Below are 57,671 nucleotides of genomic sequence, written 5' to 3'. Positions count from 1 at the left end.
GTGAGAACTTTCTTGGACTTGAGATCGGAAAACATCATCTCGGTTGGTAGTATCCGGCTGCATCTCTGTGATGCTTCGGCTAAGTCTCTGTACATCCCAGCGCCTAAAGCTTTATCAATAAGGTCTAGCTGTTTCTCGGTTAGCATCGGTTAATGTCTCGGTTTCTGAACCATACCCTAATACTATTACTAGTCAACCAGCTTTGTCAACTAGTTAAATAGGTTATTCTGGTTTAGTTTTGTAGAAGATGTAGTCTAAATGTTTGTGTTCTCTGTCCCCATCTAGATCCCATCTAAATAAAGCTACTCGCAACTTCTTAAAGTCGATCGGTATAATAACCTCTTCAGCCTCAGCAACCCAACTCAACTGGAATAACCAAGAAAGCTGTATTACCCAGTCTTCTGTCGAGTCCGTTGCCTCATTCACCGATACGGGCTGATCGACTCTTACCAGTCTCAGGTCAATAAGATCCGCAATATCACCCCATTCTGTAGCTATCCAGATAGATAAAGTGCTGTGTATGCCTTCTAACTGGTCAATAGCTAACTGTTGGTAAAGTCCGTTTGGATAACGAAATACCATGTAAAACTGCTGAGTACCAGAGCCAACTAAAACGCCCGTGTCATCTGTCGTATAGTTTACGTCAGTTAGTGGAGGTAAAAACGCCTGAGTCATTCCGGGCATATCCGGCGCTTCTAAATACCAGCCGTCAGCACTGGGAACCACAGCAGAAGCACTAGTTTTATTTTGCAGCCATCGTAAAAACCCTTTTCGCCAGTCCGATAACTTCATCTTTAAAATATTTCTTTTCGGTATATCCCTAAATGGTAAAAAGCCATGAGTTTTACCCCACAGCTAAACAAGTTATGTTATAAAAGCTAGTCAACTAGTTAATAACACAGGCTAAACACCAGTAAGTATGGTCATCTGCCCATTTAAAATACCCGTATTGGTGCATTCTGTCCAAGTCGAAACTGTCAAACCGGATCTGTCCTTCTTCAAATACTTGATAAGCGCCCATTTTATTGTTTACCAATACGTAGCGGTGTTTAATAGCAGTTTTGCTTTGTTGGTTAGCTGTAGCGGTGGTCATGGTTAAAACCTTTTTGGTTAATGTCTTGGTATACTTTTATTTTAGCTAGTTAACCTGTCTTGTCAACTAGTCAAAGTAAGTATAACAGCTTATTGTTAGGAACTATTTTTAAAGACTATGCAGGACAGCGCCGGAAAAACTATTTCATATCACCTTGGTTATCTAGACGATAACTTAGAGCCAACAGTCTCAGCCTCTAGACAGCCCTTGGTACTTAACATTATGGAAAATATTAATGCTGTAGAAAATGCTTTAAACTCAGCAGTCTTAGACTCTATGGCTTTACAAGTAGGAGATCTCAAAGTGGACTATGCTACCCACATCTCGCAACTGAAAAACCAGGGGACTATGCTACTTATTCAACTTTCTCAACTGACGGGTCTACCGATCGCCTTTGACAAGTTCCAACTGAGCGCGGGGAATACCGGGGGCAATGGTGGGAACGGGTCAGTATATGGTCAGTCTTTAGTTATCCAGTCTTATTGGTAAATAGTATGGACGTACAAATAACAGTAACTTTTTCAGGAAAACTATTTACTGCCAACGTCGATCAAGCGATCGCCCGTGCAGGTCAAAAAGTACAACGCCCTTTAGTTTCCCTGGTACAGTCCAAGACACCGAAGCGATCGGGGCATCTGGCTAGTCAATGGTTGTCTCAGTTGTCTGGTAATGCTTTGAGCGTAACCAACCTTACTAAATATGCTCCCTTCGTAGAATACGGAACTAAGCGGTTTAAGGGTAGGGAGATGTTAACTAAGTCCGTCCCTGAAATGGTCGATAGATACCAAAAGGCGATCGCAGATGAACTAAAAGCAGAGTTGGGAGGTTAAGCAGTGGACAATAACACGGTTGTAGGTAGGATGGCAAAGGTTAAAGCGCGGTTGATGAGTATACCCGATCGCTTGGGAGTGCCTAACTTCCATCATGTTGTAGTTCAGCTTGGTAATACACAGGTAGACCTTGGACGTTTACCAGTTCTCAGCATCGATCTAGATGACACCCGCCGCTACTTATCGGCTCAAGTCGAAACATCCCCAGACGACCTACAAATAACAAATATCCCCAGACTACACGATGAGAACTTGCTGCAACGCGGGGCATACATGGTAAACCCTACCCTTGACAGTAGCGATCGTTGGGTAGGTGTTAGGCATACTCTGATCTATCTGGACAAGTCTGGAACGCTGGACTATAAAGCTTTAGTCAGAAAGCAGGGGACTAAATAACTTATCGGTCTGATCCTGTACCTACTAAAGTCCCTTGAGTTACGCGGTTATTTATTTTCTCTAAGTTTTGCGCCGCAATATCAGCCAAGTTTAGATCAAAATGGTTCGCTAACAGGGTAACGGCTGCTAAAACGTCCCCTAACTCTTTTGATAGCTGTTGGTATACTTCAGGCATCTGGTTTTCTGTGTAGTCTCCTCTAAATAGCCTTTTCAGGATGCTTACAACTTCCCCTGTTTCCTCAGACAGTTCTAGACAACGGACAAAAAACTCTCTACCTGTGTCTTGTACGGGGTAAAACTTCTGAAGGTTTGTTAACTCTTCCTGGTACTGTTGAAAGTTCATTTTAGTTTCTTGATGTCTCTCTTTGGCTGTAATACCATTTTAACAGGTTAACCTGCCATGTAAACTACAAAAATAAAAAAGCCCTGGTTTTACCCAGAGCTTTCTTTGTTCAACCGCCAAATACTAGCTTAAGTTGCGGATGGCTTGTACTGCTTTTCTGTTCTTGACCTGCAACTGTGGGATAACGAATAACTCGAAACGGTGTACAGCACTATTATTTGATGGCAACTTGGACAGATGGACATTTAAGCCCATTGTTTTAGACGAGATGATCCGGCTATCATCATCGGGGTCATCTACCTTAGTGCTGACATCAAAGCTATAGAGGAAGATCTCATCTAAGTTAAGCGTGGCGAACTGACCAGCCGGACACATCGGGTCTTCTACGATCGGTAGACCATTGTAGTAACGAGCGCCGTGTCCCAAGTCTACAGCAGGCTGTTTCTTATCATCTACCATCTTGGTAACAGATGAACCACCAGCGATCGTGTCAAAGAGCTTAGTATAGTTTTTAGCTGCACTAGGAGAAGTAACTACTGAGTTGTAGTAGGTTTCTCGGTTGACGATCGCTTCTTCATAGTCCAGTAACAGATCGCGGGTTAAGGCTCTAGGAGTGGCGTTAGTTAGTGCTACAGCTTGCCATTCTGGATAAGCAGCCGGATCGACACCAGCATAAGCAAAAGTAGCATCCATCACCTTATTAAGACCTACTACATTACCAGTTGCAGGCGTACCATCGCCTACCCAGATAACGCGGTTGATCTCACGTAGGATATGAGTTAAGCCAGATCGGATATGAGCGCCAAACAAGTCCTTAAGATCGTCGGGGGCTAAGGTAGCAGCTTCTCTTAGTGCTACGCGGGAAACACTAAACTGATGCTTGATGCGATGGGAACCGATAAAAAGCTTGGCTGGTACAGTGACATCTGTTGCAGTATTAGCGCCGTCTTGGTCTGTACTTTCCCAAGCTACACCACCACCACCCGCTAAAGCATCCCAGTCTAAAGTAGTCTTGGTAGCTGTCTTGATAGAGCCATTTTCGTAAAGGTTGGCGAGTGTTCTAGCTCCAACTAACCGTAGATCAACTACCGTATCTTCTACAACCCTATTAAGAGCTTCTAAAGGAGTTAATGAACTCATTTGTAATAACTTTTTGTATTAGTTTTGTCATCACTAATACGTAAAGCCATTTTTGTAATGTCATCTCTTTGGCTATAATCTAAACTAGCATAGGTTAACCAGCCTTGTCAGCTAGTAAATAGATGTTTATTTTAACAACAAGCAATGAACTATTTATAAAATGCTTATGAACTTTAAGCGCGTAGCTTAAAGTTTTAATGAAGGTAGGTATTAAAAAGTACTTTGCGATCGAGACAGTAAATAAAACAAGTTAGGCGATACTACTTAAGATAGAAATAGTGTTATCACTAGTACACTAGTGCTAGTTTAGTAGTGTAAATAACAGTTTCCGCCAAACTAATGATAGTGAGTATGAGCCTTGAAAATGAGGTAAACCAGATAAAAAACAGCAATCCTGGTGTAAGAAATGCGATTTTAGCAGACTGGCTCAACCAGAGATGGGAATACTTAATGGCAGAGGATAAAGAAGAGTTAGCCGATAGTATTGGGTTACATATCCCCTGGTGGGAACTGCATTATACAGAACAGGGTTATCTGTATTTTTACGGTTACTCTGACCTAAACGATTGTCTTTTACCTGTTTTAGAACGTTTGGAACAAGTAGGTAAATACTACTACCTAAGACAACTTAAGTCTTTACTGCATAACGCCTTTACATCTATTGATGAGGTGGCAAATATGCACTTGGAACAGGTAAGAGCATGGCTAAAAACTTATTTCGAGGTAGGTGTTAGTATTCCGGGCGGTATTGACATCAGCCATATAAACCTTGACAGTGCCAAACGAGTTTTAATAAACGTCCTCAGTTACATTCACCTTTACCCAGTCGAAAAGCCTTAAGACAATAGCCAGTTATTTATAAGCATCTACTAAAGCATCTACCAAAACGTTTAAAACCAACTATTTAAGAACTGATAATGAAAAGCCCTTGGTAACTATTACCAAGGGTTATTTTCATAGTTATTTAGTTTTTCCTAGTTAACTAGTTAACAGCACATAACTCTGCTATTTCTTGCTGATAAAAGGCGATCGCATCTTGCTTACTCTTCAGTGTTTCTGGTTTGTAATATTTGCTATTCATCTGCATATCACGTCTGAGGTTTTTTAAAGATATCTTGGCTATTGCTGCTCTTTCCTCATCGGGTTTACTCTTGACCTCTTCCCAAAACTCAGGCTTTTGACCGCGATCGTACAGGTCTGTTAAATAGTTCAGACGTTCCAAAGTAACTCGCCTGTTTTCCTCATGCTGTTCTGCGGTGACAGTTTCCCCGTTAGCTTCCTTAATAGAGCGTTCCAAGTCTGCTTTAAAAGTTGCTGAGTAGAGGTTAATAGCTCTGTGATCTCCCAGTTTTACCCGATAGTCGAGATAGTCAGCAATGGTGTCTACTGTGTAAGCTGTTGCAGCTTTGTTAAACTTCCCTACCCTTACATCAAGAGTTTCTACACCATCCTGTTTAGCTAACCAGTCCGAAGCATTCTGTCTTGATGCCTTAATAACACTACAAAAAGTAGTTAATGTAGTCCAGGTTTGACCATCCTCAGTAAGAAAACCATCTAACTCAATACCAGCAAAGCTAAATGGCGCTTGTCTATATGTCATTTTAAAAACTTGTTTAACTCGTTACTCTTAAAATATAACACTAGTAAACCATACTTGTCAACCTGTACTATAAAAATAACGAGTTTACGTTGTTTGAGCTATTCCAGAATGAGCTAGTCAACAGACCTCTAAACCTTAATATTAGAGGCTTTGAGCTATTCCAGAACGAGGTAGTCAATGGTTTAAACCTCAGTGTTAACCTAACGAACTCAGCCGGAAACTAGCTGGTTTACGATCGCCTGAGCTAGTCAACGACCACTCTCTAAGAAGAAAATAGCTAGTCAAAGTCTACTTTGGAAAAAGAAAATAGCTAGTCAAAATGAGCTTAAACCCATGCAGTATAAGGTTTTGAGCTAGTCAACTCTAAGCTAGTCCAACTCATCCATAATAGCTGGTCAACTCTACCATATAACTAGTTAACTAGGTTTTAGCTTATAACTTATACCTGGATGACCTAGAGTTCATTAACTAGATCTTGACTAGCTCAAAGTATTGATAAAAGCCTATTTTGACTAGCTACCCATCCACACTAAAAAACAAACAAGGTAAAACCCTAGTTAACTAGTTAAGACCACCTGTGAGCTACTATATCGCCATTTCTAAAAAGAATATAACCATTCTCATCTGACAGCCTCAGCCTAAATAGTGATAGCCTGTCAAGACACTTTGGAACCCTTGTTAACATCTTTCCTTGACCGAACGTTCAGTACAAACAGGACAATAAAAACCGTCTTGGTAGTCTCATAGGAGGTCTAATATTCCGGGTAAATTTCCGGGTAAATCCGGGTAACTTCTCATGCTTTAATAGTCTTATTGGGAAGAGGGCATTTCTGGAAACCCCTAATATATCTAGCTTTTAAAAATGGCTCAGGTCGGATTTGAACCAACGACCCCAGGCTTATGAGTCCCGTGCTCTAACCAACTGAGCTACTGAGCCTTGCTTTTAATCACCTTTATTAATTTAACACACTTTTTCTAGAAATTGCCAACTTTTTTTAAATTCAGGTAGTTGGCGATCGAGAAACAGAGTGATTTACCAAACTACCTGATGCTTGCCTTCCTCTTAAGTCCGAGGAGGTAAGAAAGCCATTGGGTTAACGGCTCCCCGTCCTTCGGGATGGATTTCAAAGTGACTGTGAGGGCCAGTGCTACGTCCGGTACTACCCATAGCAGCAATATTTTGACCTTGCTCAACTACTTGCCCTTCTTGAACAAAAATGCGGCTGTTGTGAGCATAGCGAGTCAGACTACCATCGGGATGTCTAATCTGCACTAAATTGCCATAGCCACCGGAATTCCAACGAGCATAAACTACAACTCCTGGAGCCGACGCAAAAATTGGTGTGCCAGTGGGAGCCGCAATATCAATTCCTCTGTGCATTCTGCCCCAGCGCCAACCATAACCGGAGGTAAGTGTTCCTCTTGCGGGCCAGATATACCCATTCATCTGTTGGTTATAACCTGGATAGTTGTAATAGGGATTCTGGATCGGTGGTAAATCAGGATCTACAGTCTGACCGGGTAAGTTTTGGTTGTAAGGCTGATAGGGGTCTATGCCTGCTGGTGCTACCGCCACTTGCTGTCTTCTGGATTGAGTTGGCGCTGCTGGTGGGATTGGGTAAGAAGTGCGAGGTAAGTTAGCTGGCGCTTCTTCAGCACGTCTTTGGATTTCGGCTTGTAGAGCTTGGTTATATTGGTTAGGCCGGAAATCAGGATTTACTGGGTAGCTGTTTGTGCCACGTAATTGCTGGGCTGAATTATTGGTGTTTGTGGCTGGTGGTGTTGCTGTCCTGCCATTCCAAGCTGGATTATTTGCAGGCGGATTAGCACCTGGTTGCTGCCGTCCATGTTGCCGGAGTTGGAGAATTTCCGCCCGTAGTCGCTCTACATAGGGATTAGAATACTGTTTTGTTCTATTAGAGGCTTCTTGATTGGTAACATTTTCCGCTAGAACAAACTGATTATTTTGAGTTTGAGCCGATAAATTGTCTTGATTAGTCGCACCAGTTGGCTTGCTAGCAGCAAGGAATTTGTTTCCTGCTCCGGGTGCCGAAATGGTTTCTACTACTGGCTCATTTGCCGAAACATCCCAACCGGGGATATCATCTGTTCCTTGTTGGCTGAGTGGAAATGCGGCTGCTGTCACATCTGCTGGTGCATTTTCACCTGTTTGTTGAGGCAGTAAAGCTGAAACTACTGGCAAGTTTGGTGCCGAGTTATTTAATTGAGTTTCAGTTGCCAATTTGGGTGTAACTGGCTGAAATTCTGAGTAGTTCCTATCCCACTGTTGGTTGCTAATTGGTACGGCACTAAAAGTATTTTGAGGAACTTTCAGTTGCTGAGCAACTCGGATGCGATGGGGGTTATCCAGTTGGTTAGCTTTTGCTATGGTGGCTACGGAAACGTCATATTTCCTTGCGATCGCGGCAATAGTATCCCCTGGTTTAACTTGATAAACTACTGAAACAGTAGGTTCTTCTACCTGTAGCTGTTGCCCTAACTCCCGCTTGGTTTCGGGTTGCACTGCCACTGCTGGCTTGACTGTTGCTACCTGAGCTTGCCATTGGGGAGAAACTGGTTCTACCGCTGGCGATGATTCGAGAATAGGTTGTAATTGCCTGGAAACTACAGTTGGTACCGCAGGTTCGCTCACTCGTACCGATAAATTAACAGAAGACTCCTCAGACTTCCACTCCGCCAGACTATTTCGCAAGCGGTTCGATGACTCTTTCAGACGATTGAGTGCTACCGCTTGTTTGACTTTTAAAAGTTGATCGACGCTACTTGCTGTAGCTGTTTGGGTGTCAGGTGTTTCTGAAACCTCTGCTGGTTGCTCAATTGTTGCACTTTGGCTTTCGGTTCCATCACTGTGGTGATCCAGGGATGAGCTAGCATTAGCTGGTAATTCCTGGTTTGGCTCTGCCAGCGGTTTTGGCTCTGCTACTTCTACTGTTACCGATTTAACCTCTTGAGAACCCATTGTTTCGGTCGGAGCAGTCGTAAAAGTTGATACCGCCCAATTAGCTCCAGGTTCAGTGGCTACTGCACTGTCTCCCTGACCTGTTAGTAGGACGCTACTAGACGCTCCCATTGAAATAGCTAAGCCAATCATAGCCGCAGAGGTGCGGGTTCTTCGGTTTACCTCTGGTGGAATTGGCTTTAAAGATCCCACCATTGAGCAGTCATTTGCTGCACAGGCAGGGATGGGATTAATCTTCTGCGTCAATGCTCGTTTCAAAAAACGACCTCCTACTTTCACTAGCGTTTAACTGCCCTGATGGATGCTTTGTCAAACTTTACCAAAACTGTGATTGGTATCACATTTGCTTTTGACCCAGATCACTGACAGTAAAGATGCTTAAGCAACACTACCTTGGTTTTTGAATTTAGACAAGTTTACAAGAATTAATAAATTTGCACTAGCTGATTATAAACCCTGATTCGGTGAATAATTGATATTGCTTTAACAGGCTATTCAGCGAGCTTTCCTGAAAGAGAGTTACAGGAATTATCCAGGGCTAAATCGCTCTTCGGTAGATGCTTTTTGTTTACTTCATAGATTTATAGCACCCTTAGAACAAAACTCAGCACCTAAATTGCATCATTCGAGTTTGAGACTCTGTGCTGATTTGAGCAAGGCTAGGCTAAATCGCTGCCTAAAACTAGAACAGTTAAGCTTGAAATTTACTACAATTTCCGCCTCTGTGTACAGCACTTAGGTAAAAATGAATAATCTCTATGGGTAAATCTCTGACTAGCAATGGGTGAATCAATACAAATTTCTTATGCTAGCTCATGAATTTAATTTCATAGCTAAAAAATAATCTGTTATCCTGAACAATAAGCGGGATATAGTTTTAAACTCTTTGAATATTTCAGCTTGCTCGCTCGGACTAGGAGAGCGTCTGGGATATTTGGATGAATATATGCCTATCTAGATTTTTTTGACAAAAAGCTTCTTGAGGTATATAATATTATGCTCTGGTAAGGTCAGATGTGAGCAGTGGTTTTAGTTAGTCTAGATAACCAAGTTGTCGCCTAGCTTCAAATAAGCCAGCTGCTACGCTTACGGAGAGGTTTAAGCTACGGACACCGCGTTCAGACATGGGAATGTAAACTGTTTCTGTGCAGATTGCCAGGATGTCTGGTGGTAGTCCTGTGGTTTCGCTACCGAACAATAGCCAGTCATCGGGTTGGTATTGGATTTTGAGATAGCTGCATCTTCCTGAAGTCGTAAATCCGATTAATCGCCCACCAAGTTGTTGATGTCGGGCAAAAAATTCTGCCCAGGACTGGTGATTGTGAAGTTTTACGAAGGGCCAGTAATCTAAGCCTGCTCTTTTGAGGTAACGATCGCTAATTTCAAACCCCAAAGGCCCGACTAAATGCAGTTCTGTGGCTGTAGCAGCACAAGTTCGGGCAATATTGCCTGTATTGGGGGGAATTTGCGGGTGTACCAAAACCACTTTCACCATTATGAGTTTATGCTTGTGCGATCGCACTAATCTGTGAATATTACTTTTTCAAATTTTACTAACAAATTAGTCTCATTCAATAGTTTTTATTAATCAAACAAAAGCTTAATCGATTGATTAAATATTCTGATAGTTCCGGGGGGGATTTGGGGAGGTGGGGAGGTGGGGGGATGGGGGGATGGGGGAGAAAAGTTTTAAGTTATGAGTGTTGAGTTTTGAGTTGGGAACGAGTTGGAGAGTTTTAAGTTTTAAATACTCCCCTGCCCCCCTGCCCCCCTGCCCCCCTGCCCCCCTGCACCCCGACGCAACTAGGCGACTAAAACTTGGCAGAGTTTGTCTTCTAATTCTTGTTCTTGAGTTAAGGTGGTTTGGATGGCTTGGGTGATGACTTGGCGAGGATTGAAACCTTGGTTTATTTGGGATAACCATTTTTGGGCGGTGTTACCTTCCCGGAGGATTTTTTTCAGGGGGGAGAGGAAACAGCTAAAGCCTCGCTGTTTGGCGAAAGGCCAAACTTCTTGGTAAATTTGTTCAATCCAATCTCGCGCCAATATTGGTTGACCGTCTTGCCAATGTCGGATTTGGGCATCTAAACTGGATTTAGCGGCAGCATCTTCGTTGGCATCGGTGAGAGTTACTAAATCTTCGGGGGAAAGTTGGCTTTTTTCCAAAGGGTCTAGGGTAGGATCTTGGATTAATTGCCAAATTCTGGCTTCTAGTAGGGCGGTGATGGCTAAAAGGGCAATAGGATCTACTACTAAATCACAAATTCGCAATTCTAAACGATTTAAATCGTGGGGACGGTTGTTACCATTGGGACGGATGGATGACCAAAGGTGTCGGACGTTTTGCATTGTTCCTTTGGCTAACTGTTCTTCTGTCCAACGAATGTAGTGGGCGTGACTTTCAAAGAGGGGAACGTGGGCGGGTGTTTTGGGGAAAAGTCCCCAACGGGTAGAATGATATCCGGTTGGTTGACCTTCGAGGAATGGGGATGAGGCGCTGAGGGCGAGAATGAGTGGCGCTTCCATGCGGATGAGGCGAATTGCCCGCATGAGTAGTTCTGGTTGAGATATGCCAATATTGATGTGTATGCTGGCGGTGACGACTTTGGTGCCGTAGGTGTTTTCTATGTAAGTATGGTAGGGGTTTTTGGGGTCGGAACGCCAAAATCGATCGCTCCCGCCCAAGGATAAGGTACTGCCGGGAATTAAGGTATAATCGCCTAAACGTTGCAGGTAGGCTCTGAGTCGCTGTCTGGGACGGACTAAAGCGCAGAGTAAGCGATCGTAACACCATAAAGGCGCGGTAGTATATTCGACATTGCGGCTGTCCGGTTCTTTTACAAATCCGTCTAGGTCTGCCACAATGCGATCGGAAAGACCCACAATATCCCCTTGTGGTGTCCCGGTGTACATTTCAACTTCAAAACCTTTGGATAGCAGCACGGTTTATCCTTTACAGGTTACAATCACCTGCTCTAACTTAAGTTTAGCGACAAGGAAACGGAATTGCTCCTCTGTCATTAGTCTGGCATTAAAGATGATACTGATGGTAGATTTCGCTGGCGGCACGATGCAGTAGAGAATGACGATAAACTAAACTTTTGAGGTCGTCAGCATATCCGCCACCGATGACACAAGCGACGGGATAACCTTTGGCGACACAAGTACTTAAAACTTGCATTTCCCGACGATAAATTCCGGTGTCTGTGAGGGCTAATTTACCTAAGCGATCGGCTAAATGAATATCAACTCCTGCATCATATAATACTAAATCTGGCTTCACTTGGCTCAACAAGTCGGGTAAGTAACTAGCTAAAGTTTGTAAATATGCGTCATCTTCCATTCCCTCTGGTAATGGAACATCAAGGTCACTTTTTTGTTTAGTACCGGGAAAATTTACTTCACAGTGCATCGAAAAGGTGAATACACTTTCGTCTTCCTGAAAAATCAAGGCGGTACCGTCTCCTTGATGTACATCCAAGTCTACGATTAAAACTTTTTGAATCAGCCCGATATGTTGCAAAACACGGGCGGCTATGGCTAAATCGTTAAAAATACAAAAACCAGATCCATAATTGGGAAAGGCGTGATGTGTTCCTCCCGCAGTGTTGCAGGCTAAACCATGAGTTAATGCTAATTGGGCTGTCAATATGGTACCACCTACGGCAATGCAGGTGCGATTAGCTAAAGCTGGACTCCAAGGTAATCCTATTCTTCTTTGGGCTTTGCTGTCTAGCGTGCCTTTGCAGTAAGCTTGCACATATTCTGGTGTGTGAACTAATTCAATCCATTCTAAGGGAGGGTGTTTGGGTGCATGAAATTGTTGCGGTTTGGCAGTTCCATCAGTTAAAAGTAATTCGTAGAGTTGGCGAAATTTGGACATGGGAAAACGATGTCCTTCTGGAAGTGGCGCAATATAGTCAGGATGATATATCAGTGGCAAGTCCATTACGATTTTTTAAGTTTTTTCGCCATTGTATTTCTATTAAACTGTAATCTATTTAAAGTTGAAAATCTGTCATAACTTGAGCAGAATTTGCCATGAAATTATTAGATTGCTAGGTGCAAAAAGTATGATTCATCCAGATACAGAACTTCTCTATATAAATAAGTATGTAGGTTACGGAGTTTTTGCGACTAAGTTTATTCCTCAAGGTACGATTACTTGGGTGTTAGATCAGTTGGATCAAAAGTTTGATGAAACTTATGTAAATTCTCTAGATACTGTGCTGCGACAGAAGTTGCTTAAGTATTGTTACCGCGATCGCGATGGTAAGTACATATTATGTTGGGATATTGCTAAGTTTGTCAATCATAGTTTCAATTCTAATTGTATGAGTACGCCTTACAAGTTTGAAGTGGCGGTGCGGGATATTTACCCAGGAGAAGAGTTAACTGATGATTATGGTTATTTAAATTTAGATGAACCTTTTTACTGTTTGCCGGAAAAGGGTTGTTCGCGCACTAAAGTAATGCCTGATGATCTTTTGCAATTTTATCCACAATGGGAGCGAAAAATTGCCGCAGCGATGGAATATTTTAATGGAGTGGAACAACCTTTAAAGAGGTTAATCGATGCTCGGTATATTGATAAGGTAAATGCGATCGCTCAAGGAAAAGCTAAGATGGATTCAATTCTCAACTGTTACTATGACCGGGCGAACAAACGTGAGTATAGTCAGTTAGCTGTTAGTGCGATCGCTAACAATTTACCGCCCTTTTGCTAATATCAAATTTACTCATTCATTGGTGATATTATGGGAACAAATTTATTAGAAATTACCCAGGTTCGTCCCGAAAAAATTTCCTTGTTAAAATCGGTGGGATGGAAACTATTTCTCTCTGTATTGGGCGGAACATTAGTAGGTTTACTTTGTGCATCATATCTATTTTACCAGGAACTTGTTAAACAATCAAAAGCAGAATTACTCTCTAGTTTAGAAGTCCAAGCCGAAAGCTTAGAAGGTAATTTTAAAAGCTTTGAGAATACTGCAAAACTAGTTGCCGATGCAGCCACAACACTTCATCAAGCCGGGGAAAAAAGAGAATTTGTTTATGTTGATTTAATCCGGCGTTCTTTGCAAACTTCGCCTTTAGGAACTGGACTAGGTTTTGGGCAACCCCCAGAAAAACGTTTGATTATTCCTGAAAGAAAGTATGCCTATCCATTCGCGATTCGGGACAAAAGTGGTAAAGTAATTGCCAAGGGGGGAGAAAGTGAACCGGGAGATTTTCAAGAAAGTTATTTTAGAGATCCCATTCAGGCTGGTAAAGCAATTTGGCTCGAGCCAGTTCGCTATAAAGAAACAACTGTTGAGCCTCCCCAAATCTTCGTTAGCACTAGTTATACTTTACCATTTTATAATAATAAAAAACAACTGTTGGGGGTAATGGCTTTAGATTTAGAATTGGGATTTATTAGTGAAAAATTATCCCAGTCTGTCATGAGAGATTCTGGTTATTTTGTGCTAGTGAGTCCGAAAGGAAATTTAATTGCTTATCCGCCAGATCCTCAATTAGCACTTGATTTAAAGCCATTTCCTCAAATTAATAACTACGATCGACTTTGGCAAAAAATTAACTTAAAACTTAAATATAATCAGGAAAATACCGGAATTATATCTTGGCAAGATCAAGAAGGTAAGCAGGAATTTTGGGCTTATCGAAAAATTTCTAATAATAATTGGATTCTGTTAGCTTCGATACCAAAATGGATGGTAATTGGGCCATTATTGCGCTTTTCAATTGTGGGAACTTTATTAGCAGCAATGGGTGCTTCTGCTGTTTTAGCCGCAGTAGTTTTTCTGTTTGTCAGAAATTTAAATCGGCGTTTACAACCGATCATGGATGAGTGTAATTTATTGGCGGAAGCTAGTCCTAAAAGTGAAGAATTGATGAGTCGAGAAGATGAAATTGGCAGGTTAACTATATCTTTTTATAACTTGTTGGGACAAGTAACTGTAAATGAAAAACGCTTGCGAAAAGAAATGGAAAAATCAGCGCAAGCTTATCAAGCTTTACAGGAAGCACAAGCGAAGCTAATTCAAACAGAAAAAATGTCTAGTTTGGGACAATTAGTAGCAGGTGTAGCCCATGAAATTAACAATCCGATTAATTTTATTTATGGCAATTTACCCCACGCTGCCGACTACACACAAGAACTTCTCAGATTAATTGAATTGTATCAAGAGAAGTATCCTAATCCTGAACCAGAAATTCAAGAATTGGAAGAAGAAATTGATTTAGAATTTCTGATAACGGATTTAAAGAAAATTCAAGCATCGATGAGTATGGGTGCGAATAGAATTCGGGAAATTGTGCTGTCTTTACGCAATTTTTCCCGCTTTGATGAAGCGGAAATGAAAGATGTGGATATTCATGAGGGAATTGATAGTACTTTATTGATTTTGCAAAATCGTCTGAAAGAAACACCTGCAAATTTTGCGGTTAAGGTAGTTAAAGAATATGGTAATTTGCCACTATTGGAATGCTATGCTGGACAATTAAATCAGGTATTTATGAATATTTTGACTAATGCGATCGATGCTTTAGACAAATTCCGAAGCAAAGAAAAAGAGGAGAATCAAAACTTGGTTCCAACTATTATAATCCATTCAGAATTATCTGAGGATAAATCCCGCGCCGTAGTTAAAATTAAAGACAATGGTTGTGGTATTTCAGATGAAAATCAAACTAAGTTATTCGATCCTTTCTTTACTACAAAACCTGTGGGTAAAGGTACTGGTTTAGGTTTATCTATTTGTTATCAGATTATCGTAGATAAACATAAAGGTGATTTACGCTGTGTTTCTGAAGTTGGGAAAGGAACGGAGTTTAGTATTGAAATTCCTGTTTATCAAACAAAACCAATTAGTAAGATATTTTAAACTTGCTAAATATTCAATCCTAACTGTCACCTGTTGATTGACTATTAAGAATTTCCCGAATACGCTGTCTAAACAATTTTACTGCGCTTCTTTGTCCAATTGTGCGACTTTGTTCGATAAAATTGGGAATTTCTCCTATTGGTAAAAAGGGAAATGCTAAACTTTGTTCGCACTGTTCATATCCCCCTTCAACTCGTCGATAAATCAACAATGTTTTCCTAGTATATCGCCAGAGTTCGGGAACACCTAAAGCTGAATAAAGCGCTTCTTTGTTGACAGAAGAACTGGTATAGTCTGATTCTACTGCTAAATCCGGTGGTGGATCTTCTGGCAAGTTAATTTTACGTCCTCTTACCAAAGCTTCATTTTGAATGTAAAAACAAGTATCTGGTTCTACAGCACGAGTTAAATCTTCTCGTTCTAAGGTTAAAGCACCTAACTTTCTTACTTCAATACCGAGTTCGTCTGCAATGACTTCAACAAAACTCTCTATTAAACCTTTGGGTTCTTCGTGTTCTTCTAATGGCATTCTAGTTTCTAACACTCCTCGATCGTAAGCGATTCTCCAAGCGCGATCGTCTCCTACTTCTTTCATTAATTGTTTGTAAGTTTGCCAGCTAACACCTCGCATCACGATTCTATTTTCTTGAGGAATTGCTGGAACAGGTTGTTCAACTAAAGCTTTGTCTGATGTTACCATATCTACTAATTTTAAATTTGGGGTTTTTCTTACTTTAGCAAAACTTTGCGGAATAGACGGAGAATTACATAAGCGATCGCCACCGCAACTAAACCTATTCCAACACTTAAACCAAAAGCTTGTTCAACAGAAATTGAGTTACTTCTTTCTGTGGGAGATGGCAATTTTTGAGAGATAATAGAGGCGGTAACGCTACTTGCTGCTAATCCGGTACTGGCGATAATAATTGTGTTGGTGAGAGTGCGATCGCTTTCTTTTCTCTCTAAATCTATCATCCCTTGAATTATGTTAACCTGGCTTTCTAAAACTTTAGCCATTAAACTATAATTAGTGTAATCTTTTGCTATTTGAAATTGATATTTTTGCTCTACTACTCTCCTAAAATATTCTAAATATTTTAGGAGAGTATCGCCTATCATCACATCTTTTTCAGCTAAAAATTGAGCCTTTTCTTCAATTGTGTTTATGATAGATTGGTAATTTGCTAAGTTAATCTTGATAGTTTGTTGAAATATTTCCAGTTGATTGACTTCAGTTAAATAATTAAAAGATATTTTTGGCTGACATTGGAGTATTTTCTGTAAATCGCTTGATGCAGAAAAATTCTCTATTTTCTGGGTTGTATTGGCAATTTCCCTAACCAATTTATGCAATTCATGGTTACATTTTCGGCTTTCCGAATAAGCCCAAATAATTTTATTACGGTAAGCAAAAAGCTGTAACCATAGTTTATAAAAACTAGCTGTTTTCTCCATCGTTTGCAAATTGGGATAAAGAAAAATCAAAACATGATGATTTTCCTTTTCTATATCTTCCCACTGTTGCGGAGATTGCCAAATTTCAAAAACATTAGCACCTAAAAACTTACCTTCTTGGGGATTTTGCCATTCTTTACCAGTAAATTCTTTGTATAATTCTTGGGCGATAATTTGAGGGTTAGAAGATGGCGGTAAGTAACCGGAAATTATCCAAGTTGTGCCTAAATTTGCAGTTTTATAATCAGCTAAAGTTTTTAAATATTGTAGACAAGTAATAGGTTGAGCTTGGATTTTATCATTAATATAGCAATCAAATAATAGCGCATAAGTATCATTTAACCGAATTGGATAGTAAGAAGCTTCTATAGGATATCCGCCCAAAGATGCAGTAAAGAAAAATTGTTTTTGTCTCTTGGCAGCTTCAGAAAATTCCAGTAATCTGACATATTCTGTATTTTCTGCTTTTGCTTCTTCACTCAGTTCTACCTTTAAATTCTTGGGTAAATTAGACCAAAAATTAGCATGATTAGTTTTAATATCTGCTTCGTTCTCTGTTAAAGCTTCTCTTTGGTGATAAAGAAATAAATCAAGAGTTGGATAAATTATCTTGTTCATCAGTTTGTTTGCTGTGAGTAAAGACACCTTTCACAGCTATTGTACTGTTCGTTGTAAGCGCTTTAGCGCTGTAGCACTGAAGTGCTTACAACGAACTTTGAGAAAGTTACCTGTACTCTTGATTTTGAATGCTACCGATTCTCGCTTCTGGGCGCAAGAAACGATCGAGTTGAGATTCAAAGAACTGGCGATTTGCCATCAAATGTTTCGGATTTGGATCGTCTAAAGGATAGAGTAAAGCAGTCCTTAAACCGTTAAATACTGCTGATGTCACCACATACATGGAACGTTGGAAACTAATCCCCAATTGGATTAGCATATCATCTTCATTGCGGCAATGTTTGTGATAGTAATCCTTCAGATATGGGGGTAAGAAATGGAACATATCCTGCATTAATTGGGTTGGAGGAATACCCGCAGTACCTACCGGAAACACATCAGCGTAGAGAATTCCATAATGGAAATCTTCTTGCTTTTCAGGAATTTGTTTTGCTTGGGCGTTGTAAGATTTAGTGCCTCGGAAAGGTGAAGTGCGATAGAAAACTGCTTCGACGTAAGGTAAAGCAGCATCATATAACCACATTAAACCCAAATCTTTGGGAATGATTTTATGCACTTCATCGCGGATTTTTACATGGTGATAAATTGGTCTTCCGGCAGCGATAAAGATGCAATTAACCAAGAAATCCATTGCTTGAGGAACGGTGGTAATTTCTCCGGCATCGTAGCGATCGCTAATCTCAAAAAACACCGGAGCCATTACTTCCCAGAATAATCCCAGATTAGCATAATAAGAAGCTTGGCGACACTGTTCCAAAAACAAATCTGGGAACAGTTTATAAAGGGTTAACATTGCTGGATTACCCTTGAAATAAGACTTAATCGCCTCATCAGCAGATTTCTTATATTCTGGGGTATCCAAATAAAGATCCATACCACCACCGAGACGATGCCAAAGCATAGAACGCATACATTCTTCAGCGAATTCCATGTTAACGCGATCGTGCCAAAGGTGATGAAAAATCCGAGGAAAATTCTTCTTTAATTCTCCCTTATCCATAAACTCTAAAAGTTCAGGATGCGCTGTAGCTTCTCCCTTTCTCCAAACTCGATAATCTGCATCATCACCTTGATAATGGTTATGCAAATTTAAATACTCATCGGGCAAAAAGTACTTAAAGAAAGGGAAAGGATCGACAAAAACCTTCTCACCAATATAAAGCAAATCCCGCCAATAAAAATCCATCGGTACAGCATAAGCTTTATAGATACCGATAATTTGCATCAAATTTTCTGGCGAATCAGGTAACATCGCACCGCCAGCTTCCAAACGATGCACAACATCAGCATATTTATGCCTAGAAGGAGGCAATTTACTTGTAGACTTAACCGGAGTTTGTACCATCTTACTTCCCTAAAAATTGACAACCAAAAATGCTCTTAATCTGCCATTTACAAACCAGATATTGAACACTTAACCAAAATTTTGTTCTTCATCTGCGTTGATCTGCGTTGATCTGCATTCATCTGCGTTCTAAAAACAAGTTCTGGCAGCAAACTCTACTTACTTCTGAGAAATTTCTATCACCTTAGCTATTTGTTGTTGTGGATGAACTTGCACAGATGCAACTAATGCAGTGCTACTTTTTTCACTCCAACGCATTAACCAAGTAGGTTGCACGCCCAAAAAGAAAGTTAAACCTACTAAAATTAAAGCGGGAATTCTTTCAGTCCATAACACTTTGGGATAATAAGCTGTGGCATTATCCAACTTACCAAAACAGGTGCGGTTTAACAGAATTACGAAGTAAACTCCGGTCAACATTGTGCCTACGACACAGATTAAAGTTGGAATAGGAAATGTTGCATAAGCGCCTTGGAAAACTACAAATTCAGCAATGAAACCTACTAAACCTGGAATACCCGCACTTGCCATTCCTGCTGCTACGAGAAAAGCGCTAATAAAAGGTAAACCGCGAATGGGATTCATTAAACCATTGAGTACATCAAGTTCGCGAGTTCCCACTTTTGCTTCAACTACACCAACTAAATAGAAAAGTGCAGCTAAAATAACGCCGTGACTGAACATTTGGGCGACTGCGCCGACAGTTCCTAAAGGTGTGGCGGGGGCGAGTCCTAAGAGCACATAACCCATGTGTCCGATCGAACTATAAGCTACCATTCTTTTGATGTCTTTTTGAGCGATCGCAGTTAGCGCCCCATAAACCACACTCACCGTCGCCCAAACTGCTAAACTAGGAGCCAAAGTTCCCCAAACATCAGGGAATAAACCCAAACAAAAACGCACTAAACCATAAGTTCCCAACTTCGCTAAAACACCACCCAAAAGAATTGCTATTGGTGGAGAAGCTTCCACATAAGCATCAGGCAACCAAGTGTGGAAAGGAACTAAAGGAGTCTTGATTCCGAAACCAATTAACAAAGTAATTAACAGAGGAAGTTGCCAACTAAAAGGCAAAACTGTTGATTTAATTGTGGCATAATCAAAATTGAAAGTAGCGCCTCTAATGGTAGTTCCTGCTAACCAACCCAAAGCTAAAAAAGCAGCTAAAATCAGAATTCCCGAAACTGCTGTGTAAAGTAAAAATTTAATTGCTGCATATTCCCGTTTTAAACCACCCCAAATCGCAATTAACAGATACAGGGGAATGAGTTCAATTTCGTAGAACAGCACAAACAGCAGTAAATTCTGTGCTAAGAAAGAACCTGCTAACCCAGAACTAACTAGCAGAATTAAAGAGTAATAAAGTTTGGGACGAGAAATGTTTTCACCGCTGCTGAAAATGACTATCCAAATCAGCAAGCTGTTTAAAACAATTAAAGGTAAAGATATCCCATCGATCCCCAAACTATAGGACAAACCCAAAGTTTCAATCCAAGGCAGAAATTCGGTTAATTGAAAACTGGGATTGCTAATACTGAATTTGGACAGAATGAAAAGAGTCCAGAAAAAGATGATGCTAGCTACTATTAAAGCTAAATTTCGAGCGTTACGTGCTGCTTTTTCTTGCGGTAAAACGCCGATAATAGCAGCACCAATGACAGGCAACCAAATTAAAGTACTCAGCATGGTGATTAGTCAAGTTTTGAGTGTTGAGTGTTGAGTTTTGAGTTAGGAAGAAAGTTTTGAATTGTCGGGGCGGGTTTAGAAAATAATTTTTCCTTTTCACAGATCGCCTTTCAACAAAACCCGCCCTTGCTTATTTCCTGCCCTTACTCATTTACTGACAATTAATAGTTGGGATAAAAAGGGCCAGCTAACCAAAATTATTAGTAAAGAAACGCCCAAGAGGATGCTTAAGAGGTAAAACTGACCTTTACCTGAGACGTTGTATTTGAGAGTTTGTCCGCTAAAAACTGTGGCGAGTCCGGTGAGATTTACTAATCCATCAACTAGGTAACGATCGATCGCATACATCACACGGGAAATTAAATCAACCACAAAGACGATCGTCAACTTATAAAGTTTGGCAGTGTACAGGTCGTAAGCAAAGAAATCTTGTAGAGGTTGCCAACTTAACTGCACTGGTTTTTCCCAACTGTTGTTGAGATAAACTACACTACTCAAAGCGAAACCAGCTAAACTCGAAACAATCAAACTTAACGCTACAGCTAGATTTCCAGTTTCTAAACTGGGTAACTGATGCCATTGCCAAAGTAACAGTGGAACGTGAAGATTTAAGCCACTTAAAATTACCATTGGCAAAGCCATCGGCCAATGAATTTCCGGGGAACGGTAAGTCATCGGTTTGACTTTACCAGCAAATACTAACCCGAAAGTGCGAGTCAAACTAAAGGCAACGATCGCGTTAACTGCTAACACTAATCCAGCCATCAATGGATATGATACCCACAGTTGTTCGACTAATTGTTGCATTGACCAAAAACCGCCCAATGGTGGCAAGGCAATTAACCCAACTGCACCAATAATAAAGGCAAATCCTGATACTGGTCGGCGCGACCACAAACCACCGTATTGAGTCAAATCTTGAGTAGTATTATTCCAAACTACACCACCAACACCCATCACCAAAAGTGCCATGCTGAGTGCATAAGTGAAGGTTAATAATAATGCGATTTGGGGTTGTCCAGCGGCTACAGCAATAAAAACTATGCCCATGTAAGCGCTGACAAGATAAGACAAAGCGCGTTTAATATCAATTTGGGCAATAGATATTAAAGAAGCACCAATAGCAGTTGCGCCACCAATAATAAACATTGCCAACTCTGATACTGGAGAGAGGGCTAAAACTGGTTGAATTTTGACTAATACCCAAGCGCCAGTGGCGACAACTACGGCATTCCGCAAAATGGTAGCCGGAAGGGGGCCTTCCATTGCTTCATCTAACCACAAGTGTAAGGGAAATTGAGCGCATTTGCCCAATGGCCCTGCAATTAAAGCTAAACCCAATAATGCCGCAAGTTTTGGCTCAATTTCGGCGGTTGATGCCCATTCTGCTAAATCGGTGAAGTTCCAAGTTCCGGCAATGGGATAGATTGCTAAAACTCCCATAAGTAGGAATAAATCTCCTACCCGTTTGGTTAAAAACGCATCTCTTGCGCCTGTAATTACTAATGATTGGTTAAACCAATATCCGACGAGTAAATAAGTGCCCAGGGTTAAAAGTTCGAGGATGGCGTAACTGAAAAAGAGGGAGTTGCACAATACTAAACCGCACATTCCTGCCTCGAAAAATGCCACTAAAGCGAAGAATCTTGCCCACCCCCAGTCCATCTCCAAATAACCAACAGCGAAAATTTGCGCTAGAAAGTTTAACCCCGTGATTACAACTGTAGCTCCTACTGTCACGGTGGAGATTTCCAAGGGCAAAGTTAAGTCTAAGTTAGCTACTTGCAGCCAAGGAATGAAAAGTTGATAGGGTGTTTGGTTCCAAATAGCTGTTAGAGCAAATAACCCGTGCAGAAAAGCCAAAAATGTTGTAATTAGGTTAACATAACCGGATGGTCTTGGCCCTGTGCGGCGAATGATTCCGGGCGACCAGGGTATTGTTAAAATCATCCCGATTAAGGGATATATGGGCACCATCCAAATAGTTTGGAGCAAGAACTGAGACATCAGGATTACCCCTCGAATTTCAGCAAGAATTATGGATAAACGAAGGTTATGGACTTGAGTAGCCTCAATCCATATTCTTCCGTTAAGGCATATTAATATTTGCGTGTTTACGAAGCCATTAATGTGCCAAGAATCACTAGCTTTTTGAGCCAAGCTAGTTGTTAAATAACAATGTATCAAATTATCTTATGAATTTAAGACTTTTTTAATTTTATTTGATTGATAGTACGAACAGTTATCATAGATTTTAATTTATACATCAAAGAAAAACGGCAAATCTGTATAGCATTTAACGTAACATTGCACAAGAAAGAGGTGAGAAGGCCCACCTCTGGTATACACTGGAGGTTTTAAACCACACAGGTATAAGGAAATCTGATACTACTCATCATCGTGGGCAAAGCGTCGGAACAAGTAATCTAGGGCGTAGTTACGGAGATTGTAATATTCCGGGTCTTCCATGATTCGAGTCCGATCGCGTGGGCGGGAAAAAGGAATGTTGAGAATTTCCCCGATATTTGCCCTGGGGCCATTGGTCATCATCACCAAGCGGTCTGCTAAAAATAAGGCTTCGTCAATGTCGTGAGTAATCATCAACACTGTCATCCGCATATCGTTCCAAATTTTCAGCAGTTCTTCTTGTAACTCTTCTTTGGTGATAGCGTCTAACGCCCCAAAGGGTTCGTCTAAAATTAATACTTGTGGACGAATAGATAGGGCACGGGCGATCGAAATCCGCTGTTTCATCCCCCCTGAAAGTTGCTGCGGTTTTTTGTTAGCTGCTTCTGTGAGTCCGACCAAATTTAAGTTGTATTTGACTATTTCCTCTTTTTCGGACTGAGGTTTGTCTGGGTGAACTGCATCAACTGCTAAGTAAATGTTTTCAAAGGCAGTTAACCAAGGTAAGAGGGCATAGTTTTGGAATACTACCATGCGGTCAGGGCCGGGTTTGGTGATTTGTTGCGATCGTAATCTTACTTCCCCAGTCGTTGGTCGAGAAAAACCAGAAACCATGTTTAGTAATGTGGATTTTCCGCAACCTGAGTGCCCGATGACGCAGATAAATTCGCCCTCTTGAATTTTCAGGTTAACGTCTTCTAAAACTACATAAGGCCCTTTGGGTGTGGGGAAGGCTTTGGAGACGTTTTCAAAGTTTAAAAATGGCTCTTTTTTTGCTGATTTTACAGCTACAGGAGTTTTGGTTGTTTGAGTTGTTTTGGTGCTTGGGTTTTTCAAGGTTGGCATTTTCCTAAATTATTTGTGGTGTGTGAGAGGCTTTTTTTGAACCGCAAAGAACGCAAAGAACGCAAAGGAAGAGAGGGAAGAGATTGAGAGATGGAGAGATTTTTTCCCAGTAGGACAAATTTCTTGCCTGTCATCCTCAGTCCCTAGTCCCCAATTTAAGCAACTTTTAATCTTCCGGGAACAGGCAAAGCAACTTCTTCTATGCGGAATTCACGTTTGATTTTTTGTTGGGCAAGATAAGCCAGTGGATCTTCGGAATTGAAGGTGATGCCATCAAATAATTCGATTTTTCCGCGTGAGTAACTAAAGTCGAGTAAGCCGAGTTCTCTGGCTGCCATACTAAAGACATCTACGCGACATAAACGTTCCATAATTTCTAACCAGTTTCTGGGGAATGGAACTTTATCCCAACGTGCCATTTGGGTCAAAATCCACAGGTGTTCGGTACGGCTAGGACGGTTAACGCCTTCTCCAAAAAATAGGTGATGGGCGTATTCTCGGTGATGTTCTAAGCTGCAAACTGCGACGTTAGGATCGCCAATTTGAATGTATTCAATGTCAGTTCCTACATATTCTGGTCTGGTTAAAATTTGCCGCACTTCTTCATAGTGGCGTTCTTGGCAACAGAATTGGGCGGCTTCTAAAAGTGCGGTTACTAATGCTAAATGTGTTCTTGGATATGCAGCCGCCCAATCTTCACGAACTCCCAAAACTTTTCCGGGATGTCCTAACCAAATTTCTAAATCGGTGGCGATCGAAAATCCAATTCCTTCTACCGCAGCCCGAATATTCCAAGGTTCCCCTACACAATATCCGTCAATGTTTCCTGATTGCAAATTGGATACCATTTGCGCGGGAGGAATCACTGTCAAACTCACATCTCGATCTGGATCAATCCCTCCTGCTGCTAACCAATAACGCAACAGCAAATTGTGCATGGAAGAAGGATGTACCATGCCAAAAATGTGCTGTTGGTCTTTGGATTTTTGCAGGTATTTTTTCAGGTCTGATAAGGTGTAAATTCCCTGTTCATAAAAGCGTTTGGCTAAGGTAATTGCATTTCCATTCCGCGCCATTGTTAGGGAAGTAACGATCGGAACTGATTGCCCACCATTACCACCTAAAGTTAACCACAAAGGCATCCCCGCTGGCATTTGGGCAGCATCTAATTGTCCGGCTACCATATCATCAACAATGCCACGCCAGCTAGGTTCTCGAACTAACTTAACTTCTTCTAAACCGTATTTAGCAAAGAAACCTCTTTCTTTAGCTACTGCTAATGGCGCACAAGCTGTTAAAGGTACAAAACCAATTTCCAAATTTACCTTTTCTAAATTGTTGCGAGAAATAGCAACTTGGGCTTTGCTGGCTTGCCGCTTTTTCACTTGTTTTTGACGGTTTAAGAAGTAGATCATTTCACTCCGTAAGCTGTAATAATTCGGGTGATTAACTACTTCCATCCGTTTGCGGGGACGGGGAATATCTACATCTAAGATTTGCCCGATTTTGGAACCGGGGCCATTAGTTAACATGACAATGCGATCGGACAAAAGTACAGCTTCATCAACATCGTGAGTTACCATCACCGATGTTACTTTGTACTCTTCGCAAATTTCCATCAATCTTTCTTGCAAGTTCCCTCTGGTTAATGCGTCTAATGCGCCAAAGGGTTCATCTAATAGTAACAATTTCGGACGAATTGCTAGAGCACGAGCGATCGCCACCCGCTGTTTTTGTCCCCCAGAAAGCATCGCTGGTTGTTTGTCTGCGTGGGGTCGCAAACCTACCATATCAATGTGCTTTTCTACGATCGATTTTCTCTCACCCTTCGGCAGATCGCCCATCACTTCATCTACTGCCAATTCGATGTTTTCCCGCACATTTAACCAAGGTAGTAGCGAGTAGTTTTGAAACACCACCATCCGATCTGGCCCAGGTTTGGTGATTGCTTTACTTTCTAAAGTTACGACTCCTTCAGTGGGTAAATCTAAACCCGCAATCATGTTTAATAAAGTAGATTTACCGCAACCAGAGTGACCAATTAAAGAAATGAATTCGCCTTTTCTAATTTGCAAGTCTATGCCTTTGAGGGCGAGATACTGACCGCCGTTAGATAGGTCAAAAACCTTATCGATTTTATCAACTGCAACGAAAACAGACATAGTAGTTATTTGGGTAATTTTTTGCTAGTGGGTAGTAAGTACTTTGCGATTTGTAGGGTGCGTTCGCGATAGCGTAACGCACCATTACACTAAGTTTTATTCAGGAAGAATCTTGGTTTGTACCCAAGCCATTAACTTGTCAAGTAGCAAGCCTACAATCCCGATATAAACCAGTGCCAAAATTACTTCGCTGATTTTGTTTGCTTGATAAGAATCCCAGATGAAGAAGCCGATACCAGCTACACCGGACATGACGATTTCAGCCGCGATAATCGCTAACCACGCTAGACCGATCGCAATTCTCAATCCAGTGAAGATGTAAGGCAATGCAGAGGGAATCAAAATCTTGAAGAAGTACTTTTTCTTATTCAGTTGCAACACTTTGGCAACGTTGTTGTAGTCTTGGGGAATTTGGCGCACACCAACTGCGGTGTTAATTAGAATCGGCCAAATTGCAGTGATGAAAATTACGAACAATGCGGCGGGTTCGTTCTTTTGTAATGCTGCCAAAGCAATAGGTACCCAAGCCAAAGGTGGAACTGTTCGCAGTAGTTGGAAAATTGGGTCTAAAGCTTTAGACATCATTTGATTTGTACCCACCAGAATGCCTAAAGCAATTCCCACAACTGCGGCGAAAAAGTAACCAATTGCTACCCGTTGTAAGCTGGCTAAAATTTGCCAAAATAACCCAACGTCTGTTTCACTTTTTCTGTAAAAAGGCCACCAAATCAGAATCCAAGTATCTTGGACAACTTTAATCGGGCCAGGAAGAGTCACACCGGGAAGGAAAGAAAAGAGTTGCCAAATTACTAACAGGATAGCGAGCGCGATCGCTGGAGGAATAATATCCGGCAACATCTTTTCAATTTTAGCCATCCAGGGATTCTGTGCTGTTTTAGCGGTTCTTCTTTGCAATGTCGTCATTGTACTAGGGTTCCTTATACTGTGTGGAAAAAACTTTCCAGTGTTACTTGTGGGAAAAGTAGTAATGGGCGCAATTACCCATTACCAAAAACTAAACGCTGACCTTTTTAATCTTCAGACTTTGAAGGTAAGCCTTGGGATTTTCTGGGTCAAAGGTAATGCCATCGAAAAATGTTTCCACACCGCGAGAAGTGCTGGTGGGAATATCAGCAGCAGCAATATTCAACTCCTTAGCTGCTTCTCTCCAAAGGTCTTCACGATTGACTTTATCGATCATCGCTTTGGCATTGTCTAAAGTCTCCATTGGTAAAAAGCCCCAACGAACACTTTCTGTTAAGAACCAAAGGTCATGACTCTTGTATGGATAAGAAACGCTACCTTTCTCATCTTTCCAATACAAAGCAGCCATTGATTTATCATCAATTGTGCGACCATCACCAAGAGTGTATTTGCCCATGAATGGTTCTAGAAGAACTTGTTCAGCAACATTAAAATATTGCCGTGCCGACAGAATACGCGCCATTTCTGGACGGTTATTAAAGTCATCGCACCATTGCTGGGCTTCCATAATTGCTTTTAAGATTGCCTTGGTAGCATTAGGATGTTTATCCACCCAATCTTTTCTCATTGCTAAATATTCTTCGGGGTGGCCTTTCCATATTTCCGCTGTTAAAGCAGCTAGGAAACCAATCTTATCAGCGACAATTCTGTAAGGCCAAGGATCTCCTGTACTAAAGGCATCCATTGTGCCAGTTTTCATGTTAGCTACTGTTTGGGCTGCGGGTACTGTTAATAATTTCATTTCTGCATCGGGATCAATACCCGCCGCCGCCGCCCAGTAGCGAATCCAAAAATCTTGGTTTACGTGGGGAAAGGTGTAAGCGGCGGTGAAAGTTTTACCTTGGGATTTCAAGCCGCCCATTAAAGATTTGCCCTGAGAAAGCTTGAGGTCAATCCCTTTTCCTCTGTGTTGTTCTGCGATCGCAATCCCATTTCCATGTGTATTTAATTGACACAAAATATACATGGGAATTTTGACATTGCCTTTGGTAATCTTACCTTCGCTAATTAGATAAGGCATGGGCATTTGCCATTGTCCACCATCAATCCCACCACCTTGAGATCCGATTTCTGCGTTATCTCTAGCAGCACCCCAGTTGGCTTGTTTAGATACTTCTACATCACTCAAGCCATGACGGGCAAAAAACCCTTTTTCTTTAGCAATAATTAGCGGCGCAGCTTCAACAATTGGTAAGTATCCCAGCTTTACGCGAGTTGTTTCCGGGGCAGCACCAGGATTAACATTAACTACAGGAACAGCTGTATTTCCTGTTGTACTTGTTGCTGTATTTCCTGCGGTATTTGCTGGCGCTGCATTACCTCCTTGAGTCAGATTTTCTGGAGGGTTTCCTAAACAACCTTTAAGTAAAAGGGAACTAGCAGCAGTTGCACCAGCAGTTAGTAAAAATTTACGTCTAGAAACCCGACTAGAAAACTGATCCATAACATCCTCCAGCAGCAAAGCTTTAATCTTGGGTTGGCAAAATCTTGTTTACACTCGCAACAACCTACCAGAAAAACTAATTTTTTCCGTTTGCTAAAAAATTGTTTTGATTCTTTATAAGGAGATACCGTTGCTATTAAGTTACGAAAAAGTTTTTCTTTAATTACATCTAAAATTTCTAGACGTTTTCCGAACTTATTCGTTATTTGGTTTTACGGTGAATCCCTTTATTTAGGTTGTTTAATTTGTGTTGAACTCACTATAGCACGGTATTAAATAAATATAAAATTAAAGTTATTGATTGAGATCCCCTAAATTTACTGATACAAAATTGGTTTATTCAGTTTATATAAATTACTTATTTAAGGGGTTTTCTGATATTTATAAACAGCAAAAATTAATCGTTCCTTTATTAAGAAACGATTTATTCTTTAGCTATTAGCAGTTCGATAGTTCCTAAAAATAGCATTATTGAGGATTGCCAATTAGCTTATGTGCATAAGCAGCAATCACACAAATAATGCCTAGCAAGTAATAAATCTTGCTGGTTTTACCGAACTAAGATTTTATGAAATTATTGAAAGCCGGGTAATTTACTTACCTGTGCATATTGTCCCATGTTGATAAGCTAGACACAAATCAATTTTTTATGGGATAACCATTAGTTTTTATCTATGCACAGACAGATATATAAATGCTCAGGACTTACGCAGTGACGCTAGGCGATGGTGGGATGGTGCGGGGGATGGTGCGTTACACTGGCGTTAACGCACCCTACGGGAGGCTTTGCGTAAGTCCTAATGCTAACGATCGCACAAAAAAAGAGAGAGGAGCCAGCATATTTTCCTCTCTCTAAATTTTATATGCTATTGAATTTATGATTCTTTGGTTTGGCGTAGTTCCAACCAGAAGGGAACGAAAATCCAAGCCGCTACTATTAATAATGCTAAGACTGCAAATTGGGCTGCCCAAGCGACTAATTGTTCTAAAGGTACAACTTTTCCGGCGAAAAACGACAGACTGACCATGACTGCACCCCAAGCTGTTGCACCAGCGATGTTGTATGCCATAAATTTCAAGTATGGCATTTCGACGATTCCAGCTAAGGGGCTGGCGAAAATCCGCAATAAAGCAATAAATCTACCAATAAAGACGGTTTTCCCGGCGTTTTCGCTAAATTGCTGCTTGAGTTCTACCAGTTTTTCTTCCTGAATGCGGAGAATTTTTCCGATAGTTAAAAGCAACGCCCAACCGCCGTATCTACCAATTAAATAACCAAAGTTACCGCCTAAAACTGCGCCTGCGATCGCACTACCTAAAACTAACCAGTAATTCAGTTCCCCGCTACCAGCTAAAAACCCTCCCGCTAGGGTAATAGTTTCACCAGGCAACGGAATTCCCAAATTTTCTAATAAAATTCCGATAAATACTGCCCAGTAGCCGTATTGACCCGCAAGTTCCTGGATATTCTCCAGGGAAACTACTTCTAATGACATCTGCTACAGCCTTAACAAAGGTTAACATTCATCTTTGATCTTGACTTAGCTACTACAACAGTGTCAATCGATTTTAGATTTTCGATCGATCAACTTGTAGGGCGGGCATCTTGCCTGCCAATCAGCTTAACTTTGAGGTGCAATAGTTAAATCGATAATTGGTTGATTGGTTAAGCAATACCAATGACAGGTGAATAAATCGGGGGTTTGTGCATTAATACTGGCGATCGCAGGTGCAGCGGGAAAGGGGAAAACTCGATCGAACCAAATTTCTTTATCGCTCAATCCAAATTGAATTAAATAAGTAGCTGGTGAAGCGTTGAGAAACTTAAGTATATTGTATGCCATCTCATAAAGTTTCTGACGCATCGCATCAGAGAAATGCACTGGCTGAAAGTAACTTAACTCAACTTCTGATTCTGATGAAGTTTCGCTTGCTGGGCCGATCGCTTCTGCATAAACTGGCCCTTTTTGAGTCAAAACCACAGGCAACCAAAAGTTACCCGTTCTGGTAACATAACCGAAATTTTCTGATATTAAATAACGGAATAACTCTACCTTTTCGCAAGCTTTAAATATAGCTTTTTCCGGGAAATCAAAATTACTAGGAAGATGCAAAGTTAATGGACAAAATACCACTTCCTTTGGCAGATTTAGCGAATTTAGATGGTTTTTTCCGAAAACTTTTATCGTTGTGGCGGGTTGTGCAATGGCTTTTCGCAAAGCCTCTACCATTATTGCAGTTGCGGGAGATGCAGCCATTAATTCGCCAGTAGCATTCACCTCCCCATCAACTACGATCCAAACTTCAAGCATTACTAAAAGGAAGACTAACTCTACTACCTCCAACTTTAGGAAAGCTAGGCAAATCAAGCCTTGCATTAGGAGTCCGACTTTTAATTGCCAACCGATAGGTTAGACTTTGCAATTCTGCGTGAAGTTGACGATTTTCCCGTTGTAGCATTGTCACTTTTTCTTTAATTGGTGCAAGGCGTTCCGTAAATTTCTGGCGATAAATTTGCGGTAATTCCTGTACCACTTGTTCGAGCATTCGGCTACGATCGGTTAATTCTTGAACAGACTGACGCAGGTGATAGATTTCGGCATCGCGATCGGAAATCTGCTCTTGGTAGAACTTCACTTGTTGTTCTACCCCTTGCAGTTGCTCTTGCATAGCCTGCATCTGAGCTTGATGCTGTTGCGATAATTCCGGCGCGGGTAGGAAAGTCGTATTTCCCTTGACTAACCGGAATAGTTCTTGAGACAACTGTTGAACCAGTTGATCTCTCAGTTGCAATTCCTCACGGAGATGAGAAACTTCTGATTGCAGGGATTGAAAGGGGGTGTCGATTTGGCTCACAATGGCTCACAACTCCTCGAAGATTTTGCCAACTTGCCGTTATAGTACGTGCAAGCGACATTTTATCATGGTTATTAGAGGAAGGGCAGAGTGTAGTTAAAATTCTTGAATTAAAGGTACCCGTAGAGACGTTTCATGAAACGTCTCTACAGATCGCAATCTAAGCAGTAGCTTCTGCGGGTTCTTCTTCCGCATCGGCTTTGGCTTTAGTGGAAACCTCTTCCAGCTTAATTGTCAGATAACGAATTACTTCTTCACTCAAGCGCATCGCTCTTTCCATCGGAGCAACGACATTACCTTTAGCTTGGTAATTCATTTGCACATAGATACCATCGCGTTGTTTGTTAATTTCGTAGGCTAAACGGTGTTTACCACGCAGTTGAACGTTGATATCTTGAGCGCCTTGATCTCGCAGCATATTCTGATACTTTTCCACAGCCTGATTTACTTGCTCATCTAATAAATCAGGACGCAAAATATACATTGTTTCGTAGCTATTCATAGTTCTCCCCTTTTGGACAACAAGGCCGCTTTTGGCAACAACCTCCAGCAGCAAGGATCTTTCATTTTACCATTGATGACCTAAGCTTGAGCAAGTAGATTTATCTGGGGAATCAATCTAAAATCTAAAATCTACAATAGACATCTCCTTTCAAAGTAGAGACGTTGTATACAACGTCTCTACAAGGGTTCAGTGGTAACGCACTTTTAATTTCTGGAGATGTCTATTGTATCAAGAATTAAGCAACGCTAATTTAATTATAGTTAAAGGTGATGCTAGTTATCGGCGGACTGTTGGCGATCGCCACTGGGATTATACCACTCCTTACCAAAGTATTACATCTTACTTCCCCGCACTTTTTGTAGCACTTCGCACCTTAAAATCAGAATTAGCAGCAGGTTTATCAACCGAACAATTAGAGCAACTTCCGCAACAGGATGCCCAATGGTTAACTAATGGACAATGGGGAGTAATTCAGTTTGTCGAACCCCATCATTAATATATAATTACCAACATTTAATAATCAACTACCCATGAACAAAGACTATTCAATTTTCTCACCTGTACAGAAGTTTATGATAACGTGGCTGCTAGTATTAGCAGCTAGTTGGGCAACTTTAGTCACAATTGGTTATGTCGGCGAATTAGTCAGCGTTTTCTTAACAGCTGCACTGCTGGCATTTTTATTCAACTACCCGGTGAAAGTATTACAAAAATTTTTACCCAGAACTTTAGCCGTAGCATTAGTTTATTTAGCAGCAATTGTCGCGATTACTTTTATCGGTCTTACGGTAGTACCCCCCGTGTTTAATCAAGGAGTACAATTAGTCACTAATTTACCTTCTTTGGTACAATCAGGACGGCAACAATTAGACAATTTTCAAGTTTGGAGCCTCGAGCATAATTTGCCATTTGATGTCCGAATTTTAGCATCTCAATTATTATCTAGAGTCCAAGCTCAAGCCGAAGTAATTGCCAGTAAAGGTTTGGGTTTAGTAGTTGGCACGTTTAACTGGTTTCTCGACTTAATATTCATTCTGGTAATCTCTTTTTATATGCTAATTGATGGCGAAAGAGTTTGGGGAGGAATCACCAGCTTTTTATCACCTATAGTTAGCCAAGTATTGACTGAATCACTCCAAAAAAATCTGCAAAAGTTCATTTCAGGTCAGTTACTTTTAGGCTTATTCATGGCAATAATGTTATCCGTTGCCTTTTGGTTACTAAAAGTACCGTTCTTTCTATTATTTGCCGTTTTTATTGGCTTAATGGAAGTGATTCCTTTTGTAGGTGCAACTTTAGGAATTGGTACAGTAGTAATCATAGTAGCGTTTATTGATTGGTGGTTAGCACTGGAAGTTTTGGGAGTTTCAGTTATTATTCAACAGATTAAAGACAATTTAGTTTCTCCCAGATTAATGGGAGGGTTAACAGGGTTTTCGCCAGTCATTCTTTTCATGGCTTTATTATTAGGAGCTAAATTTGGTGGGTTATTAGGCGTAATTTTAGCAATTCCCTTGACTGGTGTGATTAAAAGTATTGCGGAAATTGTTTTTGATCCAGATTTACCACCGCAAACGGGATCGTTTTTTAATAATCCCTTTGATGACGATCGAGAAAATTTACTTTTAGAGAATACTGCTGTTAAAAAAGATAAGTAACGCAAGTTCTTAGTTATATTCTGTAGGGTGCGTCAGAAATTATAATTTTAGGCAAGTTACAATAATTTTAAGGTTCTGACGCACCCTACAACGTACTTAACGATCGCGATTAACTGGTGATCCGATCGATCTGAAGTTTAGGATTATCAACCAAAATATTTAATCTACAGAAGTTAATCGGGAAAATCAGGAATAAATCTTTAATTGGTGCATAACGCTGTAGAATATCTTCTAGCAAAGCTTTCACCCCAGAAAGGTTAAAATTTCTTAACTCCTGTAAACTGGTAAAATAATTTTTTAGGATTTACGCACTGAGATCCCCCAACCCCCTTCCCAAGGGGGCTATTAAGTTCCCCCCTTGGGAAGGGGGGCTAGTTCAGATCTAGGTTTCAGGCTAAGAGTGCGTAAGTCCAAATTTTTTAGTTTACTTGTTAAAATCGTTTTACCAAGCTGGTAAGTAAAAATCATTGAGCGAAAATACATTGCTTCTTGAAAAAAATAACTGCTTGCGTCATAACTTTTGAGCAACTTAAATGTAATTATTTTTCACAAATTTACAGAATAATTAATACTGCCATGTCAGCCACAATTTCTCTAGTCATAATCACCTACAACCGGGAAGATTATTTAAGTGCTGCTATTGAAAGTGTTTTAGCACAAACTAAGCATGACTTCGAGTTATTAATTTGGGACGATGGTTCTACGGATAATTCTGTAGAGATTGCTCAAAATTATGCCAAAAACGATCGCCGAATCAGAGTAATAGCTGCGGAACATCGCGGAGAAACTCCCGCCAGAAAAGCAGCGATGGCAGAAATTACCGGGACTTATTTCGGGTGGGTAGATAGCGATGATTTGCTAGGACCAACAGCAATTGAAGATACAGCTGCAATACTGGATGCTCATCCAGAAGTAGGTTTTGTTTATACAGATTATATAGATATTTCTAAAACAGGTGAAATTATCGGTTATGGACAGCGTTGCAGTGTTCCCTATTCAAAAGAGCAACTTTTGCTGCAATTCATGACTTTTCATTTTCGATTAATTCGCCGTTCAGCTTTTGAATTAGCCGGAGGAATTGACGAAGAAATTCAGTATATTTCCGATTATGATTTGTGTGTAAGGTTATCAGAAGTTGCCGAACTCAAGCATTTAAATAAACCGCTTTATTATTATCGTCATCATCAGGAAAGTATTACTTCTGCCAAGCAATTAGAAGTAATTAATTACTCGCACAAAATCATGAGAAGAGCGCTAGAAAGGCGGGAAATGAGCGATCGCTTTTTCATCGATTTACAAATTCAGCAAATAAATGGACAAATTCAACCCCAATTTACTTTAATAAATAAACCTCAAAAACGCCAGGAAGAATTAACTAATCAACCCTCAAACATCATTCCTTTTAGCAAAAAAATAGAAAAAACTTTTGCCGCCTCATTTCTCCTGTCTTCCCTGACCTTTTTAGGTGGAAATCCCGTATTTGCTCAACCAATCGTTCCCGCTAATGACGGCACAAATACTATAGTTAATCCTCAAGGAAACCGCTTTGACATTACAGGTGGACAAAGGTCGAGCGATGGTGCCAACTTATTTCATACTTTTACTAGATTTGGGTTAGACAACCAACAAATAGCCAACTTTTTATCTCAACCAAACATTCGGAATATTTTAGCTAGAATCAACGGCGGAGAAATTTCTTATATAAACGGTTTAATTCAAGTAACGGGCGGCAACTCCAATCTGTTTTTAATGAATCCTTCAGGAATTGTATTTGGGCAAAATGCTAGATTAAATGTTCCCGCTGCTTTCACCGCAACTACCGCTAATGGAATAGGATTTGGTAATAATTGGTTTAACGCTACAGGTAACAATAATTATGCCTCATTAGTAGGCGATCCTAATGCCTTTGCTTTTACCATGCAACAACCGGGAGCAATTATTAATTCCGGGGATTTAGCCGTAGGATTAGGTCAAGATTTAAACTTATTAGCCGGAACAGTTATTAACACGGGAACTTTAACAGCACCTCAAGGAAATATTACCCTTGCCGCCGTTCCTGGTACTAGTTTAGTCAGACTTTCTCAACCGGGATTTTTGTTGAGTTTAGAAGTTCAACCAATAGGGAATAGTGTAACTCAACCTAATGATTTTAATTTACCAATTGCCAGCCTACCACAAATGTTAACTGGTGGCACAGGCGGAAACGCAACCGGAGTTACTGTTAACCAAGATGGTACAGTAGAATTAACAGGCTCAGGAATTCGCATTCCCACAACCGGAAATACAACTATAGCATCCGGTCAAATAAATGTCGCCGGACAAACAGGCGGTAACATCAATATTTTGGCAAACAAAGTTGGTGTAATTAACGCCAACATTAACGCTTCTGGAACTAATGGCGGTGGCAATATCCGCATTGGTGGAGATTACCAAGGCAAAGGAACATTGCCGAATGCTTCCCTCACCTTCGTCAGTAAAGATGCAACTATTTCTGCTGATAGTTTGATTACCGGAAATGGGGGTAAAGTAATTGTTTGGGCCGATAAAGCAACGAGATTTTATGGCAGCATTACCGCTAAAGGTGGCAGTAATTCCGGCAATGGTGGTTTTGTAGAAGTATCAGGAAAAGACTTTTTAGACTTTCAAGGAAAAGTTAATACCCTGGCAACTAATGGCAATCCAGGAATGCTGTTACTTGACCCAAAGAATATAATAATTCAAGAGGATGAGGAAACTGTTAGTGAATTAAATCAAGTAGACAATTTTACCGACCCAGAGCTAGAACCAACTACTATTAAGGCAGCATTAATTAATGATGCCGCTACTAATGTCACCCTGCAAGCCACCAATGACATTACTTTTGATGCACCCATTAATATTACTGCCAAAGGTGTAGGAATTACAGCCGAAGCTGAAAACGATATTCGAGTTAATAAGGATATTACAACTAACGGAGGAGCAGTAACTCTTAGTGCTAACGTTGATAATAACGTTGGCGGTGAACTAGTTATCACAAATTCCACGATTAAGACAGGCGGAGGCAATTTTACGGGAACTGGCACAGGCTATTTCAGTGATGCAGTTTCTCTTAAAAACAGCACTATTGATGCTCAAGGCGGGAATATTCAGCTGACAGGAACAGGTTACAACATTCAAGGGCCTGGTTATAGTGGCATTTCTTTGTTAAACAGTTCTCTGCAAACTAAAGCTACAGGAAATATTACCCTCAATGGCACTGGTGGAAATGGAGATAGAAACCAAAATCAAAATCGGGGAATTTATTTGGAACAAGCGCTGGTAGAAGTAACTGGAACAGGAACAATCACCCTAACTGGTACTGCCGGGAACGGAACGAATGAAAACGTAGGAATATATTTAAATACCAACTCTAAAGTCATCGCCAACAATGGAAATATTAGCTTCACAGGTATTGGTAATGGAATTGGAGAACGCAATCGTGGCATTGAGCTTCAACAGGGAAGTTTAGTAGAAACTACCGGGACAGGAAGCATCACTCTGGATGGTACTGGTGCAGAAGCAAAAAATGATAATGCTGGGATATTTATAAATCTAAGTGCCAAAATTACCTCAAAGAATGGAGATATTAATCTTACAGGCACAGGCGGTAAAGGAGGAAACAATAATAATGGTGTTTGGCTGAATAACGGTGGCGTAGTTGAAAGCACTGGAACTGGAACAATTAATCTCAATGGCACTGGTGGAAAAGGAATAGATTCCAATGCCGGGGTAAACATTACTGGTGTAAATTCTCTGGTGAATACCAATAATGGCAGTATTAGTATTAAAGGTACTGGTGGAAATGGAACAGGAAATGAAAATAATGGTGTTCGAGTTGTTGAAAGTGGTGTTGTAAAAGCCATTGGAACAGGAAATATTACCATCAATGGCAAAGGCGGAAATGCTGATGGTTTCAATGGTGGGATAATAATTAGTGATGTTGGTTCTAAAGTCAGTTCACAGGATGGAAATATTCAGCTGATAGGTGTTGCTGGCGATGGAAGTGGCAATTCTAACATTGGAATTCGACATCTCAATGGTGCAGTATTAGAAGCAACTGGGACAGGCGGAATAACTATAGATGGTACTGGTGGAAGTGGCATAAATTTCAATGCCGGAATAGTAATTGGCCCAAATGGTGGTGTAAGTCCTAGTATTAGTACAAACAATGGTGATATTAAAGTTTCTGGAAAAGGTGGTAATGGAACTGGGAATTCAAATATAGGCGTTCAATTTGATGGCAATGGTACGTTATTAGAAACAAAGGGAATAGGAACGATAACCTTTAATGGCATTGGTGGTAATGGAACTGATAACAATTACGGAATAGGAATTTTTGATTCTAGTATTATCCGTTCAGCAAATGGTATTAGTTTCATTGGTCAAGGTGGAACTGGAACTGGAACTGGACAAAATGGAATTCGCACTGATAAGGGAGCTTTATTAGAAGTAACTAAAACGGGAGATATTAGCTTAACGGGTACAGGTACTAATAATGCAGCCGGAATTAGTATTAATGACAGTGTTGTTAAATCAACCGCTACAAATATTAGTAAATTTACTTTTACCGCAGATGAAATTGATTTAATTGGTACTACTAAAATTAGTGGCAAGAATATCCTACAATTACAACCGCTTACTACCAGTCTAGGTATTTCTGTTGGTGGCAAAATTGAAGATGCCAGATTGAATCTTAATGATAATGAACTTGCCACTATACAAAATGGGGTTTCGCAAATCATTATTGGCGGGAATGATAGCGCTGGTGCTATTAATGTTGAGGGAAATGTAACTTTTAATGATCCGATAACTTTGCAATCTCCAGTTGGTGCAGGAAATATCAAGAGTACAGGATTTAGTATTGCTGGCAAAGATGATGCTAGTGTAACTTTACTAGGAAATCAAGATATTAATACTGGTAATATTGTTGCACCTAAAGGAATTACTATTACTAGCACTAATGGAGCAATTAACACTCAATTAGGCACTTTAGATGCTACATCTGTTACTGGAAATGGAAGTGCTATTACACTCAACGCCAATGGTAATATCACCGTTGCTCAAGTTTGGTCGTATACTTCTAAAACAGGTGCTAATGGAGGTGACATTACTTTAATTAGTAAAACAGGAGCAATTGATTCTACTGCTGGCGATGTACGTTCTGGTTTTACTAGTGCTGGGGATGGCGGTGCAATTCGCTTTGAAGCACAAGGCAATATTACTACTAAAACTTTATCTGCTGATTCTGATGTTAGTGGCAAAGGCGGCGATATTACCTTAATAAGTTCATTGGGAAAAATTGACACTTCTTTGGGAATTTTGGATGCTGACTCTGCCAATGGCAAGGGTGGTAATGTGACTTTAAAAGCTTTTGGAGATATTACCACAGGTACGATTAATTCCCGTGCGCGAGAAAGTAGTAATGATAGTGGAATTATTAGTATTACTAGCAGTGATGGTGCTATTACTACAACAAAAGGTTCTCTAAATTCTAACTCTGCTTTAGGGAATGGTGGTGCAGTTACACTCAAGGCTAATGGTAACATTACTACTAAAGATATTATTTCTAAAACAGGCGGTGCTGGTAAAGGTGGCGATATTCTTGGCACCAGTAATGCTGGATTAATTGACACTTCGACGGGAATTTTAGATACTAGTTCTGTAGGTGGTATTGCTGGAGATGTTAGCTTAAGCGCACCTAATGGTGTTACAGTTGGGAAAATTAATGCTAATGGCTTATCAAATACCGGAAATATTAGTTTAACCAGCGATAAAATTAGTTCTACGGGAGCAGCAAATTCGATTCAAGGTAAGGGTAATTTACTGCTTCAACCTTTCACAGCTAGCCAAAATTTAGATGTTTCTCCGGTTAATTTTAATGTCTTTGCAGAAGGTTTTGCTGCGATTATTATTGGTGCTGAAAAGGGTAGTGGTGTAGTTAGTATACCAAATGCGATCGCATTTAGCGACCCAGTAACTATTCAATCTCCTAATGGTCAAATTATCGTCAATGGTGCAATTAAGGGAACAGATGACGCTTCCATTACTTTAAGTGGAAAAACTAATTTAAATGCAGATATTACCACTGTCGATCAAGATCTTAACCTTCAAGGTAGCGTTTTATTAGGCAAAAATGTCACTCTCAGCACAGATGTAAAAGCTGGTGGTAATATTTCTGTTGGTGGCACAATTGATGGTAATCAAAAACTCACTTTAGAAACAGGTACGGGAGATATTAATTTAAATGGTGCAGTGGGAAGTTCAATTCCTTTGAATGATTTCATTATTAATAGTGCTAAAAACGTTACTGCCAAATCAATAACCGCAGCAAGCATCACCCAAAAAGCGGGAACTGGAGTAACAACTTTAGCAAATTTAAACACCAATAGCGAAACAGGAATCAACCTCACAGGTAAGAGTTTTGTACTCAATGGTAAAGTCACAACTAGTAACAATGGCGGATTTACGATTAGTAATGCCAGTGCTTTGACTTTAGATGCGGCAATTTTTAAATTAGATGGCGCATTTAAGCAAGTTGGGGAAGGTGCAGTTTCTTTAGCAGGAAAACTGACGACTACCGACGATGAAATCAGTTTCAAAAGTGCGGTAACTCTGCTGGGAGATACTGCTTTAGATACAGGTGCAGGGATTGGCGATATTACTTTTAATAGTGCGGTAGATGGGGAAGCAAATTTAAGTTTAAATGCCGGAATCGGTAAGATAAATTTAGGCGGTGCGCTGGGAAGTAATACGCGAATTGGGAATTTAATTATTGAAAGTGCAACTGATGTTAATGCTAAATCAATAACCGCAGCAAGCATCACCCAAAAAGCGGGAACTGGAGTAACAAGTTTAGGAAATTTGGGCACCAATAGGGAAACAGGAATCAACCTCACAGGTAATAGTTTTGTATTCAATGGTAAAGTCACAACTACTAACAATGGCGGATTTACGATTAGTAATGCCAGTCCTTTGACTTTAAATGCGGAAATTTTTCAATTAGATGGCGCATTTAAACAAGTTGGGGAAGGAGTAGTTTCTTTAGCAGGAAAACTAACAACTACCGACGATGAAATCAGTTTCAAAAGTGCGGTTACTTTGATTGGAGATGCTGCCTTAAATACTGGTACTGGGATTGGCGATATTACTTTTAATAGTGCGGTAGATGGGGGAGCAAATTTAACTTTAAATGCGGGAATTGGGAAGATTAATTTAGGCGGTGCGGTGGGGAGTAATACGCGAATTGGTAATTTAATTATTGAAAGTGCAACTGATGTTAATGCTAAATCAATTACCGCAGCAAGCATCACCCAAACAGCGGGAACTGGAGTGACTAATTTAGGGGTTTTAGATACTAATAGTCCCCAAGGTATTAACTTAAATAGTAATATTATTAATTTAAATGGGGCGATTACTACCACTAATAATGGGGTTTTTACTATTAACAACAGTGGGGCTTTAAACCTGAATTATGTTATTAATTTAGATGGTGCTTTTAATCAAATAGGAACTGGGGAAGTATTTAGTTCGGGAAGTATTACTACTACTAATGATGATATCAGGTTTAATAGTTTTGTAACTTTAATAGGTGAGACAAAATTTAATCCTGGTAAAGGTGCGATCGCCTTCAATTCCGGCTTATTTGCTGGTACTAATTCCCTAACTTTAAGAGCAGGAGAAGTTGTTTTTGGTGGTAAAGTTACGGGTAGCGGTAATTTAATTTTAGAACCAGCAGATGCTAATCAAACGGTGGCGATCGCAGATCCTATTCCTGGCGCGTTTAACCTCTCTGCTAGCACTTTAGCTAACTTAGAAGATGGTTTTAGTTCGATCGTTATTGGACGTATAGATGGAACGGGATTAGTATCAGTTAAAGAAGTGACATTTAACGATCCAATCACCATTCGCACCGTCAGTGGCACAATTAACGTTAATGGCGCAATTATCGGCAAAAATGATGCTTCAATTACTTTAGATGGTGCGCTAATAAATCTAAATGCTAATATTTCCGCAGAAAATCAAAATATTACTTTAGGTAGAGCCATTCAGTTAGGAAATGATATAACCATTAATACAGGTTTGGGAGCAGGTGATATTAATTTTAACGGTTCCTTAGATGGTAATAAACAGCTAAATTTAGTCGCAGGTAGCGGAAACATTCGCTTTAATGCAGTTGTTGGCAAAAACTCACCTTTAAGTAAATTAGATATTAGTAGTGCTAGCAATGTCTTTGTTTCTCAAGGGATCAATACTGTTAGTGAATTATCTATTAATGCACCAGTAATTCTGACAGACAATGCTGTTTTTAGTACGGTAAATGGCAATATTACTTTTGGTAATACGGTAGATAGCGAAGTTGGGAAAGCTAACAATTTAACCTTGTCTGCTGAAACTGATAATGGTAATGCTACCTTTAATGGTGCTGTTGGTAGTAAAGGTCAGGAAATTGGCAATATTTTAATTACTAACGCCAAAGATTTAACAGCAAATTCGACAATTGAAGCACAACAATTACAGTTTAATGCGGGAACAGGTAAGGTTAATTTAAAAGCAAATATTACCACCAGTGGAGCCGGAGTTGAATTAAATACAACTGGTGATATTCGCACTAGTAATATATCTGCAAAAGGCGGAAATATTTCGGCTAATAGTCAAAATGGGATTATTGAAACTGGCAATTTAGATGCTTCTAATGCAGGAATAGGGGGAACTATTACCCTGACTACGCCAAAAGCTGTAACTACCGGAAATTTAACGGCAACGGGAGGAGAAAAAGGCGGTACGGTAACAGTTAAATCTGGCGATCGCATTACCACAGCAAACATCGATGTTAGTGCTACCATTGGTGACGGTGGAAAAGTGTTTATCGACCCTCCAAATGATGTCCAAGTTGGGTATATTAACGCTCAAGGAGGAAGTCAAGGAATTGGTGGGAAAGTTGACATTACAACAGAAAGTTTATTCCGTTCAACCGCGACTTTTATTGATAACAAAGGTGTAAATAGTAGTATTTCTACTGCTGGCGGAACGGGAAATGGTTCGATTATTATTCGTCATGGAGGCGGTTCTTTAAAAATACCTTTTATTGTGGGAGATCCAAGCAAAAACGGAACAGCGGGAGCTTTAACAACGGGAGGAGATACTATTACTTCTACTCAAGCTTTTCCAGGTTCCTATACTTTAGGAAACATTCAAATTATTACTCAAGATTTTCAAGACGATCCTGGTAATCCTGGCGATCGAATAGATACTGAAATTAAACAGGTAATTCAACAACAAGAAAATATTTCTGATTTACCTACAATTCCCGTCACTCAAGTTCCTCCTGTTGCCATCGATCCTATATTAGGAGTAACAGAAGAAAAGTTTAGCGAAGAATTTTCAGCTTATTTAGGTTTGACAGTTACTAATAATATTAAAACTCTGGAAGAAATTCGCGCTCAACTGCGACAGAACCAAGAGGAAACAGGTGTCAGATCGGCGATTTTTTATGTAGTTTTTGGACGAGGAGAACAGGGAACACAAACACTTGTTACCTGTCCTCCCGACCCGGGTACTAGAGTGCAAAATAGTGAATTACAAGCCGAAAATTGCCAAGAAAAAGATAGCGATCGCGTCGAACTCTTCCTGATCACACCAGAAGGCGAACCAGTGCGTTTTCCCATTGGTAATGTTACCAAAGAACAGATTCTTGGCTTGGCTAGACAATTGCAAATGGAAGTAACCGATCGCTCAAAATTAGATACTACCAGTTACTTAGCTCCTGCACAAGAACTCTACAAATTATTGATTGCTCCCATTGAAGGGAAATTACAAGAACGGGGAATTAAAAACTTAATATTTATTCCCGATGCAGGCTTGCGATCGTTACCATTAGCAGCTTTACATGATGGTAAAGGATTTATTGTAGAACGTTACAGTGTTTCCTTAATGCCTAGTTTTAGTTTAACTAATCCCCAATTTTATAACTTGAAAAACTCCACAGTATTAGCAATGGGAGCCTCAACATTTAAAGAACAAGCTCCCTTACCAGCAGTACCAGTAGAATTATCTACAATTGCAAATCAACTGTGGTCAGGAAGAATTTCCTTAAACGAAGCTTTTACCGTAAATAATCTCACCACTCAACGCAATACTGGTAATTTTGAAATCGTTCACCTCGCCACCCACGCCGAATTTAGACCAGGAAATCCCAACAATTCTTACATTCAATTTTGGGATGAAAGATTAGGATTAGATCAAGTAAGAAACGTCAAATGGAATGACCCACCTGTGCAATTATTAGTATTAAGTGCTTGTCGCACAGCTTTAGGCGACAAACAGGTAGAGTTGGGTTTTGCAGGATTAGCAATTCAAGCCGGAGTTCAATCAGCTTTAGCAAGTTTGTGGTACGTATCCGACCAAGGTACATTAGGATTAATGACCGAATTTTATGAACAATTAAAAACTGCTCCCATTCGCGCCGAAGCACTCAGACGCGCTCAAATATCTATGATTAAGGGAGAAGTAATAGTAGATAATAACGAACTAGAAGGTATAGGACCTACAGGAATTTCTTTACCCCCCGAACTGAGACAATCAGGGAAAATAAACTTCTCACACCCCTATTATTGGTCAGGCTTTACTTTGATTGGCAACCCTTGGTAAGTCGGCAAATTGTACTGTAAGAACATATTTTTTGTCTCTTCCTTTAGGAAGAATTGCCAAAAAATCTGCCTTTTGATTCTCCCCATATATATGGTTCTTGCACTACCTTGTTAAAAGACCAAATAGCGAAATAGGTGATAGCTTGTCTACAATCAAGACGGATCTGTTTTACTGATTGATTAGCCTTAAATCAAATTTGGTTCACAGCAAATCAAACAAACTAAGCAGTAGTGCAAGCAATTATAATTAGCCGTGAAAATCCCAAGTAACATTACTACACTCATTGCCGGAATTGTACTGACCCTTGTCAGTCTTTGGTATGGTCAAAATCATAACTTACTGCCAGAAGCGGTGTCAGAAGAAGCACCTTTGGTAGACGGTTTATTTAATATGATGATGACCATTGCTACAGGTTTATTTCTGATAGTTCAAGGTGTATTAATTTACAGCCTGTTCAAATTTCGGAAACGTCCTAATGACCCCACAGATGGGCCGCCAATTCATGGTAATGTACCTTTAGAAATTCTCTGGACAGCAATTCCAGCAGTAATTATTCTCATCGTTGGAGTCTACAGTTTTGAAGTTTATAACTCGATGGGTGGCTTAGATCCAATGGCGGCTCATGGTACTATGGCGCATCATAGCAAGATGCCAGGAGCAGCGATCGCAGCCACATTAAACGACGAAACAGACTCACTCACAACCAACAATCAATTAGCATTAGGTGTTGGTGCTTCTCCAGAAGAACAAGGTCAAAATCCAGACTTAAACATCAACGTCACCGGGTTGCAATTTGCTTGGTTATTTAATTACCCTGATAGTGGTGTTACCGCAGGCGAATTGCACGTTCCTGTAGGTCGGGAAGTCAAACTCAACATTTCTGCAAATGACGTAATTCACGCCTTTTGGGTACCGCAATTTCGCCTAAAACAAGATGCAATTCCCGGTAGAGAAACTCAACTACGATTCACTCCCAAAATCCCAGGTACTTACCCGGTAATTTGTGCCGAACTTTGTGGTTCTTATCATGGTGCAATGAAAACTCAAGTAATCGTAGAAACACCAGAAGAGTTTGATACTTGGATACAATCACAAATCGCTGCTAACCAAGAAAACTTAAATCAAGCAGTAGCAGTAAATCCCGAAAATATGTCAACTTCTGAATTTCTCACTCCCTACGCTCAAGAAATGGGAATTAATTCAGATACTCTGCAACAATTACACACTCATTGACCTATTCAAAAAATAATGTAGAGACGTTTCATGTAATGTAGAGACGTTTCATGAAACGTCTCTACAAGGTTTCTCAGTAACACAATTGTTACTAAACACAAACCAAAAACTGCAATTCTTATGACACAACTTCAGGTAACAGAATCAGCCAATTTAGGTCATACCGCTGAAACTACAACTGGCGGTGATTGGCGGAAATATTTTGGCTTTTCCACAGATCACAAGGTAATTGGCATTCAATACCTAGTGACAACATTTATTTTCTATCTCATCGGTGGAGCATTAGCTTCTGCTGTACGCACCGAATTAGCAACTCCAGATTCCGATTTTGTCAGCCGAGAACTTTACAATAGCTTTTTTACAATCCACGCCACAATTATGATTTTCTTGTGGATTGTTCCGGCGGGTACAGGGGGATTTGGTAACTATTTAATCCCCTTAATGATCGGAGCCAAAGACATGGCATTTCCTAAACTAAATGCTGTGGCTTTTTGGATGATTCCCCCTGGAGGAATTTTACTTTTAAGTAGTTTCTTTGTCGGCGCAGCTGGGTCTGGTTGGACATCTTACCCACCATTGAGTTTAATTAATGGTCAAGCGGGTGAGTTGATTTGGATTCTTAGCGTTCTGGTGTTAGGAACTTCTTCAATTTTAGGAGCGGTAAATTTCCTCGTTACCATTTTAAAAATGCGACTTCCAGGAATGGGATTGCATCAAATGCCGTTATTTTGCTGGTCAATGTTATCAGTTTCGGCATTAGTTATAGTTTCCACTCCAGTATTAGCAGGTGCTTTAATTCTGCTGAGTTTTGATTTGGTAGCAGGAACGGCATTTTTTAACCCCACTGGTGGCGGCGATCCGATCGTTTATCAACACATGTTCTGGTTCTATTCCCACCCAGCAGTTTATATTATGATTCTGCCGATGTTTGGGATGATTTCTGATATTTTGCCAGTTCATGCTCGCAAGCCGATTTTTGGGTATAGAGCGATCGCATACTCCAGTTTAGCAATTAGCTTTTTGGGGTTAATTGTCTGGGCACACCATATGTTTACCAGTGGTACTCCCGCCTGGTTAAGAATGTTTTTCATGATCGCCACAATGGTAATTGCTATCCCCACAGGCATTAAAGTATTCAGTTGGTTAGCCACAATTTGGGGAGGCAAATTAAACCTAAATAGTGCCATGTTATTTGGCATGGGTTTTGTCTCCATGTTTGTCATTGGCGGCTTAAGTGGCATCATGTTAGCCTCCGTACCCGTTGACATTCACGTTCACGATACCTATTTTGTAGTCGCTCACTTGCACTACGTTTTATTCGGTGGTAGCGTGTTCGGACTCTATGCCGGAATATACCATTGGTTCCCCAAAATGACAGGCAGAATGGTCAATGAAACTTGGGGAAGAGTACACTTTGCACTCACACTTATTGGCTTTAATTTGTGCTTTTTACCAATGCACAAACTAGGTTTAGAAGGTATGCCCAGACGGGTAGCAGAATATGACCCCAAATTTGCCACACTTAATTTAATGGCTACTATTGGGGCTTACATTTTGGCAGTTTCCACAATTCCTTTTCTGATAAATGCGATCTGGAGTTGGATGTATGGGCCAAAAGCTTCAGGTAATCCTTGGAAAGCTCTCACTTTGGAATGGATGACAACTTCTCCACCACCAGTAGAAAACTTCCACGAAGAACCAGTTTTATGGTCTGGGCCTTACGATTATGGCATCGATTTTGAAGAAGTGGAAGAAAACAAATCAGTGGAAGAATTACTCGCTGAAGTCAAAGTAGACGTTGGTTAAAAGTTTTGAGTTTTGAGTTTTGAGTTTTGAGTTAAAAATTGCTATTAATTTAAGACTTAAAACTCAAGACTTCAACCTAATTAACAATACCAATGACCAATGACCAATGACTAATGACCAATGACCAATGACCTAATCAGGAAATTATGCAAAGTCCCACAATTGACGAGTCTAAAACTGCTCTAAATTATCATGGTGCAGCCCAGGCAGCAAGTCATCACGAAGCACATCCCGATCATCGAATTTTTGGCATTATTGTATTCCTAGTTGCGGAAGGGATGATCTTTTTAGGTTTGTTTGCTGCCTATTTAACTTTTCGCGCTGTTGCCCCAGTTTGGCCCCCAGAAGGTACTCCAGAAAGAGAGTTATTACTACCAGGAATTAACACCGCAATTCTAATCGCTAGTAGTTTTGTGATTCATAAAGGCGATACTGCGGTAAAAAACAATAATGTGGCAAGTTTGCGAACTTGGTTTCTCATCACTGCCATCATGGGAGTGATTTTCTTAGCAGGTCAAGTTTACGAATATAGTCACTTAGAATTTGGCTTGAAAACTAATCTTTATGCCAGCACTTTTTATGTTTTGACTGGCTTTCACGGAATGCACGTTTGTTTCGGTATTCTGTTAATTTTGGGCGTGCTTTGGCGATCGCTCAAACAAGGACATTACAGTTCGGAAAATCACTTTGGTGTAGAAGCAGCAGAAGTCTATTGGCACTTTGTAGATATTGTTTGGATCGTGCTGTTTTTACTGCTCTATATTCTTTAAAACAAATAAGCTGTGGAGCATTTAAATCACTTATTAACGAGTAGGGTGCGTCAGACGGTAAAGCCTGATATAGAAAGAAAAATATCCCCTTCTGACGCACCCTACAATATGACTTTTAAATGCCTAACAGCTTAGCATTTCGGTAAAAATGCCCCCTGCTGGGGGTTTTTTATCACCTCGTTCCCCGGTTCAACCAGGGAACGAGTATCTGGGAGGTTCTACCTCCATTGCTGCAAGATCTCAGTCTAGGTGCAAGATCTCAGATTTACGTAATCAATATTATTACTTAATTATTTAACTGTTTAGTTAAAACTTTAAATAACAATCAATAAATTTAGCTAATAATATAGACAACTTCTGCATAAGTGCCAAAGGTTAAGACATATAGTTACTTGAATCACAGATGTGTTGGCTTTAAGGTAAATTTTGTAACAACCATTTTTTGCCAATTTTGGCGAATGGGAGCAACCTTGTGGTTTAACTACTGAAATTGTCAGGGAGTGTAAAAGGATAAGCCAGATGAACGATCGAATGGACGATAATTTGTTAGTTCGCAAGAATGTCAAAGACCTCACTTCAGAAGAGAAACAGCGCTTCGTTAATGCAGTTAAAGCTTTAAAAAATCGCCCCTCACCTTACACCGTTTTCAATCCCGAAACAAACACCAATGAAACTGTCCCCAATGCTTATGACTACTACGTAAGATTGCACCAATTGGCAATGGAGGGATTACATTCCCATGATGGGATGAATCATTTGCATGATGGGATGTCTACTGTGGCACCAGTCCATAGTACAGCAAATTACCAATCCTTCGTGTTTTTACCTTGGCACCGGGAATTATTGCGACGGTTTGAAGAGGATTTGCGATCGGTAGATCCCACCGTAACCTTACCTTACTGGGACCCCACCGACTCGGAGAGCACCGCAGCTGTGTTGAGCGACGACTTGATGGGAGGGCCTGGTAATGCTCAAGACGGTTTCTTCGTCAGATCTGGGCCATTTCGGGCAGCACCTTTCTCATTGCGGAACTTATCCCCGGAACAATTAAATCAACAGGGTTTTTGGGCACTTACCTACAGCAGTCCATCTGATTTAAACCAAGATGGACGAGTAGATCCTGAGCGATTTTTGCAACGCAGCAGCAACATTGTACCGAGTCCCAATTCGGTTTTTCCCGGTCAAGCCAACTTCCCCCCCAGAGCAGAAGTCGATCGCGTTCTCAATCTTCCCACCTTTGAGAGGTTTTCTGTAGGGTTGGAAAGTGGTCTTCACAATAACACTCACGTTTGGGTGGGTGGCGAGATGACTCAGGCGACTTCTCCCAACGATCCTTTGTTCTTTTTACATCACGCGAATATCGATCGCTTGTGGACGGAATGGGTGGAAACTAACCAAGACAACACAGGTTTTCGTCCCTTCTCTTCTCAAGTCCCAGGTGCCAGAATCAATGACCCATTGTTCAGTTTTGATGGAGTTACAACAGAACAACTAATTTCCACTGCCGAACTTGGTTATGTATACGACACAAACAAACAAACTAACCAAGGTGGTACAGATGAACAGCCAAGCGATCTGCCGATTATTTCTGCCAATAACACCTCAGTCGTAGAGAGTTTTACTTCCCTAAACTATGAAATCACTCTTTCTCGACCTAGTAACCAAAGAGTTACAGTAGACTACGCTCTTACTTTTGCCAACTCAGATGGTAATAGTTCTTTTGCCACAGTATTTACAGGTAGTCAAAAAGCTCGTGGTTTCGGCTCTTTCCAATTAAATAGAACCGGAGATGCACTAATTTACTCCACAAAAATTTCTGGTTTAGATTTTGGCTCTTTGTTAGGTCAAACACCCCAAACACCGAATACTGATGATGATGTAATTAGTGTTGAGTTTCGCCGGGAAAGATCCTATGGAAATGACGAGGTTGTATTGGATATTTCCAAAGCTGGTCAAGATGCAGACGATTGGCAAGCCATAATTAATCCTGATGGTTCAACAATTATTACTGGTGTTTGGGAAACCACAGATGAAGCCGAAGCATCTATTAGCGATTTTGCTCAATCTTTGCGAAGAGTAACATCAGGAGAAGACACACAATTATATATAAGTGTGCAAACCAAAGGTTCTCCAAAAGGTGAAATTAGCGGTCAAATTTTTGGTGGCAGACCTGATGTAACTACGATTACCAGCAAAGGTCAAGTAGTCTTTGAACCCGGTCAAACTAAACAGTTTGTGAGGTTGAATGTCATCGATGATAGTCAACCAGAATTTGACGAAACTGCCCCAATTTTCCTCACTAATGCTGTCGGAGCAGTTATTGGTAAAGCGCAAGGTTTAGGCACTATCCGCGATAACGATGGCGGCGGTGGTAGTGCTAATCTTCCCATTACTGAAGAGAAGGGAGGTGCGGGAAATGAAACCCTTTCCGGTGATACAGGTAATGATTCTATCTATGGGGAAGATGGAGATGATGTGGTATACGGTGGTGCAGGTAGCGATAATCTCTACGGCGGTCTTGGTAAGGATTTGTTTTACGGCGATCAAGGGGATGATGAGGTTTATGGTAATCAAGGTGAGGATACCCTTTACGGTGGCGAAGGAATTAATATTCTCTACGGCGGTCAAGATGATGATGTAATTTACGCTGGTAGTGACGAAGATGAGCTTTATGGCAACAAAGGTCATGACACTATTTACACCAAAGGTAAAAGCGCTACTTACGGCAACCAAGGGAATGATACTGTCTACGGCGATCGAGAAGGTAACATTATCTATGGTGGCAAAGCCCATGATGATTTGTACGGTAATCAAGGCAATGATAGCCTCAATGGAGATAAGGGTAACGATCGCTTAATTGGGGTTAATCCTAATAATCCTAATCCGGGACGTGGCGAAGTTGATGTTTTAACTGGTGGTTCGGAAGCTGATACTTTTGTCTTAGGAAATCTGATTAGTACTTTCTACAATGACGGCAAAAATACAGATAAAGGGATGAGCGATTATGCTTTAATTGCTGATTTTGATGCTACGCAAGATTCGATCGTCTTGCGCGGTTCAGCAAATACTTACGTCTTAGCTGCTACTCCCGAAGGAATGCCGAAAGGAACAGCTATTTATCAAAAAACTCCGGGTGTGAATGAACTAATTGCGATCGTCGAAAATCTCAACGACTTAAATCTTCAAAGTAGTTACTTCACTTACCTTTAGAATATAGACCCCCGACTTCTTCAAGAAGTCGGGGATCTGAGGAGATCTAGAATTGAACTCCTAAATTTTTTTCTAACAATTCTGTAGCAGCTTTTTGATTTAATGGTTTAGAAAAGAAATAACCTTGTCCATACTCACATCCTAAACTTTTTAATAAAGCTAGTTGCTCAAAAGTTTCTACTCCTTCGGCAGTGACATCCATTCCTAAAGTATGAGCTAAAGTCACAATTAAGCGAACGATTTCTGAATTTTCTCCATCAGAACTCATGCGACTGACGAAAGAGCGATCGATCTTTAAAGTATCGATCGGAAATCGATGTAAATAACTCAAAGATGAATAACCCGTCCCAAAATCATCAATAGCCAAAAGCACTTTATTTTGTTTAATTTGACCTAACAAAGCTGGCACAGATTCAGTATTTTTCATAATAGCACTTTCGGTAATTTCCAGCTTTAAAGTGTTAGGTGCAATCCAAATTTCTCCCAAAACTCCTTCAATTTGTGAAGTCAGACTAGCTTGTTCTAATTGAATACCGGAAAGATTAACACTCATCGTTAAACTGCGCTGAAATTGTCGTTGCCAAATTCGCAACTGTTGACAAGCTGTTCTTAGCGTCCATAGTCCGATCGGAATAATTAATCTACTTTCTTCTGCAATTGGAATAAACTCAGCAGGTGAAACTAATCCTCTAGTTGGATGATTCCACCGAATTAGAGCTTCAAAACCTCTGATTTCATCAGTTTTTAAGCAGACAATTGGTTGATAATATAATTCAAATTCTTGAGCTTCATTATTGCATTTGGAAATCAGCGCGATCGCCTTTCTCAAATCACTATCCAACTGCAAACGAGACAAAGCGCTAGTATACATACTTGTCTCGAATACCACCGGAGTCCTACCACCTTTTGCTCCGTGCATCGCCGTATCTGCTGCTCGCAAAAAGTCTTCTGGACGTTGATAATCAGGTAAATCACACAACTCTTTACTAATCGCAATCCCAATACTAGCACTAGAAAATATTTCATGCCCATCCAAATTGAACGGCAAACTTAATTGTTGATAAATCCGATTAGCTATTTCCTTGGCAATCTTAGCATCCGAAATATCTTCTAATAAAATTACAAACTCATCTCTACCTAAATAAGCAACTTTATCAGTTGGGCGCAAACAATTTTCTAACTGTCGCGCCGTAGCAATTAGCAGTTGATCTGCTATTAAATGCCCTAAGCTAGATTTGACAATTTCAAAGCGTTCTAAATTGAGAAAAAGCACAGCGAAATTTGGACTTTGCGATCGGGTAATCTCCTGAGAATCTTTAGTTTCTCGCTGTAAAATCTTGCCCAAATGTTCTAAAAACCAAGCTCTATTCGGTAGTGCAGTCAACGCATCATAAAAAGCATAACGCAATCTTTCTTCCTGCGCTTTTCTTAACTCCGTGATATCTTGCACCATGAACAAATGACCATAAATTGTGCCATCAGTTTCTTGCAGTGGAGTATTTCGCCATTCACAAATAATAATTTTTCCTGATTTGGTAAGATTTTCATTAATGCTATGAGCAGTCATATCTCCTTGACTTAGCCGCAACAAAACTATGCCAAAGTTAGTTTTAGCTGATTCAGGAACAATGGTAAAAATATGTCTTCCCAGAATTTCTTCTTTAGTAAAACCAAAAATCGTTTCCGCAGCCGGATTCCAATCTAAGAAATGAAAATCAGGATCGGTAAGAATAAATCCGATCGGCATTCGCTCAATTTGTAATTGTCGTAATTTTTGCAATCTTTGAGTTTGTTCGTAAAGTTCAGTGTTGACGATCGCCATTGCACAACGCTCAGCTGTAATTTCTAAAAGGTGTAGTTCTCGTTCATTATACGGATGAATCTGGCACCAACCCAAATGAATAACACCTATACAGGTACCGTTGCGTTTGAGTGGTACACCCAACATTGTCTGAATTCCCTGCTCTAGAATAAATGTCAAGGAAGTTGCATTTAATACTTCTATAGTAGGTTCATTTATTGTATCTTTAACATATAGTGGTTCCATAATTTTAGCAATAGTACCTGCAAATCCTTCGCCTACAGGCACTTCATAATAAATACTAATTTCAGGATTTACTCCTACTCCATTTGTGTAGCGCAAATAACCGTTATCTTTTAATAAAATTACTGCTGTATCTGCTGATAAAACTTCAACTATTTGCTGTAATAATGTATCTAGTAGTTGTTTTAAATCTATAGTATTGGGAACATTTGCTGTCGCTTCAGCCAGTGCTGCTAAATCTTCAATATCTTTTTTCAATTGTTCTAATAGTTGGCTTTTTTCCGACTCTACCTGTTTATAATCAGTGATATCTTTAGCAATAGAAACTAATCCTAAACTTTGAATTTCAGAATTATGGTAAACACTTTTACTTACTATAAAAGTTCGGGATACAGGTTGATTGCTTTTATCTAAAATAGTAGTAACCTGCTCATAAGTTACTGTTTCTCCTGTGGATAATACTAGGCGATCGCTCTCCCTAATTTGTTGCGCCACCTCTCGCGAAAACAATTCCCAATCATAAGCATTTAACACTTGATTAACAGATTTTCCCAAGAACCTAGCCCCTGGTTCATTAGTCATTAAATATCTTCCCTGATGATTTTTTACAAATACCGCATCACTCATCCCTTCAATCACAGCCATCAATATAGTACTACTATCTTCTGGTAATTCTTCTTCACCTTCTGTCAAATTTTGATTATTACTTATTTCTTGAACTGTGACTTGATAATACAGTAATTTTCCTAAACTATCTCGCACAGCACAAGCATTTTCAACTACACAAATAATGCTCCTATCCCGGCGATAAATTTCAAACACTTCCCCATAAACAACACCATTTATATACAATCTATTGAGAAAAAATTCCCGTTTTTGATAGTCAACATCTAACTCTTTCCAATTACAGTTAGCAATTACTTCTTCAGGATGATTATACCCATAAATCTCTGCTAAAGCCCGATTAGCATTAATATAAATTCCTGAAGGCAATACTTGATAAATTCCTTCAACCGTATGATTAAATAAGTTATAGTACTCTTGTTTAGTTTGTTGTAATTGTCGCTGTACACGACCAATTGAGTAGTAAAGTAACCAAGCGGTAAAAAATACAAAAGTCCAATCTGCGATTATGTGTAAGTATCTCAAAGTCAAACTGTTTTTGGCTAGCAAATTAAACAATTGTGAAGTCAACAAGAACCACAAAGTTGACAAAAATGAATAAATGAAGATTAATTTGCTAACTTTTAGGGAGATCCCTTTAAGATTTATTCTTAGTATCATAAGTAACGATCGGAATTACAAAAAAAGGTGGTTGCTTTGCTATAATTGAACTTGTCTTTAGTAAAATGGTAGATAATATGCCTATAGCTATATTACTTATAGTATTAATCATTAGTGGTGCTTTTTGCACTCAGGTTTTAATATTCATTCCTTTAAGCCTCCCAGATCTATTCCATATTCCCACTTGGTTCCTGTTAACATTTACTCTGATTTTTCTTTCATGGTTCCTAGCTGAATGATATATGAATATACTGGTTATAGCAGTTAAATTTAACTTTAGGTGTGAATTTGGCTAAGTCTAAGTAATGTATGGTATTAACTAGTTTTGCCAAAATTTATAAATTTTTATAAATTTTGCTAATCTGTATTGTATAAAACCACACTATAGCAATTCTCAGGCGCATGAACTACAGAGTTAAGACTTATGCTCCAAACCCAATTTCTTAAGGTAATTTCTTGATCTGGGCGTTTGGGTAAGAACGAGAAACCGGGTTTTTTGAGTTATGGGGCATAAGTCCTAAGAGTCTCTGGTTTTCGGGAAGTCTTAACAGAAAATAACACTTAGGTCTGCCTCACAAGGCAAGAAAAACGCTATACAACCTTGCTGTGTAACAAGAGTATTTAAATTTTCCCAAGCTTTTTATCAAGCAATCGTAAAATTTACTCCTCATCAGGTGCAATAGGTAAAATTAATGCTAAATATTAGTTTAATACTATAAGAAAGGCAGAAGGCTCTAGAGCAGAAGAGTTTGATTAGCTTTTCTGTCCAGCTATTTACCTGTTTTCAACTGATTGGTTATTTCTGCCGCACTGCACTAGTAATTCCGGTGGGGTGTTCTGCAATGGCTTTCTGGTAAAGATGTATCCAAATTCGCTGATTAAGAGTTGCTAACTATGCTACAATTGAACGTTTATCAACCTCCTGAACCAAAAACACAAGTCGTTCCTGATACAAGAACTTTGGTAAATATTGCTCAACATCTGGAAGAATTGGAAAAATCCGATCGCTCTTTACACAACTTGATCGGCATGGAAATTTGGTCTATTACCAAAACGATGGACGATTTATACCCCGGTTTTTGGCACAAATTTATGCTCAATCGTCGCCAATCAATGAAACAATTCATGCAGCAAAAGCAACGCTCAGATAATCATTGAAGGCAGAAAGCAGCTTAAGAAAAAATAAATATCCTTGAGTTCGGTAAAACTGCGGAGATTTTGATAAATGTGAAACTTCAATTTTCTGCGATCGGAACTCCCTGTATCAACTAGCGCACAATTAATTTACTAAAAATTTATATAAAGTCGCATTTTTATAAAATTTTTCACAAGTACCCTCCGTACTATTCCCTATTAAACCGATTATAGAGAATAATAACTAAAGGAACCTACTTAATAACCTATATTGTGTTAATTTTCCCCAAGAAAAAAGTACATAAAGGTCTAAAGAGTAGTTATTCTGGAGCTTTTTAGCGAAATATCCTTTATAAACCCAAAAATTAACGGATTACTCATAAAAGTCAAAAATCGCCAGCAATGCAGGCGATCGCGGCTTGTCATGAGTATCTGTTAATTCCCTAGACTTGGTACCTCTGGTAACAGGCGTGCAACAGAAACCTGGAACATTTTCATGTCTGTAGCTCAAATCTAATTCTGTTGCCGGAGTCTAATTCAACTTTCTGAAATATTTTGGAGTTATTTCTATGACGACTACCCTGACAAACACTGGTTGGACTGGACTTGCAAATGGTTTGTGGAGTGACGGAGCTAACACCGTTGTCGATGCGAATGGGGGCTTTATTGTCAACACTGGAACTGTCGCAGATACTAAGTCTGGCGGTGACTCCCTCCAAGGAAGTGGTGGGTCTATCGGACTCAACATTTTTACGGGTGCCACCCTCCAGAAAATAGGTCTCGGACGGTTGGGCGTGATTGGTGTCGGTGCAGATAGTGGGATCAATAACGATGGTACCTTCCAAACTAGCGATGGCAATGATTCCTTTTCGGGAAGTGGTGGGAAATTTGGTATTAAAACTGGATCTGGTTCCATCATCAACTTAGGAAATGGCGCGAATACCATCTCTGGCACCAGCACTGCAACTGGAACTATATCTTACGGGATACTTAACGTTGGTACGATCGAAACTGGCGCTGGCATCGACACCATCACTGGTATAAGTGGATATATCGGCATCAATAACGCTCGTGGTGCCATCATCAGAACTGGTGGTACTGAATTGGGAGGAGACACCATCAGGGGTACAGGTAGTTTTATTGGCCTCAATAATGAAGGTACGATGGAAACGGGCAATGGCAATGACAGAATAACTGGCGATGGCAATGGCATCAGAAATGCTGGTAATATTGCTATTATCCGAACCGGAAATGGTAACGACACCATCACTGGCAGTGTAACGGGCAGTGGGTTCTACGGAATCATCAACGACGGGGAAGCCAAAATCGAGGCTGGCGACGGTATTATGAAAATAACCGGAAGCGGATCTGTTGATGGCATCCTGAACCAATTTGGCAGCACCATCCAAGTCGGAACTGGTACTAACACAATTTCTGGAACGGGCGGTAACAGCGGTATCAACAACCGATTTTCCAACATCCTCACTGGCGCTGGCGTTGATACCATCACTGGCACTGCTACTGGCACTGCGGGTGTTGGCATCCGTAACGAGTTCGTTAGCACCATCCAAACTGGCGATGGCACAGACGTTCTGACTGGCAGAGGAACCGTTGGCATCTATAACGATGGCGTTATCAATCTCGGTAATGGTAACAATACGGTCGCTGCTTTGACAGCCGCTGGGACAGTAGGAACCTTTACTGGCACGGGTAGTATCATTTTCGGCACTGACCAAGACCGTCTCCGGGGTTTTGGCACTGGCAATTTCTCTGGTGGAGGCGGTACAGACATCGTGGAATTACCAACAGGAAGTTATACCGTTGGTTCTGCAACTGTTAATGCTAATACATTTGTGACATTTACATCTGGCGGTATCACCATGAACGTCACCGAGTTTGAAACTTTAAGAATTGGTAGCAAATCATTTAACATCGCCAATCTAATCCCTAATACCGTTGTTACGGGTTAGTCAGGTGATTTCACGAATACCAAATCCGGGTGAGCTATCCCCTTGGTGTATCAAAAGGCGATCGAAATCCCCAGTACACAAACTCTCGTCCCTCTGGACTAAAGAATAGCAGGAGTATTCGAGCCGGATTTGGTAGCAGATAGTAACTTTTTAGATCTACTGAGTTAATAACACAAAAAACCTGCTTTTGCAGGCTTTTTTTTCCCCAAATTTCAGACTCAGGTACGTTGTTGCGCTTTAGCGCTCTTATTTAGCGCTAAA

42 protein-coding genes and 1 tRNA gene (1 of these 43 running past the window's edge) are annotated in these 57,671 nt (G+C 40.2%); 16 read left to right on the top strand and 27 right to left on the bottom strand.

Annotated elements, in window-relative coordinates; genetic code table 11:
• The 3 genes from ACE1CC_RS08110 to ACE1CC_RS08100 all read right to left on the bottom strand — a co-directional run.
• Nucleotides 1-146, bottom strand: the start of a protein-coding gene (locus ACE1CC_RS08110) for a hypothetical protein (RefSeq protein WP_413269964.1). 424 nt of this gene lie to the left of the window's left edge; 146 of the gene's 570 nt are visible here — the first part of the coding sequence; the start codon lies at nt 144-146; its stop codon lies off the left edge, out of view.
• A gap of 76 nt (nt 147-222) precedes the next feature.
• Nucleotides 223-792: a hypothetical protein gene (locus ACE1CC_RS08105; RefSeq protein WP_413269963.1), complete on the bottom strand. Its 570-nt coding sequence runs from the start codon at nt 790-792 to the stop codon at nt 223-225.
• 94 nt (nt 793-886) lie between these two features.
• Nucleotides 887-1,093, bottom strand: a complete 207-nt coding sequence (locus tag ACE1CC_RS08100; RefSeq protein ID WP_413269962.1) for a hypothetical protein — start codon at nt 1,091-1,093, stop codon at nt 887-889.
• 117 nt (nt 1,094-1,210) lie between these two features.
• On the opposite strand from ACE1CC_RS08100, the gene ACE1CC_RS08095 reads away from it, so the two are divergent.
• The 3 genes from ACE1CC_RS08095 to ACE1CC_RS08085 are packed head-to-tail and all read left to right on the top strand — an operon-like array spanning nt 1,211 to nt 2,319.
• A complete protein-coding gene (locus ACE1CC_RS08095; protein WP_413269961.1) occupies nt 1,211-1,582 on the top strand; it encodes a hypothetical protein in 372 nt (123 codons plus the stop codon).
• Nucleotides 1,583-1,587: 5 nt separating this feature from the next.
• Nucleotides 1,588-1,923, top strand: coding sequence for a hypothetical protein (locus ACE1CC_RS08090; protein WP_413269960.1), 336 nt, complete (start codon nt 1,588-1,590; stop codon nt 1,921-1,923).
• A 3-nt stretch (nt 1,924-1,926) separates the two neighbouring features.
• Nucleotides 1,927-2,319, top strand: coding sequence for a hypothetical protein (locus ACE1CC_RS08085; RefSeq protein WP_413259809.1), 393 nt, complete (start codon nt 1,927-1,929; stop codon nt 2,317-2,319).
• A 1-nt stretch (nt 2,320) separates the two neighbouring features.
• On the opposite strand, the gene ACE1CC_RS08080 is transcribed toward ACE1CC_RS08085, so the two are convergent.
• Nucleotides 2,321-2,662, bottom strand: coding sequence for a MazG nucleotide pyrophosphohydrolase domain-containing protein (locus ACE1CC_RS08080; protein ID WP_413269959.1), 342 nt, complete (start codon nt 2,660-2,662; stop codon nt 2,321-2,323).
• A gap of 123 nt (nt 2,663-2,785) precedes the next feature.
• Entirely contained in the window at nt 2,786-3,802 is a 1,017-nt protein-coding gene (locus ACE1CC_RS08075) for a phage major capsid protein (protein ID WP_413259808.1), read from the bottom strand.
• 351 nt (nt 3,803-4,153) lie between these two features.
• On the opposite strand from ACE1CC_RS08075, the gene ACE1CC_RS08070 reads away from it, so the two are divergent.
• Complete coding sequence (locus ACE1CC_RS08070; protein ID WP_413269958.1) at nt 4,154-4,642, top strand: hypothetical protein; 489 nt, start codon at nt 4,154-4,156, stop codon at nt 4,640-4,642.
• Nucleotides 4,643-4,784: 142 nt separating this feature from the next.
• Here ACE1CC_RS08070 and ACE1CC_RS08065 read toward each other — a convergent pair whose 3' ends face one another.
• From ACE1CC_RS08065 to ACE1CC_RS08040, 6 genes are all read right to left on the bottom strand, one after another.
• Entirely contained in the window at nt 4,785-5,402 is a 618-nt protein-coding gene (locus tag ACE1CC_RS08065; protein ID WP_413269957.1) for a hypothetical protein, read from the bottom strand.
• 863 nt (nt 5,403-6,265) lie between these two features.
• Nucleotides 6,266-6,339 (bottom strand) — tRNA-Met (locus tag ACE1CC_RS08060).
• A 126-nt stretch (nt 6,340-6,465) separates the two neighbouring features.
• Nucleotides 6,466-8,640 carry a peptidoglycan DD-metalloendopeptidase family protein gene (locus ACE1CC_RS08055; RefSeq protein ID WP_413269956.1) on the bottom strand — a complete coding sequence of 725 codons (2,175 nt, stop codon included), beginning with the start codon at nt 8,638-8,640 and terminating at the stop codon, nt 6,466-6,468.
• A gap of 775 nt (nt 8,641-9,415) precedes the next feature.
• Nucleotides 9,416-9,877, bottom strand: a complete 462-nt coding sequence (locus ACE1CC_RS08050; RefSeq protein ID WP_413269955.1) for a tRNA (cytidine(34)-2'-O)-methyltransferase — start codon at nt 9,875-9,877, stop codon at nt 9,416-9,418.
• Nucleotides 9,878-10,185: 308 nt separating this feature from the next.
• Nucleotides 10,186-11,325 carry a glutamate--cysteine ligase gene (gshA, locus tag ACE1CC_RS08045; RefSeq protein ID WP_413269954.1) on the bottom strand — a complete coding sequence of 380 codons (1,140 nt, stop codon included), beginning with the start codon at nt 11,323-11,325 and terminating at the stop codon, nt 10,186-10,188.
• 88 nt (nt 11,326-11,413) lie between these two features.
• On the bottom strand, nt 11,414-12,331 hold the full coding sequence (locus ACE1CC_RS08040; RefSeq protein WP_413269953.1) for a histone deacetylase family protein: 918 nt from the start codon (nt 12,329-12,331) through the stop codon (nt 11,414-11,416).
• A 124-nt stretch (nt 12,332-12,455) separates the two neighbouring features.
• On the opposite strand from ACE1CC_RS08040, the gene ACE1CC_RS08035 reads away from it, so the two are divergent.
• Nucleotides 12,456-13,109 carry an SET domain-containing protein gene (locus ACE1CC_RS08035; RefSeq protein ID WP_413269952.1) on the top strand — a complete coding sequence of 218 codons (654 nt, stop codon included), beginning with the start codon at nt 12,456-12,458 and terminating at the stop codon, nt 13,107-13,109.
• Nucleotides 13,110-13,139: 30 nt separating this feature from the next.
• Nucleotides 13,140-15,269, top strand: coding sequence for a sensor histidine kinase (locus tag ACE1CC_RS08030; RefSeq protein WP_413269951.1), 2,130 nt, complete (start codon nt 13,140-13,142; stop codon nt 15,267-15,269).
• A 19-nt stretch (nt 15,270-15,288) separates the two neighbouring features.
• On the opposite strand, the gene ACE1CC_RS08025 is transcribed toward ACE1CC_RS08030, so the two are convergent.
• From ACE1CC_RS08025 to ACE1CC_RS07985, 9 genes are all read right to left on the bottom strand, one after another.
• A complete protein-coding gene (locus ACE1CC_RS08025) occupies nt 15,289-15,969 on the bottom strand; it encodes a Uma2 family endonuclease (protein ID WP_413269950.1) in 681 nt (226 codons plus the stop codon).
• Between the two features lie 29 nt (nt 15,970-15,998).
• Nucleotides 15,999-17,342 carry a hypothetical protein gene (locus ACE1CC_RS08020; protein WP_413269949.1) on the bottom strand — a complete coding sequence of 448 codons (1,344 nt, stop codon included), beginning with the start codon at nt 17,340-17,342 and terminating at the stop codon, nt 15,999-16,001.
• A gap of 106 nt (nt 17,343-17,448) precedes the next feature.
• Complete coding sequence (locus ACE1CC_RS08015) at nt 17,449-18,747, bottom strand: CO2 hydration protein (RefSeq protein ID WP_413269948.1); 1,299 nt, start codon at nt 18,745-18,747, stop codon at nt 17,449-17,451.
• A gap of 159 nt (nt 18,748-18,906) precedes the next feature.
• Complete coding sequence (locus tag ACE1CC_RS08010) at nt 18,907-20,433, bottom strand: NADH-quinone oxidoreductase subunit M (protein ID WP_413269947.1); 1,527 nt, start codon at nt 20,431-20,433, stop codon at nt 18,907-18,909.
• 147 nt (nt 20,434-20,580) lie between these two features.
• Nucleotides 20,581-22,440 (bottom strand): NAD(P)H-quinone oxidoreductase subunit F, encoded by a 1,860-nt coding sequence (locus tag ACE1CC_RS08005; protein ID WP_413269946.1) that lies wholly within the window; start codon nt 22,438-22,440, stop codon nt 20,581-20,583.
• A gap of 381 nt (nt 22,441-22,821) precedes the next feature.
• Nucleotides 22,822-23,685 carry a nitrate ABC transporter ATP-binding protein gene (locus tag ACE1CC_RS08000; protein WP_413269945.1) on the bottom strand — a complete coding sequence of 288 codons (864 nt, stop codon included), beginning with the start codon at nt 23,683-23,685 and terminating at the stop codon, nt 22,822-22,824.
• 155 nt (nt 23,686-23,840) lie between these two features.
• Nucleotides 23,841-25,847 (bottom strand): ABC transporter ATP-binding/substrate-binding protein, encoded by a 2,007-nt coding sequence (locus ACE1CC_RS07995; protein WP_413269944.1) that lies wholly within the window; start codon nt 25,845-25,847, stop codon nt 23,841-23,843.
• A 96-nt stretch (nt 25,848-25,943) separates the two neighbouring features.
• Entirely contained in the window at nt 25,944-26,771 is an 828-nt protein-coding gene (ntrB, locus tag ACE1CC_RS07990) for a nitrate ABC transporter permease (RefSeq protein ID WP_413269943.1), read from the bottom strand.
• A 91-nt stretch (nt 26,772-26,862) separates the two neighbouring features.
• The gene (locus tag ACE1CC_RS07985; protein WP_413269942.1) at nt 26,863-28,275 is read right to left on the bottom strand and encodes a CmpA/NrtA family ABC transporter substrate-binding protein; all 1,413 of its coding nucleotides are present in this window, start codon (nt 28,273-28,275) and stop codon (nt 26,863-26,865) included.
• 694 nt (nt 28,276-28,969) lie between these two features.
• Between ACE1CC_RS07985 and ACE1CC_RS07980 the strand changes: the two genes are divergently transcribed.
• The gene (locus ACE1CC_RS07980) at nt 28,970-29,131 is read left to right on the top strand and encodes a hypothetical protein (RefSeq protein ID WP_413269941.1); all 162 of its coding nucleotides are present in this window, start codon (nt 28,970-28,972) and stop codon (nt 29,129-29,131) included.
• A 19-nt stretch (nt 29,132-29,150) separates the two neighbouring features.
• Here ACE1CC_RS07980 and ACE1CC_RS07975 read toward each other — a convergent pair whose 3' ends face one another.
• The 4 genes from ACE1CC_RS07975 to rpsF all read right to left on the bottom strand — a co-directional run bounded on the left by ACE1CC_RS07975 (nt 29,151) and on the right by rpsF (nt 31,633).
• On the bottom strand, nt 29,151-29,771 hold the full coding sequence (locus ACE1CC_RS07975; RefSeq protein ID WP_413269940.1) for a DedA family protein: 621 nt from the start codon (nt 29,769-29,771) through the stop codon (nt 29,151-29,153).
• Between the two features lie 126 nt (nt 29,772-29,897).
• Nucleotides 29,898-30,587, bottom strand: a complete 690-nt coding sequence (locus tag ACE1CC_RS07970) for a hypothetical protein (protein ID WP_413269939.1) — start codon at nt 30,585-30,587, stop codon at nt 29,898-29,900.
• Nucleotides 30,580-31,131 carry an Npun_F5560 family protein gene (locus ACE1CC_RS07965; protein WP_413269938.1) on the bottom strand — a complete coding sequence of 184 codons (552 nt, stop codon included), beginning with the start codon at nt 31,129-31,131 and terminating at the stop codon, nt 30,580-30,582. Before ACE1CC_RS07965 ends, ACE1CC_RS07970 begins: the two co-directional genes overlap by 8 nt.
• Before the next feature lie 160 nt (nt 31,132-31,291).
• Nucleotides 31,292-31,633, bottom strand: coding sequence for a 30S ribosomal protein S6 (rpsF, locus tag ACE1CC_RS07960; RefSeq protein ID WP_413269937.1), 342 nt, complete (start codon nt 31,631-31,633; stop codon nt 31,292-31,294).
• Nucleotides 31,634-31,859: 226 nt separating this feature from the next.
• Here rpsF and ACE1CC_RS07955 point away from each other — a divergent pair, with 226 nt between their 5' ends.
• Together ACE1CC_RS07955 and ACE1CC_RS07950 are read left to right on the top strand one after the other, a co-directional pair.
• The gene (locus tag ACE1CC_RS07955) at nt 31,860-32,132 is read left to right on the top strand and encodes an ARMT1-like domain-containing protein (RefSeq protein WP_413269936.1); all 273 of its coding nucleotides are present in this window, start codon (nt 31,860-31,862) and stop codon (nt 32,130-32,132) included.
• A 34-nt stretch (nt 32,133-32,166) separates the two neighbouring features.
• Entirely contained in the window at nt 32,167-33,294 is a 1,128-nt protein-coding gene (locus ACE1CC_RS07950; protein WP_413269935.1) for an AI-2E family transporter, read from the top strand.
• Nucleotides 33,295-33,403: 109 nt separating this feature from the next.
• Here ACE1CC_RS07950 and ACE1CC_RS07945 read toward each other — a convergent pair whose 3' ends face one another.
• Nucleotides 33,404-33,532: a hypothetical protein gene (locus tag ACE1CC_RS07945; RefSeq protein WP_413269934.1), complete on the bottom strand. Its 129-nt coding sequence runs from the start codon at nt 33,530-33,532 to the stop codon at nt 33,404-33,406.
• Nucleotides 33,533-33,870: 338 nt separating this feature from the next.
• Between ACE1CC_RS07945 and ACE1CC_RS07940 the strand changes: the two genes are divergently transcribed.
• The 5 genes from ACE1CC_RS07940 to ACE1CC_RS07920 all read left to right on the top strand — a co-directional run bounded on the left by ACE1CC_RS07940 (nt 33,871) and on the right by ACE1CC_RS07920 (nt 50,978).
• Nucleotides 33,871-43,959, top strand: coding sequence for a CHAT domain-containing protein (locus ACE1CC_RS07940; protein WP_413269933.1), 10,089 nt, complete (start codon nt 33,871-33,873; stop codon nt 43,957-43,959).
• A gap of 252 nt (nt 43,960-44,211) precedes the next feature.
• Entirely contained in the window at nt 44,212-45,192 is a 981-nt protein-coding gene (locus ACE1CC_RS07935; RefSeq protein WP_413269932.1) for a cytochrome c oxidase subunit II, read from the top strand.
• Between the two features lie 120 nt (nt 45,193-45,312).
• Nucleotides 45,313-46,998, top strand: coding sequence for a cytochrome c oxidase subunit I (ctaD, locus tag ACE1CC_RS07930; RefSeq protein ID WP_413269931.1), 1,686 nt, complete (start codon nt 45,313-45,315; stop codon nt 46,996-46,998).
• A gap of 146 nt (nt 46,999-47,144) precedes the next feature.
• On the top strand, nt 47,145-47,768 hold the full coding sequence (locus ACE1CC_RS07925; RefSeq protein ID WP_413269930.1) for a cytochrome c oxidase subunit 3: 624 nt from the start codon (nt 47,145-47,147) through the stop codon (nt 47,766-47,768).
• A 519-nt stretch (nt 47,769-48,287) separates the two neighbouring features.
• Entirely contained in the window at nt 48,288-50,978 is a 2,691-nt protein-coding gene (locus tag ACE1CC_RS07920; protein ID WP_413269929.1) for a tyrosinase family protein, read from the top strand.
• A gap of 46 nt (nt 50,979-51,024) precedes the next feature.
• Here the strand turns inward: ACE1CC_RS07920 and ACE1CC_RS07915 are convergent, their stop codons facing one another.
• The gene (locus ACE1CC_RS07915) at nt 51,025-54,171 is read right to left on the bottom strand and encodes an EAL domain-containing protein (RefSeq protein WP_413269928.1); all 3,147 of its coding nucleotides are present in this window, start codon (nt 54,169-54,171) and stop codon (nt 51,025-51,027) included.
• Between the two features lie 1,029 nt (nt 54,172-55,200).
• On the opposite strand from ACE1CC_RS07915, the gene ACE1CC_RS07910 reads away from it, so the two are divergent.
• Nucleotides 55,201-55,464 carry a hypothetical protein gene (locus tag ACE1CC_RS07910; RefSeq protein ID WP_413269927.1) on the top strand — a complete coding sequence of 88 codons (264 nt, stop codon included), beginning with the start codon at nt 55,201-55,203 and terminating at the stop codon, nt 55,462-55,464.
• Between the two features lie 349 nt (nt 55,465-55,813).
• On the opposite strand, the gene ACE1CC_RS07905 is transcribed toward ACE1CC_RS07910, so the two are convergent.
• A complete protein-coding gene (locus ACE1CC_RS07905) occupies nt 55,814-55,951 on the bottom strand; it encodes a hypothetical protein (RefSeq protein WP_413269926.1) in 138 nt (45 codons plus the stop codon).
• A 58-nt stretch (nt 55,952-56,009) separates the two neighbouring features.
• Between ACE1CC_RS07905 and ACE1CC_RS07900 the strand changes: the two genes are divergently transcribed.
• Nucleotides 56,010-57,410, top strand: a complete 1,401-nt coding sequence (locus tag ACE1CC_RS07900; RefSeq protein WP_413269925.1) for a beta strand repeat-containing protein — start codon at nt 56,010-56,012, stop codon at nt 57,408-57,410.
• Nucleotides 57,411-57,671 lie beyond the last annotated feature (261 nt).

Origin of the sequence: Floridaenema aerugineum BLCC-F46, assembly GCF_041929345.1 — a bacterium.
Lineage (GTDB): Bacteria > Cyanobacteriota > Cyanobacteriia > Cyanobacteriales > Aerosakkonemataceae > Floridanema > Floridanema aerugineum.
Note: the sequence above shows the minus strand (reverse complement) of the source record. Positions and strands in the feature narration are given on the sequence as shown.

Coding starts and splice junctions, on each gene's coding strand:
- ACE1CC_RS08105 (WP_413269963.1), bottom strand. CDS start 792: ATGAAGTTATCGGACTGGCGAAAAGGGTTTTTACGATGGCTGCAAAAT.
- ACE1CC_RS08100 (WP_413269962.1), bottom strand. CDS start 1,093: ATGACCACCGCTACAGCTAACCAACAAAGCAAAACTGCTATTAAACAC.
- ACE1CC_RS08095 (WP_413269961.1), top strand. CDS start 1,211: ATGCAGGACAGCGCCGGAAAAACTATTTCATATCACCTTGGTTATCTA.
- ACE1CC_RS08090 (WP_413269960.1), top strand. CDS start 1,588: ATGGACGTACAAATAACAGTAACTTTTTCAGGAAAACTATTTACTGCC.
- ACE1CC_RS08080 (WP_413269959.1), bottom strand. CDS start 2,662: ATGAACTTTCAACAGTACCAGGAAGAGTTAACAAACCTTCAGAAGTTT.
- ACE1CC_RS08075 (WP_413259808.1), bottom strand. CDS start 3,802: ATGAGTTCATTAACTCCTTTAGAAGCTCTTAATAGGGTTGTAGAAGAT.
- ACE1CC_RS08070 (WP_413269958.1), top strand. CDS start 4,154: ATGAGCCTTGAAAATGAGGTAAACCAGATAAAAAACAGCAATCCTGGT.
- ACE1CC_RS08065 (WP_413269957.1), bottom strand. CDS start 5,402: ATGACATATAGACAAGCGCCATTTAGCTTTGCTGGTATTGAGTTAGAT.
- ACE1CC_RS08050 (WP_413269955.1), bottom strand. CDS start 9,877: ATGGTGAAAGTGGTTTTGGTACACCCGCAAATTCCCCCCAATACAGGC.
- ACE1CC_RS08040 (WP_413269953.1), bottom strand. CDS start 12,331: ATGGACTTGCCACTGATATATCATCCTGACTATATTGCGCCACTTCCA.
- ACE1CC_RS08035 (WP_413269952.1), top strand. CDS start 12,456: ATGATTCATCCAGATACAGAACTTCTCTATATAAATAAGTATGTAGGT.
- ACE1CC_RS08030 (WP_413269951.1), top strand. CDS start 13,140: ATGGGAACAAATTTATTAGAAATTACCCAGGTTCGTCCCGAAAAAATT.
- ACE1CC_RS08025 (WP_413269950.1), bottom strand. CDS start 15,969: ATGGTAACATCAGACAAAGCTTTAGTTGAACAACCTGTTCCAGCAATT.
- ACE1CC_RS08020 (WP_413269949.1), bottom strand. CDS start 17,342: ATGAACAAGATAATTTATCCAACTCTTGATTTATTTCTTTATCACCAA.
- ACE1CC_RS08015 (WP_413269948.1), bottom strand. CDS start 18,747: ATGGTACAAACTCCGGTTAAGTCTACAAGTAAATTGCCTCCTTCTAGG.
- ACE1CC_RS08010 (WP_413269947.1), bottom strand. CDS start 20,433: ATGCTGAGTACTTTAATTTGGTTGCCTGTCATTGGTGCTGCTATTATC.
- ACE1CC_RS08005 (WP_413269946.1), bottom strand. CDS start 22,440: ATGTCTCAGTTCTTGCTCCAAACTATTTGGATGGTGCCCATATATCCC.
- ACE1CC_RS08000 (WP_413269945.1), bottom strand. CDS start 23,685: ATGCCAACCTTGAAAAACCCAAGCACCAAAACAACTCAAACAACCAAA.
- ACE1CC_RS07995 (WP_413269944.1), bottom strand. CDS start 25,847: ATGTCTGTTTTCGTTGCAGTTGATAAAATCGATAAGGTTTTTGACCTA.
- ntrB (WP_413269943.1), bottom strand. CDS start 26,771: ATGACGACATTGCAAAGAAGAACCGCTAAAACAGCACAGAATCCCTGG.
- ACE1CC_RS07985 (WP_413269942.1), bottom strand. CDS start 28,275: ATGGATCAGTTTTCTAGTCGGGTTTCTAGACGTAAATTTTTACTAACT.
- ACE1CC_RS07980 (WP_413269941.1), top strand. CDS start 28,970: ATGCTCAGGACTTACGCAGTGACGCTAGGCGATGGTGGGATGGTGCGG.
- ACE1CC_RS07975 (WP_413269940.1), bottom strand. CDS start 29,771: ATGTCATTAGAAGTAGTTTCCCTGGAGAATATCCAGGAACTTGCGGGT.
- ACE1CC_RS07970 (WP_413269939.1), bottom strand. CDS start 30,587: ATGCTTGAAGTTTGGATCGTAGTTGATGGGGAGGTGAATGCTACTGGC.
- rpsF (WP_413269937.1), bottom strand. CDS start 31,633: ATGAATAGCTACGAAACAATGTATATTTTGCGTCCTGATTTATTAGAT.
- ACE1CC_RS07950 (WP_413269935.1), top strand. CDS start 32,167: ATGAACAAAGACTATTCAATTTTCTCACCTGTACAGAAGTTTATGATA.
- ACE1CC_RS07940 (WP_413269933.1), top strand. CDS start 33,871: ATGTCAGCCACAATTTCTCTAGTCATAATCACCTACAACCGGGAAGAT.
- ctaD (WP_413269931.1), top strand. CDS start 45,313: ATGACACAACTTCAGGTAACAGAATCAGCCAATTTAGGTCATACCGCT.
- ACE1CC_RS07925 (WP_413269930.1), top strand. CDS start 47,145: ATGCAAAGTCCCACAATTGACGAGTCTAAAACTGCTCTAAATTATCAT.
- ACE1CC_RS07920 (WP_413269929.1), top strand. CDS start 48,288: ATGAACGATCGAATGGACGATAATTTGTTAGTTCGCAAGAATGTCAAA.
- ACE1CC_RS07910 (WP_413269927.1), top strand. CDS start 55,201: ATGCTACAATTGAACGTTTATCAACCTCCTGAACCAAAAACACAAGTC.
- ACE1CC_RS07900 (WP_413269925.1), top strand. CDS start 56,010: ATGACGACTACCCTGACAAACACTGGTTGGACTGGACTTGCAAATGGT.